This window comes from Aquimarina atlantica (assembly GCF_000626715.1).
GTDB lineage: Bacteria > Bacteroidota > Bacteroidia > Flavobacteriales > Flavobacteriaceae > Aquimarina > Aquimarina atlantica.
This window is the reverse complement of the sequence record NZ_AQRA01000012.1, coordinates 57,672-115,342: the sequence shown is the minus strand read 5'-3', so window position 1 is coordinate 115,342 and position 57,671 is coordinate 57,672. Positions and strand designations below refer to the sequence as shown.

General features: G+C 33.0%; 54 protein-coding genes (2 of these 54 cut by a window edge). 23 read left to right on the top strand and 31 right to left on the bottom strand.

Features of this window, described 5'->3' with window-relative positions:
- From secA to ATO12_RS26230, 5 genes are all read right to left on the bottom strand, one after another.
- Window positions 1-1,470, bottom strand: the 5' end (the start) of a protein-coding gene (secA, locus tag ATO12_RS22335) for a preprotein translocase subunit SecA (protein ID WP_034246882.1). It extends 1,887 nt beyond the left edge of the window; the window shows 1,470 of its 3,357 coding nt (coding positions 1-1,470); it begins with the start codon at window positions 1,468-1,470; its stop codon lies off the left edge, out of view.
- 229 nt (window positions 1,471-1,699) lie between these two features.
- Window positions 1,700-1,921: a DUF2795 domain-containing protein gene (locus ATO12_RS22330; RefSeq protein ID WP_008272287.1), complete on the bottom strand. Its 222-nt coding sequence runs from the start codon at window positions 1,919-1,921 to the stop codon at window positions 1,700-1,702.
- 139 nt (window positions 1,922-2,060) lie between these two features.
- Entirely contained in the window at window positions 2,061-2,636 is a 576-nt protein-coding gene (locus ATO12_RS22325) for a cob(I)yrinic acid a,c-diamide adenosyltransferase (RefSeq protein ID WP_025667502.1), read from the bottom strand.
- 31 nt (window positions 2,637-2,667) lie between these two features.
- On the bottom strand, window positions 2,668-3,102 hold the full coding sequence (locus ATO12_RS22320; RefSeq protein ID WP_051576029.1) for a GNAT family N-acetyltransferase: 435 nt from the start codon (window positions 3,100-3,102) through the stop codon (window positions 2,668-2,670).
- 15 nt (window positions 3,103-3,117) lie between these two features.
- The gene (locus ATO12_RS26230) at window positions 3,118-3,285 is read right to left on the bottom strand and encodes a hypothetical protein (protein ID WP_165583437.1); all 168 of its coding nucleotides are present in this window, start codon (window positions 3,283-3,285) and stop codon (window positions 3,118-3,120) included.
- A gap of 264 nt (window positions 3,286-3,549) precedes the next feature.
- Between ATO12_RS26230 and recR the strand changes: the two genes are divergently transcribed.
- From recR to ATO12_RS22305, 3 genes are all read left to right on the top strand, one after another.
- Window positions 3,550-4,170, top strand: a complete 621-nt coding sequence (gene recR / locus ATO12_RS22315) for a recombination mediator RecR (protein WP_034246880.1) — start codon at window positions 3,550-3,552, stop codon at window positions 4,168-4,170.
- A gap of 138 nt (window positions 4,171-4,308) precedes the next feature.
- Window positions 4,309-5,643, top strand: coding sequence for a dihydrolipoamide acetyltransferase family protein (locus tag ATO12_RS22310; protein WP_034246879.1), 1,335 nt, complete (start codon window positions 4,309-4,311; stop codon window positions 5,641-5,643).
- A 169-nt stretch (window positions 5,644-5,812) separates the two neighbouring features.
- On the top strand, window positions 5,813-6,469 hold the full coding sequence (locus ATO12_RS22305) for a porin family protein (RefSeq protein WP_034246877.1): 657 nt from the start codon (window positions 5,813-5,815) through the stop codon (window positions 6,467-6,469).
- A gap of 109 nt (window positions 6,470-6,578) precedes the next feature.
- Here ATO12_RS22305 and ATO12_RS22300 read toward each other — a convergent pair whose 3' ends face one another.
- From ATO12_RS22300 to ATO12_RS22265, 8 genes are all read right to left on the bottom strand, one after another.
- Window positions 6,579-7,856, bottom strand: a complete 1,278-nt coding sequence (locus ATO12_RS22300) for an MFS transporter (RefSeq protein ID WP_034246875.1) — start codon at window positions 7,854-7,856, stop codon at window positions 6,579-6,581.
- Window positions 7,857-8,065: 209 nt separating this feature from the next.
- Window positions 8,066-8,440, bottom strand: coding sequence for a hypothetical protein (locus tag ATO12_RS22295; protein ID WP_051576028.1), 375 nt, complete (start codon window positions 8,438-8,440; stop codon window positions 8,066-8,068).
- An 84-nt stretch (window positions 8,441-8,524) separates the two neighbouring features.
- Window positions 8,525-9,685 (bottom strand): metal ABC transporter permease, encoded by a 1,161-nt coding sequence (locus ATO12_RS22290; protein ID WP_034246874.1) that lies wholly within the window; start codon window positions 9,683-9,685, stop codon window positions 8,525-8,527.
- Window positions 9,678-10,808: a metal ABC transporter permease gene (locus ATO12_RS22285; RefSeq protein ID WP_034246872.1), complete on the bottom strand. Its 1,131-nt coding sequence runs from the start codon at window positions 10,806-10,808 to the stop codon at window positions 9,678-9,680. The genes ATO12_RS22290 and ATO12_RS22285 overlap by 8 nt, the downstream gene beginning before the upstream one ends.
- Before the next feature lie 5 nt (window positions 10,809-10,813).
- Entirely contained in the window at window positions 10,814-11,554 is a 741-nt protein-coding gene (locus ATO12_RS22280) for a metal ABC transporter ATP-binding protein (RefSeq protein ID WP_025667510.1), read from the bottom strand.
- 27 nt (window positions 11,555-11,581) lie between these two features.
- Window positions 11,582-12,499: a metal ABC transporter solute-binding protein, Zn/Mn family gene (locus tag ATO12_RS22275; RefSeq protein ID WP_051576027.1), complete on the bottom strand. Its 918-nt coding sequence runs from the start codon at window positions 12,497-12,499 to the stop codon at window positions 11,582-11,584.
- A complete protein-coding gene (locus ATO12_RS22270; protein WP_034246870.1) occupies window positions 12,489-12,968 on the bottom strand; it encodes a thioredoxin family protein in 480 nt (159 codons plus the stop codon). The genes ATO12_RS22275 and ATO12_RS22270 overlap by 11 nt, the downstream gene beginning before the upstream one ends.
- Before the next feature lie 12 nt (window positions 12,969-12,980).
- Window positions 12,981-15,164, bottom strand: coding sequence for a TonB-dependent receptor (locus ATO12_RS22265; protein ID WP_051576031.1), 2,184 nt, complete (start codon window positions 15,162-15,164; stop codon window positions 12,981-12,983).
- 93 nt (window positions 15,165-15,257) lie between these two features.
- On the opposite strand from ATO12_RS22265, the gene ATO12_RS22260 reads away from it, so the two are divergent.
- The 11 genes from ATO12_RS22260 to ATO12_RS22215 all read left to right on the top strand — a co-directional run bounded on the left by ATO12_RS22260 (window position 15,258) and on the right by ATO12_RS22215 (window position 23,841).
- A complete protein-coding gene (locus ATO12_RS22260) occupies window positions 15,258-15,944 on the top strand; it encodes a metal-dependent transcriptional regulator (protein WP_034246866.1) in 687 nt (228 codons plus the stop codon).
- 81 nt (window positions 15,945-16,025) lie between these two features.
- Window positions 16,026-16,805 (top strand): 3'-5' exonuclease, encoded by a 780-nt coding sequence (locus ATO12_RS22255; protein WP_034246864.1) that lies wholly within the window; start codon window positions 16,026-16,028, stop codon window positions 16,803-16,805.
- Between the two features lie 24 nt (window positions 16,806-16,829).
- Window positions 16,830-17,441, top strand: a complete 612-nt coding sequence (locus tag ATO12_RS22250; RefSeq protein WP_034246862.1) for a fumarylacetoacetate hydrolase family protein — start codon at window positions 16,830-16,832, stop codon at window positions 17,439-17,441.
- On the top strand, window positions 17,442-17,780 hold the full coding sequence (locus tag ATO12_RS22245) for an Hpt domain-containing protein (protein ID WP_025667517.1): 339 nt from the start codon (window positions 17,442-17,444) through the stop codon (window positions 17,778-17,780).
- 2 nt (window positions 17,781-17,782) lie between these two features.
- The gene (locus ATO12_RS22240) at window positions 17,783-19,024 is read left to right on the top strand and encodes a CinA family nicotinamide mononucleotide deamidase-related protein (protein ID WP_034246860.1); all 1,242 of its coding nucleotides are present in this window, start codon (window positions 17,783-17,785) and stop codon (window positions 19,022-19,024) included.
- A gap of 170 nt (window positions 19,025-19,194) precedes the next feature.
- Window positions 19,195-19,941: a dienelactone hydrolase family protein gene (locus tag ATO12_RS22235; RefSeq protein ID WP_034246858.1), complete on the top strand. Its 747-nt coding sequence runs from the start codon at window positions 19,195-19,197 to the stop codon at window positions 19,939-19,941.
- 353 nt (window positions 19,942-20,294) lie between these two features.
- Window positions 20,295-20,534, top strand: coding sequence for a 50S ribosomal protein L28 (rpmB, locus tag ATO12_RS22230; RefSeq protein WP_025667520.1), 240 nt, complete (start codon window positions 20,295-20,297; stop codon window positions 20,532-20,534).
- 26 nt (window positions 20,535-20,560) lie between these two features.
- Window positions 20,561-20,743 (top strand): 50S ribosomal protein L33, encoded by a 183-nt coding sequence (rpmG, locus tag ATO12_RS22225; RefSeq protein ID WP_024771295.1) that lies wholly within the window; start codon window positions 20,561-20,563, stop codon window positions 20,741-20,743.
- 6 nt (window positions 20,744-20,749) lie between these two features.
- Window positions 20,750-20,902: a DUF4295 domain-containing protein gene (locus ATO12_RS25590; protein ID WP_074408704.1), complete on the top strand. Its 153-nt coding sequence runs from the start codon at window positions 20,750-20,752 to the stop codon at window positions 20,900-20,902.
- A 121-nt stretch (window positions 20,903-21,023) separates the two neighbouring features.
- Window positions 21,024-21,977 carry a signal recognition particle-docking protein FtsY gene (gene ftsY, locus ATO12_RS22220; protein ID WP_034246856.1) on the top strand — a complete coding sequence of 318 codons (954 nt, stop codon included), beginning with the start codon at window positions 21,024-21,026 and terminating at the stop codon, window positions 21,975-21,977.
- Between the two features lie 190 nt (window positions 21,978-22,167).
- Window positions 22,168-23,841: an amidase family protein gene (locus ATO12_RS22215; RefSeq protein ID WP_034246854.1), complete on the top strand. Its 1,674-nt coding sequence runs from the start codon at window positions 22,168-22,170 to the stop codon at window positions 23,839-23,841.
- A 91-nt stretch (window positions 23,842-23,932) separates the two neighbouring features.
- Here ATO12_RS22215 and ATO12_RS22210 read toward each other — a convergent pair whose 3' ends face one another.
- Both ATO12_RS22210 and ATO12_RS22205 read right to left on the bottom strand, forming a co-directional pair.
- Entirely contained in the window at window positions 23,933-25,156 is a 1,224-nt protein-coding gene (locus ATO12_RS22210) for a hypothetical protein (protein ID WP_034246852.1), read from the bottom strand.
- Between the two features lie 163 nt (window positions 25,157-25,319).
- Window positions 25,320-26,423 (bottom strand): serine hydrolase domain-containing protein, encoded by a 1,104-nt coding sequence (locus ATO12_RS22205; protein ID WP_034246851.1) that lies wholly within the window; start codon window positions 26,421-26,423, stop codon window positions 25,320-25,322.
- A gap of 151 nt (window positions 26,424-26,574) precedes the next feature.
- Between ATO12_RS22205 and rimO the strand changes: the two genes are divergently transcribed.
- Entirely contained in the window at window positions 26,575-27,876 is a 1,302-nt protein-coding gene (gene rimO, locus ATO12_RS22200) for a 30S ribosomal protein S12 methylthiotransferase RimO (protein WP_034246900.1), read from the top strand.
- On the opposite strand, the gene ATO12_RS22195 is transcribed toward rimO, so the two are convergent.
- The 13 genes from ATO12_RS22195 to ATO12_RS22135 all read right to left on the bottom strand — a co-directional run bounded on the left by ATO12_RS22195 (window position 27,873) and on the right by ATO12_RS22135 (window position 45,149).
- Window positions 27,873-28,382: a hypothetical protein gene (locus tag ATO12_RS22195; protein ID WP_034246850.1), complete on the bottom strand. Its 510-nt coding sequence runs from the start codon at window positions 28,380-28,382 to the stop codon at window positions 27,873-27,875. The two genes, rimO and ATO12_RS22195, sit on opposite strands and share 4 nt — an antisense overlap.
- Before the next feature lie 611 nt (window positions 28,383-28,993).
- Window positions 28,994-29,707, bottom strand: coding sequence for a pirin family protein (locus ATO12_RS22190; RefSeq protein ID WP_034246848.1), 714 nt, complete (start codon window positions 29,705-29,707; stop codon window positions 28,994-28,996).
- An 18-nt stretch (window positions 29,708-29,725) separates the two neighbouring features.
- Window positions 29,726-30,505: a hypothetical protein gene (locus tag ATO12_RS22185; protein WP_034246846.1), complete on the bottom strand. Its 780-nt coding sequence runs from the start codon at window positions 30,503-30,505 to the stop codon at window positions 29,726-29,728.
- Between the two features lie 231 nt (window positions 30,506-30,736).
- Entirely contained in the window at window positions 30,737-32,395 is a 1,659-nt protein-coding gene (locus tag ATO12_RS22180; RefSeq protein WP_165583436.1) for a serine hydrolase domain-containing protein, read from the bottom strand.
- Window positions 32,396-32,523: 128 nt separating this feature from the next.
- Entirely contained in the window at window positions 32,524-33,330 is an 807-nt protein-coding gene (locus tag ATO12_RS22175) for an AraC family transcriptional regulator (protein ID WP_034246842.1), read from the bottom strand.
- A gap of 180 nt (window positions 33,331-33,510) precedes the next feature.
- The gene (locus ATO12_RS22170) at window positions 33,511-36,378 is read right to left on the bottom strand and encodes a M16 family metallopeptidase (RefSeq protein WP_034246840.1); all 2,868 of its coding nucleotides are present in this window, start codon (window positions 36,376-36,378) and stop codon (window positions 33,511-33,513) included.
- Between the two features lie 50 nt (window positions 36,379-36,428).
- On the bottom strand, window positions 36,429-37,163 hold the full coding sequence (locus ATO12_RS22165) for a hypothetical protein (protein WP_034246838.1): 735 nt from the start codon (window positions 37,161-37,163) through the stop codon (window positions 36,429-36,431).
- Window positions 37,164-37,169: 6 nt separating this feature from the next.
- Window positions 37,170-37,646 carry a hypothetical protein gene (locus ATO12_RS22160; RefSeq protein WP_034246836.1) on the bottom strand — a complete coding sequence of 159 codons (477 nt, stop codon included), beginning with the start codon at window positions 37,644-37,646 and terminating at the stop codon, window positions 37,170-37,172.
- A gap of 57 nt (window positions 37,647-37,703) precedes the next feature.
- Entirely contained in the window at window positions 37,704-38,411 is a 708-nt protein-coding gene (locus ATO12_RS22155) for a hypothetical protein (RefSeq protein WP_034246835.1), read from the bottom strand.
- 17 nt (window positions 38,412-38,428) lie between these two features.
- Window positions 38,429-39,496, bottom strand: a complete 1,068-nt coding sequence (gene rsgA, locus ATO12_RS22150) for a ribosome small subunit-dependent GTPase A (RefSeq protein ID WP_034246833.1) — start codon at window positions 39,494-39,496, stop codon at window positions 38,429-38,431.
- Window positions 39,497-39,512: 16 nt separating this feature from the next.
- On the bottom strand, window positions 39,513-40,235 hold the full coding sequence (locus tag ATO12_RS22145) for a hypothetical protein (RefSeq protein ID WP_034246831.1): 723 nt from the start codon (window positions 40,233-40,235) through the stop codon (window positions 39,513-39,515).
- 241 nt (window positions 40,236-40,476) lie between these two features.
- Entirely contained in the window at window positions 40,477-42,651 is a 2,175-nt protein-coding gene (locus ATO12_RS22140; protein WP_034246829.1) for a M3 family metallopeptidase, read from the bottom strand.
- 11 nt (window positions 42,652-42,662) lie between these two features.
- Window positions 42,663-45,149 carry a M14 family metallopeptidase gene (locus ATO12_RS22135; protein WP_034246826.1) on the bottom strand — a complete coding sequence of 829 codons (2,487 nt, stop codon included), beginning with the start codon at window positions 45,147-45,149 and terminating at the stop codon, window positions 42,663-42,665.
- 217 nt (window positions 45,150-45,366) lie between these two features.
- Here ATO12_RS22135 and bshC point away from each other — a divergent pair, with 217 nt between their 5' ends.
- The gene (bshC, locus tag ATO12_RS22130; RefSeq protein WP_034246824.1) at window positions 45,367-46,962 is read left to right on the top strand and encodes a bacillithiol biosynthesis cysteine-adding enzyme BshC; all 1,596 of its coding nucleotides are present in this window, start codon (window positions 45,367-45,369) and stop codon (window positions 46,960-46,962) included.
- A 57-nt stretch (window positions 46,963-47,019) separates the two neighbouring features.
- On the opposite strand, the gene ATO12_RS22125 is transcribed toward bshC, so the two are convergent.
- A complete protein-coding gene (locus ATO12_RS22125) occupies window positions 47,020-47,346 on the bottom strand; it encodes a hypothetical protein (RefSeq protein WP_034246822.1) in 327 nt (108 codons plus the stop codon).
- Window positions 47,347-47,583: 237 nt separating this feature from the next.
- On the opposite strand from ATO12_RS22125, the gene guaA reads away from it, so the two are divergent.
- From guaA to ATO12_RS22105, 4 genes are all read left to right on the top strand, one after another.
- A complete protein-coding gene (gene guaA, locus ATO12_RS22120) occupies window positions 47,584-49,113 on the top strand; it encodes a glutamine-hydrolyzing GMP synthase (protein WP_034246821.1) in 1,530 nt (509 codons plus the stop codon).
- Window positions 49,114-49,164: 51 nt separating this feature from the next.
- Window positions 49,165-51,330, top strand: a complete 2,166-nt coding sequence (locus ATO12_RS22115; protein ID WP_034246819.1) for a PBP1 and LysM peptidoglycan-binding domain-containing protein — start codon at window positions 49,165-49,167, stop codon at window positions 51,328-51,330.
- A 430-nt stretch (window positions 51,331-51,760) separates the two neighbouring features.
- Window positions 51,761-52,297 carry a DUF922 domain-containing protein gene (locus tag ATO12_RS22110; protein ID WP_034246817.1) on the top strand — a complete coding sequence of 179 codons (537 nt, stop codon included), beginning with the start codon at window positions 51,761-51,763 and terminating at the stop codon, window positions 52,295-52,297.
- Between the two features lie 20 nt (window positions 52,298-52,317).
- Window positions 52,318-52,542, top strand: a complete 225-nt coding sequence (locus ATO12_RS22105; RefSeq protein ID WP_034246815.1) for a DUF3820 family protein — start codon at window positions 52,318-52,320, stop codon at window positions 52,540-52,542.
- On the opposite strand, the gene ATO12_RS22100 is transcribed toward ATO12_RS22105, so the two are convergent.
- On the bottom strand, window positions 52,543-53,055 hold the full coding sequence (locus tag ATO12_RS22100) for an SRPBCC family protein (RefSeq protein ID WP_034246814.1): 513 nt from the start codon (window positions 53,053-53,055) through the stop codon (window positions 52,543-52,545).
- 241 nt (window positions 53,056-53,296) lie between these two features.
- On the opposite strand from ATO12_RS22100, the gene ATO12_RS22095 reads away from it, so the two are divergent.
- Complete coding sequence (locus tag ATO12_RS22095; protein ID WP_240486168.1) at window positions 53,297-54,820, top strand: amidohydrolase family protein; 1,524 nt, start codon at window positions 53,297-53,299, stop codon at window positions 54,818-54,820.
- Window positions 54,821-54,900: 80 nt separating this feature from the next.
- On the opposite strand, the gene lysA is transcribed toward ATO12_RS22095, so the two are convergent.
- On the bottom strand, window positions 54,901-56,130 hold the full coding sequence (gene lysA / locus ATO12_RS22090) for a diaminopimelate decarboxylase (protein ID WP_034246811.1): 1,230 nt from the start codon (window positions 56,128-56,130) through the stop codon (window positions 54,901-54,903).
- 153 nt (window positions 56,131-56,283) lie between these two features.
- Here lysA and ATO12_RS22085 point away from each other — a divergent pair, with 153 nt between their 5' ends.
- Both ATO12_RS22085 and sucC read left to right on the top strand, forming a co-directional pair.
- Window positions 56,284-56,919 (top strand): LON peptidase substrate-binding domain-containing protein, encoded by a 636-nt coding sequence (locus ATO12_RS22085; RefSeq protein WP_034246809.1) that lies wholly within the window; start codon window positions 56,284-56,286, stop codon window positions 56,917-56,919.
- Between the two features lie 152 nt (window positions 56,920-57,071).
- Window positions 57,072-57,671, top strand: partial view of an ADP-forming succinate--CoA ligase subunit beta gene (sucC, locus tag ATO12_RS22080; RefSeq protein ID WP_034246807.1) — the 5' portion only. Its footprint extends 594 nt past the window's final position; 600 of the gene's 1,194 nt are visible here — the first part of the coding sequence; the start codon lies at window positions 57,072-57,074; the stop codon falls past the right edge of the window.

Below are 57,671 nucleotides of genomic sequence, written 5' to 3'. Positions count from 1 at the left end.
TAGGGTATGGATACGCTCGCTTTTTACACTATAATCTCTAAAAAGATCTTCTTTCTTTTCTGCTTCTTCTTCTTTTGATAATCCAAGTCCTTCAATTTTAGCGATTTCCATACCAATTTGTGGAAGTACAAAGAAATCTGGATCATCTTTTCCCGAAAGATAATCTACACCTTTATCAGTAAGATCTATCTGATTATTTTTCTCTTCTATTACGTAATACAGATCGGCATCAATTTTATGCATTTCTCTGTTATTATCTTGCATATAGAAGTTTTCTGTCTTTTGAAGCAGCATTTTTACTCCTTCTTCACTTAAAAACTTAATTAAAGCTTTATTTTTTGGGATTCCTCGGTATACTTGTAGTAATTTAAATCCTCCTTCTTTGGCATCACCTTCTTTAATTAATTTTTTAGCTTCAGCTAAAACGGTAGTAAGATATTTTTGTTGTACCGAAACGATATCAGCAATTTTAGGCTTTAACTCATTAAATTCATGGATATCTCCTTTTGGGATAGGCCCAGAAATAATTAATGGTGTACGAGCATCATCGATTAATACAGAATCTACTTCATCTATAATTGCGTAATTATGAGGGCGTTGTACCAGATCTTCTGGAGCATGAGACATATTATCACGCAGATAATCAAATCCAAATTCATTATTGGTTCCGTATGTGATATCTGCATTATAGGCAGCTCTACGTTCTGCAGAGTTAGGTCTGTGATTATCAATGCAGTCTACAGTAAGTCCGTGAAACTGAAAAATCGGAGCCATCCACTCACTATCACGACGAGCAAGGTAATCATTTACGGTTACCAGATGAACACCATTACCAGATAATGCATTAAGATATACCGGGAGTGTTGCTACCAGGGTTTTACCTTCTCCTGTTTGCATTTCGGCTACTTTTCCTTCGTGTAGTGTAATACCTCCAACAAGTTGTACATCATAATGGATCATATCCCACTTTACTTCTTTACCAGCTGCATCCCAACTTGTTGCCCAAATGGCTTGATCGCCGTCAAGAGTAATATGATCTCTGGTGCCAGAGAGTTCTCGATCGTAAGCAGAAGCCGTAACTTTTATTGATTCATTGTTAGCAAAACGCTTTGCAGTTTCTTTTACTACGGCAAAAGCTTCAGGAAGAATATCGTTTAAAGCTTTTTCTGTAGCTTCATATGCTTCTTCTTTCAATTTGTCTATTTCGCCATAGATATCTTCTTTTCTATCAATATCTTCAGTGTTGTTGGCTTCTTCGGTAAGTGTTTCTATTTCTGCATTGATCTTTGTACGTGCTTCGTTTATTCTATTCTTAAAATCAACAGTTTTAGCACGTAATTCATCATGAGAAAGACCTTCAAGTGCCTTTTCTGCTTGTTTTATCAATTCGACCTTTGGTTGAATTTCTTTGATATCTTTTTTGGATTTATCTCCAACAAATACTTTTAATACAGAATCTAAAATTCCCATAATTTTATGGTTGTGTGTTTAATGAGATTTTAATTTCAAAACGAAATTAATTGGTTCCTTATATACTTAAGGTAACATTCAAAACTGACTTCAATACCCGAAGTCATCGCTATCTCATGACCTAAGTGGTCATATTATACAATTCTTTTAAGCTGTAAATAGCCATAAAGCGGCATAATTTACGCAAAAAAAAAGCCTCTTGCGAGACTTTTAATACTATTTCATTTATTTAATATTCATCCTCATTCCAAAGATAATCTTCATCTGTAGGATAATCAGGCCATATTTCTTCTATAGAGTCATACGAATCTCCTTCATCTTCAATTGCTTGTAGGTTTTCTACAACCTCCAGAGGTGCTCCAGTACGAATTGCATAATCTATTAACTCGTCTTTTGTAGCAGGCCAAGGTGCATCACTTAAATAAGATGCTAATTCTAAAGTCCAATACATATGTTTACTGGTTTAATTTTTTGCAAAAATAATTTTTTAGTTTAAAAAGTCAAGTAAAAAATTAATTATTTAAACAATAATTATAAGAACGTGATTTTTTAGGGAGTTTCCCTTACTAATTTTAACAGTTTTTAAAATTTTAAGAATTCTTTTTAGGAATCCACTCAATTTCTTCTGCTTTAAGATCGTGGGACAACTTTCGTGCCAGTACAAAAAGATAGTCAGATAGTCGGTTTAAGTAATGCAATGTTGTTTCTTCAAAAGGGTTTATTTCATAGAGTGCCGTTGCTAAACGCTCTGCTCTTCGGCATACACAACGAGCAATGTGACAGAATGACACAGTTTGATGCCCTCCTGGTAATACAAAATGTGTCATTGGCGGTAAGGATTCATTCATTCTGTCGATTTCTTTTTCTAATAACTCAATATCTTCTGTAGAAATTGTAGGTATATTTAGTCGTTTTTGCCCGCTTTTTAATATAGCTTTTTCAGGATCAGTCGCTAAAACTGCTCCAACGGTAAAAAGTTTATCCTGTATATTAATTAATATCTTCTTACTTAGTTCATCAATTTTTTGATCTCTGATAAGTCCAATATGAGAATTAAGCTCGTCAACAGTACCATAACTGTCGATACGAATATGATGCTTAGGTACCCTGGTTCCTCCAAAAAGAGCTGTGGTTCCTTTATCACCGGTTTTAGTATATATTTTCATCGAATTATATGTTTGTTTTAATAGATGATAGCTATTTAACTAATAAAAGTACATCCTTAGTATAGTTTTGATTACACCATTTATGTTTATCGTATATTTTATCCGGAATTTTATAATCGTGTGTTTTTTGATCTAAAAAACCAAACTTATTATAAAAATGCTGAAGATGTTCAAAAGGAAGACACCATATCTTTTTATATTGTTCATGATTTTGTAATAAATGCAGGATGATCTGCTCTGCAATTCCCATACCTCGAAATTGATCTAATACATACATTCCTCCTAATTCTAAGTTATTTTGATCAATATTTACAACTCTTCCCAATCCACATTTTACACCTTCAACTTCTGCTAAAGCAATATATTCGGTAGTATAATCTGATAGTACAAAATCGATATTTCGATAGGTAGTATTAACCCATTCTATATCTTCTAATGTTGCCTTTCTAACATATATTTTTTTCATTTTAGAGCGATAGCGTTATTTTCTCTTTTTCTTTTTTTGATAGTTCTGCCTAAAATTACGTTTATCTCGATCATACAGTTTATTTTTATTTCGTTTGGTGTTCCAGGATACCGCTACGAATAAGATAGCAATGACTATGATTGTTAAAATCAACTGTGTTTCTTCAGAAAGAGTATCTAACATTACTTTTACTTTTGGAGTAAAAGTAACAAAAAGGCCTTAATTGTATAGTTAAGATTATCATAGTTTATACCTCAAAATTATATTTATATCAAGTTTTCTTGCTCACTATAAACTTTCATTTTTCTCTCTGTTATTGTCTTTTATAATTAGCTGGTACGGTTATAGGGATAAAAAATGTCATTATGATATAAAAACATAATTTTTTATTTAAAGAGTGTAACTCTGGGCGGAGTTGATCATTAAAAATGCTAAATTTGTTGCGCTATGGAATTTTCTTCAAAATTATTAGAGAATGCAGTTTATGAAATGTCTCAATTACCAGGGATAGGAAAACGTACTGCACTTCGATTAGTATTACATTTACTTAGACAGCCAGAAACCCAGACTCAACAATTAACCAAAGCTTTGGGAGCATTGCGAGAAGATATCAAATTTTGCACTACATGTCATAGTATTAGTGATACCGATATTTGTGATATCTGTAGCAACCCGGGTAGAAATCGTGAAATTATTTGTGTAGTAGAAGATATACGGGATGTGATGGCTATAGAAAGTACGGGTCAATTTAGAGGATTGTATCACGTTTTAGGAGGTAAGATAAGTCCATTAGATGGTATTGGTCCGCAAGAATTAAATATTAGTTCTTTGATCGAGAAAGTTAAATCTGGAGAAGTACAAGAATTAATATTTGCATTAAGTGCAACTATGGAAGGAGATACTACTAATTTCTATATGTATAAACAATTAGAGGGAATAGATATAAAAACCTCTACGATTGCCAGGGGAATTGGTGTTAATGATGAATTAGAATATGCAGATGAGGTTACTTTGGGAAGAAGTATACTTAATCGAATTCCTTTTGAGAATGCATTAAAGAGCCCTTGATTTGCATATATTTAGAAGTATCTGTAAACTTGAAGGGATAAGTATTAAGTAAATTTTAATACGAAAAAAATAATTTTTAAGCCGAATTTTAATTAAATTCGCAAAAAATATAACTTATAAACACTTTTGATTAAGAATATGGCAAAATTTGAGCTGAAACTTCCAAAAATGGGTGAGAGTGTTGCAGAAGCAACAATAACAACTTGGTTAAAAGAGGTTGGGGATACTATTGAATTAGATGATGCAGTTGTTGAAATAGCAACAGATAAAGTAGATAGTGAAGTACCTAGTGAGGTAGAAGGTGTATTGGTAGAAAAACTTTTTGATGTTGATGATGTAGTACAGGTAGGCCAGGTTATAGCTGTAATAGAAACAGAAGGTGAAGGAGCTATAGAATCAACTCCGCAAGAAACTACTGCAAAAGTAGAGGAAACTCCAAAAGAAGCAGAAGTACTAGAAACACAAATTGCAGAAACAGTAGTAGCAGGAAATGCAACCGATTTTTCTGAAAGTAGTAAGTTTTATTCTCCGTTAGTAAAGAATATTGCTGCGACAGAAAATGTTTCATTAAATGAATTAGAAGCTATTTCGGGAACAGGTAAGGATGGTCGTGTTACCAAAAATGATATTTTGCAATTTGTAGATGATCGCAAAAACGGGAAAATAAAAACGCAGCCTGTAAAAGAAGAAATAAAAGCGAAACCAGAAACAACTCCTGTTAAAAAGCAAGAAGTTACTAAAGCAGCACCAGTAGTAGCATCAGGAGAAGATGAGATTATAGAAATGACCAGAATGGGTAAACTTATTGCGCATCACATGGTCGAGTCTGTACAGACTTCAGCTCATGTACAGTCATTTATAGAAGCCGATGTAACCAATATCTGGAACTGGAGAAAGAAGGTAAAAGGAGATTTCATGAAGAGAGAAGGAGAGAATCTTACATTTACTCCTATTTTTATGGAAGCAGTTGCTAAAGCACTAAAAGATTTCCCGATGATGAACATCTCTGTTTCTGGAGATACAATTATCAAAAAGAAAAATATAAACCTGGGTATGGCAGCAGCTTTACCAGACGGTAATTTAATTGTACCTGTGATTAAGAATGCAGATCAATTAAATTTGGTAGGGATGACCAAAGCGGTTAATGATCTTGCAAACAGAGCGCGTAATAATGCTTTAAAACCAGATGATATACAAGGTGGTACGTATACTGTAACCAATGTAGGCACGTTTGGAAGCATTATGGGTACACCAATTATCAATCAACCTCAGGTAGGTATTTTGGCTTTGGGAGCGATTAGAAAGGTGCCTGCTGTTATAGAAACACCAGAGGGAGATTTTATCGGTATTCGATATAAAATGTTCTTATCACATTCTTATGATCACAGAGTTGTTAACGGAGCGCTAGGAGGGCAATTTGTACAACGTGTAAAAGATTACCTGGAAGCCTGGGATGTGAATAGAGAGTTCTAAGAAATATTCTTCTAAAATTAATATAAACCACGACAACTATTGTCGTGGTTTTTTATTACCATACTACAATTATATACATTTGCACGCTATAAAATACCCTAATCGAGGTAACATTTTTATTACTTAAGATATATACTTATTAGATAAGATTAAAATAATAAAATAGAAAATGGGAAAAAGAAATTTATTACTAGGATTAGTGCTTGTATTATGTATAGTTTTTGTTAATGGGCAAGAAGTTAATTCAAAATTTGGATTGAAAGGAGGAGTAAATTATGCAAAATATACTCCCGATGTTGTTATTGCTGGAATAAATGTTGCTGAATATAGAAGGAAGTTTGGTTTTTATTTTGGAGGGTTTATAAACATGAATATTAGTAAAAAGATAAAAATACAGCCTGAGGTACTTTTTGCAATACAAGGATCTAAATTTGTGGCAGAAGGTTTTGAGATAAGAGGAGGAACTAATGAAATACCTGTAGCATCTGATTTTAAAGTTAATGTAAATGAATCTACACTCGTAATACCTATCATGGTACAATATTTATTTACAGATGATTTTTATATGGAATTAGGGCCTCAGTTTGGATATATAATTGACCGAAAACAAAAAATTAAAGAAGACCCTTTTGAACAACTTGGAGGTATTAATATTTTACCTTTTTCATCTGAATATGATAAATTTGATTTAGGTTTAACAGTAGGGACAGGTTATAAGTTATCTGATCATTTTGGAATTAATGGAAGGTTTTTCTTTGGCTTAATAGAAAGGGACAGTTCTATAAAATCATCAGTGTTTAACTTAGGGGTTGAGTATACACTATAAGTGTTTTTGAAACATATAATTATGATCGTAATTAATATGAGTTTTGTGATTAATAGATTGATTGTTGATTTGTGTGTTATGACCAAAGGGAAGAAATCGTAGTTGATTTTTATCCCTTCTTAAACTTGTTTTTTTGCGTGTTATATAGTTTATAATAATACCAGGCAGCGAGACCACCAATAAAAGAAAATAAAGCTAACATCCAAAATACATGTTGGTGTCCTTTTGGGCCAGGTGAATTTTCTAGGAGATATCCCATTGCAGGTCCTGCAAATATATCAGGAGTATAGCCAATAAGAGAAATAATCCCAACGGCAGTTCCTGTAAAAACCAATGGGATTTTTCCTTTTTGCATTACTGCAAAGTATAAAGAACGAGCTGCATATACTCCTGTAGCTACCACTAAAATTGATATAAAAAATAAAGCTGTTTCAGAATCAGAGATTATACCCAGGGCAAACAATAACGCACCGAAGAATGAAACTATAAAACTAATAAGTAACCAAAAAGTGGTTTGCGAACGGTCGGTTAATACTCCAATGAAAACGCCAATAATGGGTCGAATAAATAACAAAAAAGTACCTACTTGAGCCGATTGTACTTGATCATATAGCATGACATCTTGAGCATATAGTGAAAATACGTCGGTAATTTTGTAACCTACATAAGCGCATAAAATAATAATCATGAGTAACCAAACAGAAGGTAGACGCAATACTTCCAGTACTTGGGATATTGTAATTTTCTCTACTGTAATTTGTTTTTCTAATTCATGATCCATTTTCATAAATAACCAAACCAATACTCCTACAATACTAACAATGCCAGAGGATACTAAGATTACATATTTAAAAGCAGCTTTACTTTCAGTAGTCGTCGCCTCAGAGATTTCTGAAGTAATAAATAATGAAAAAATAAATACCCCCAAGACTCCGAATAAAGCACCAACTAATCCCCGACCACCGTCTAAAAAACCAAATGCTTTACCTTGAGAAGTGTTGCCGCCCCAAACACGAGTAGCTTTAATCATGGGAGCCCAGAATAAAAATATAGTGGTAAACCCCCAATAACCATACAGTACTTTTAATATTGTATAGTTAGGGAAACCGGAATAAATCAATCCTCCTAAAGCAGTCATCCATAGTGCTGTTGCTATTAATTTTCTTGGAGGAAACTTATCGGCTAATGCGCCGCCAAAAAGGTAGGATATTAGAGCTACAGTTCCATAAATAGAGAAACATATACCTAACTGAATATTATCTAAGTTAAATACCTCGAGTACCGTTGGTCTAAATACTCGCGAAAGAACAAATGGAAGTATAAAAACAGATTCTCCTGCTAAAATGACCAGCAAAAGAAAATACCATGGTGGTTTTGTTTGATTCATAAAGTATAGAAGTGGATTATATTTTTAAGTCTAAATATATAGATTTCTATGTGAAATACATTTTCAAAGTACATGACAAAAAATAATTGTTCCGATTCAAAATTATATTATCAGGCTACTATTAGACCTCACAGGTTTTAAAAACCTGTGAGGTCTGATACAGAAATCACTTCGGGATATAAAATCAAAACTTTTTATAAGGCTATGATTTAAATACTGTCCTTCTTTTTTAAACTTTTACTGTGTTTTACATCTATAGTTTCTAATTCTTCATTTACAACCAAATTATATGTATAATGGGATTCGACATCTGCTAACGGAATAAGGATCAACATTTGTATTTTACTTTTGGCAGGGATATTTTTAATAATAGGTCGTTGCGCACTTTTGCGATACCCAATAGGATTTATTTTTAAGAATACACTCTTATCGGTATTTGTGTCATTTTGAACATATAGAATTGTTCTTTTTTTCTGTTTTTCTTCTATCAAACGAACAGGTTTTTCCTGAGTATAAGAAGTATAACTTATTAAATAAAATAAAATAGAGAGTGGTATTAAAGTCTTTTGTGAAGATATAAGCATTTCTCTTTTTTCTTTTAAAGATACATTTTAAAATGAAAAATGTAAAAGTGATTACTCTTACCAGAGAAGTAGAATTTGTAAATTTTACCCTCTAAATAAGAAAAATCGATCCTTCATGTTTTCGATTTCAGAATTTTTATTAGTTACAATATAATCAATTGCTTCTGTTGTAAAGTTTTTTCCTTTTTTAGTTAAAGAAACAATATCATTATTAATTGTGATCATATTGTTTTTGAGTGCCAGATTTAAAACAGATTTTGATTGTACTTTTTGCCAGTTGATATGTTCATTTAAATGTTTTACATGCCGTTCTTCTTCTTCCTGATGGTTTCCTAAATGCAGAAGAAAGGTGAGTAAAGAAACCTCGATACGTTGTTGTTTTTGCCTGTATAACACAGAGAATAGCCCTTTGTTGGGAGCAAATAAGTATACGAATAAGAAAACTAATCCTAATACTGTAGTCATTGATCCAGAAATAGATGTATCTAACGCATGCGCTATCCAATAGCCTGTAATAGCGCTACTAACCCCAAAGATAACCGATAATACGAGCATTTTTTTTAGATCATTTGTTAGTAGGTAAGCGGTAGCTGCAGGTGTGATCATTAATGCAATAACCAAAATAGCCCCAACAGCATCAAAAGCGCCTACGGTAGTGATTGAAGAAACTGTCATTAATCCATAATGCATAACTACAGGGGATAACCCAAGAGCAGAAGCTAAACCTGCATCGAATGTGCTAACTTTTAATTCTTTAAAGAATGCAAATAATAGCCCTAATGTGATCAGTAGTATAATGCCTATGATCCATAAAGATTTAGGGCCTACATCTGTACCTCCTATAAGTAATCGGTCAAAAGGAGCAAAAGCAAGTTCTCCTAATAATACGGCATCAACATCTAGATGTACATCATTTGCATTTTGTGCAATAAGTATAATACCAATACTAAACAGGGCGGGAAAAACTAAACCTATGGCGGTATCTTCTTTTACTAGGCCTGTCTTTTGGATGAACTCTACCAATACTACAGTAAGGACACCGCTTGCAGCAGCAAGAATAATTAATAAAGGCGACGATAAGTCATGAGTAATAAAAAAACCGATCACAATACCAGGTAAGATAGAATGACTAATTGCATCAGTGATTAATGCCATTTTTCGCAATACTAAAAAAGTTCCCGGGATGGCACAAGCTATTGCTACCAGGCTAGCGATTAATTGTATTTCTATCTGTGCGCTACTCATTTTCTTCTTTTGTTAGTTGATTATATAAATTGGAAGCAGTTTTATACCCAGACTCGGTTAGAGACCACATGTTTCCTTCAATTTTCACATAATCTTTGTCTTCTAATTTTTGAAGTGATTTTCTGGTGAACCCCTGAAAGTTATTCAAAATTTTAATGGCATGTGGATGCGCAATATTTTCGTGTGTACTGGCAATATTATACATAAAAGATAATGTTTTATGTAATTGAAGATCGCTTCTGTTTTTTCTAAATCGAATTTCTCTAAACAATAGCCCTCTACCTGGAGAAAAAATAAAAGAAAATAGTACAAACACACCGGCAATTAATACAATTACAGGGCCTGTAGATAAGTTGTTATGACTGGCACTAATAGCGGTTCCGAAAACTCCGGAGAATGCTCCAAAAATTGCTGCCAAAATAACCATTACGGCTAAGTTATTTGTCCATTGTCTAGCTGCAGCAGCAGGAGCTAATAACATAGCACTCATTAATACTACGCCTACGGTTTGCAGCCCTAATACAATAGCAATTACAATAAACGTAGTGATAAGAATATCCAAGAATTTGGTATTAAATCCCAGTGTCTTAGTGTAATCGGGATCAAATAACAATAGTTTGAGTTCTTTCCAGAATAATAATAAAACTACTAAGCTGATTCCTGTAACAATAACCATAAGCCATACATCACTTTCTAAGAGTGTAGCCGCCTGTCCAAAAAGGTAACTTTCTAAACCAGCCTGATTAGCATTGGGCATTTTCTGGATATAAGTTAGTAATAACATTCCGAACCCAAAGAATAATGATAATATAAGACCTAAAGCTGTATCAGATTTCAGGTGTGTTTTACTAGTGATACCACGAATCCAAAACGTACCAATTAGACCGCTAATTAATGCTCCTAATAGAAATGCAGAACTGTTTTTTGTGCCAATAATTAGAAAAGCAATTGCTATACCAGGTAATGCAGCATGAGAAATAGCATCTCCTAATAAACTTTGTTTGCGTAATACAGCAAAACTACCCAGCATACCACAAATAGCACCAAGTACAGCTGTGCCCAGTGTTATTGTACGTAAAGTGTAATCTGTAAAGACAAGTTCTATGTATTCTTTTATATCCATAGTTCTTACTGTTGTATACTAACTTTGTAATTAATTCCGTAGGTTTTGGTTAAATTGTCATCATTAAAAATGTCTTTTACTGGTCCGGTAGCGATCTTTTTTACATTAAGAAAAGTAACCCAATCAAAATATTCTGGTACAGTTTGCAAATCATGATGTACTACAATTACTGTTTTGCCAGCTTTCCTAAGTTCTTTTAAGATATTAATAATTGCCTTTTCTGTAGTGGCATCGACTCCTTGAAAAGGTTCATCCATAAAATAGATAGATGCATTTTGAACTAAAGCCCTTGCCAAAAAAATACGTTGTTGTTGTCCTCCTGAAAGCTGACTTATTTGCCTGCTTTTAAAAGAAAGCATGCCTACTTTTTCTAATGCTTCAAGAGCTGCTTTTTTTTGTTTTTGCCCTGGTCTTTTGATCCACCCCAGGCTTCCATAAGTACCCATCATTACGACATCTAGTGCAGTAGTTGGGAAATCCCAGTCTACACTTCCTTTTTGAGGGACATAGGCTACCAGTGAGCGTTGTTTCTTGTATGGCTTCCCATAAATTTGAGTACTCCCTGCAATGGGTTTAATGATATCTAAAATCGATTTTATCAAAGTAGATTTTCCTGCTCCGTTAGGGCCAACAATTGCCATAAGTACACCTTCTGGTATGGCGAGGTCAATGTCCCATAGTACAGGTTTGTAATTGTAAGCAACAGTTAAATCATCTATTTGAACTGCGATTTTTTGTTCTTTCATATAAACAATTTTTATTCAATATAATCACTACTTGAGAGCATTAATAATAGTATTGACATTATATTCAAACATCCCAATATAAGTACCTTCTTTTGTTCCTGCATTACCTAATGCATCAGAGAACAATGTACCTCCTATGGTAACTTCATGATTTTTTGATTTTACTGCGGCTTGTAAAGCTTCGATAGTTCGTTTAGGAACAGAGCTTTCTACAAAAATAGCCTTTACTTTCTTCTCAATAATAAAGTTAGCTAATTTTTGAACATCCTGTACTCCAGCTTCTGTAGCAGTAGATAGTCCCTGTAGACCAACTACCTCAAAATCATATGCTTTCCCAAAATAACTAAAAGCATCGTGTGCTGTAACCAGAATTCGTTTTTCTTTTGGTAAAGAGGCAATAGTGTTTTTTAATTTGTTTTCTAATTCATCTAACTTAGCTAAGTATATTTTTCCATTGGTTTTAAAAGCTTCAGTATTTTTTGGATCTATCTCTGTAAGTTTATGGGTAACGAACGTCGTTATAATTTTCCAGTTTTCTACACTAAACCATATATGAGGATCGTAATTAGAAGCAAAATAATCAGAACCAATTAGCGTATTTTTATCTAAACTTTTTCCTATAGCTATGGTATTAATATCCTGATGTTTCATTTTTTCAAATACTTCTACCAGTTTTCCTTCCAAGTGTAAACCGTTATAAAAAATTACATCGGCATTCACCAATTTTGATACATCACCTTCGCTGGCTTTGTATAAGTGAGGATCGACACCACTTCCCATTAACCCCTCGACTTCAATTAGATCTCCACCAATGTTTTTAACCATATCGGTGATCATAGAGGTGGTGGTGACTACTTGTAGTTTTTGATTTTTGTCTTTTACTTCTTTTTTACAGGAGAAAAATGTGAAAATAAGAAGTAATAGCATTAATTTTTTATGAATCATTGTTAGAAAGTTTATTTAATATTTTGATAAGTTCTTTAGCGCTTAAAAAGGATTGCTGTTGAAATATGATTTCGTATTTGTGATTTAGGATTGCTAATGTTGGATAACCAATTTGGTTATTAACTGTGGCAAGTTCTCTAGCTAATTGATGCACTCCGGTTTTGTTTCCATTAGGTTGAAAACGAAAAGAATTGTTTAAGAAGTGTATGGTTTCACGACTTTCACCATTTAGTGAAGCGAAATAGAAATTTTCGTTTAGTTGTTGTATAACATCAGTATTCTTAAAAGTTGTATTTTCCATATTCTTGCAATACATGCACCAATCGGTATGAATAAATATAACCAAAGGTTTGGGAGTAATAGTCATTTTGTTTTCTATAGACTCAAAAGAATCAATTTGTAACTGTGCTGCTACGTTTTGATGTAGAAGGGATAATATGAAGAATGATATGATATAAAAAGCTTTCATTTTGTATTGAGTTTACAAGAAATAACGAACGCCTAAAAAACCTCGTATCCCTTGATTAGAAGCATATATGTATGTGGTATCAAAATCTGGTCCAAATGGGTCATCGGCTCCGGCTATTAAAAAAGGATTTCCTCGACTAGGTGTCCAGTCTAATAAATTTTTAATGCCTCCGTAAATTTCTATGTTGTTTTTGGTTTTATGCGAGAATTGTATGTTTTGAATACTCCACCACGGTGATTTGTCTTTTCTGGGATCATCTGGCCCCTGAGTGACTAATCGCATAGGGCCGTATACGTTTCCTGTATAATCTATTGTTAGGTTAAGGGATTGTATTTTATAAGTCACTCCCCAGGTTCCTGTGAAACTTTCTGTAAGTATCTGGCGTGTGGTTACTCCATTCTCTGTATTCGAAACATTAAGTCCACTCATTCCTATTGTAAATTTTAGTCCATTAGAAAAGTTGATATCGGTATTAAGGCTTACTCCTGTAGATACTGCATGACCATCTAAATTGCCATATCGTATTTCTTCAGCATTTGTTTCATAATCAGGAATTATAGCATTTGTGAAATAGGTATACCAGGCTGAAGCATCCAGCCCAATAAAGGTTCCGTTGTCAAAAAATATTTTTTTAATATAATTAAGGTTCACATTATAAGATTCTTCTGGATTGAGATCCTCTTCGATAATTACCTCGCGAGAACCTGTGAGAGCTGCATGATCTTCTGTAAAAAGATTAACGACTCTAAACCCTGTACCAGCATTGAATCTAAAAATATTTTTGTCATTAATACTCCATTTGTAAGCAAGTCTTGGGGTAAAAATGGTTCCGTGTCGGTTATGATAATCTAGTCTTGCTCCTAATAATAGTTTATGTTTAGGGGCCAGTGTGATTTCGTCTTGTAAAAATATACCGGGAGTATTTGTTTCTTCAGGATCGTTTTGACCATTCGAAGTTGTCGCTGGTGTGTTATCGTCATAATATTGATATCTGTAAGCAGCTCCAAATAGTAGATCGTGTGATTTTATTTTTTTATCCCAGGTTAACTGCGTAAAACCAATACGTTGTTTTGCCTGGTAGGATACAGTCCCATAATATGAATCCTGATCGTGATCTGTATAAGAAAAAGAGAGCGTTAAAGGTTCTTCTACCGGTAATTCGTAATTGCCCAGTATTTCATATCGTGCAGTATATATACTCTCTCCGTATATTTGATCACTTCCTCTAAAATCAGAATTCCATTCATTTTCTCCTCCCCATCTATCTTCATAATAAAACCTACCAGCAAGCGTAAAGTTTTTTCCGCTTTTACGATTAAAATTCCACTTATTAAATATAGATATACGATCCTGCAATGTAAGGTCTGTAAACCCATCATTGTTATTGTCTATAGCTTGATCATAATAAAAATAATTGGCACCAAATAGTGCAGTAGCATTACCTAATTTGGTTTTAAAACCAAAATCTATATTGGTTTCTCCCCAACTGGTAGCAAAAACATCTGTACTTACCTCGGGAGCATCATTAGGATTTTTTGTAATAACATTGATGAGACCTCCAACAGCTTCACTTCCGTATAAGGATGAAGCAGGGCCTTTTACCACTTCAATTCTATCAATTAATGAATTAGGTATTCCTGATAATCCGTAAACAGTAGATAATCCACTTACAATAGGCATTCCGTCTATCATCACAAGTGTATAAGGTCCTTCTAACCCATTAATGTGAATATCACCAGTGTTACAAATACTACAGTTAAGTTGTGGTCTTACACCATTTACATTTTGTAAGGATTCGAATAAATTTGGTGTTGGATTTTTTTTGAAAAATGTTGGAGAATAGATTTCTACGGGAACAGGGCTTTCTGATCGACTTACAGCTTTTAATGTTCCTGTGATCACTACTTCATCCAGAGATGATCCTTGTGACATAACAAGGTTTATTTTATTTTTTCCTGCTACTATAGATACCTTTTTCTTAATAGGTGTGTAACCTGTAAATGAAGCAACTACTTTATAATTTCCAACAGGTATGTTTTCAATACTAAATACACCATTTTCATCGCTAGAACTACCAAGAGATGTTCCTTCTATATATATGTTAGCAAAAGGAAGTATTCCGTTATCATCATATATCACACCTTTTAATGTATTGGTTTGATTGAGTTCTTGAGAATGTAACGGATTATAAATCATGTAGTTTACAAAAGCAAATAAGATTATTATACGTAATTGCATTAGGTTTAGTAATTTTGTTTTATTATTTCGACAAAACTAAAAAAGTTAGCTATGACTAACAAATTAAATTTGAATAATTTAACAAAAAGTGAAGAAGACTACTTAAAGGCTATATTTCAGTTACTTATAGAGGATGCTTCTGTAAAAGTGGGAAATAATCAATTGGCAGATTATCTTAAAGTTTCTCCAGCTTCTACAAACAACATGATTAAGAAGTTAAAAGCTAAAGGTTATGTAGTAAGCGAAAAGTATGGTAAATTAGATTTAACAGAAGGAGGTAAGTCGGTAGCAGTTCGATTGATTCGTAAACATAGATTATGGGAGACTTTTTTATGTAATTATCTAAACTTTACCTGGGATGAGGTTCATGATGTAGCAGAACAGTTAGAACATATTAAATCTCGTAAGTTGATTGATGAATTAGATCGGTTTATGGATTTTCCTAAAAAAGACCCTCATGGTGAAATGATTCCTAATGCTAATGGGGAGTATTCGATCGTACCTAAAATAACACTTTCTTCCTTATCAGAAGGAGATGTTTGCCAACTTGTTGCTGTAAATGATGGCTCTGTTCATTTTTTAAAATATGTATCAGAAATCGGATTGGCATTAAGTAGTGAAATAAAAATTCTCGAAGTTCGGGAGTTTGATAAATCAATTCGAATTAAATTTGATAATACAATAGAAACAGTTACAAGAAAATTTGCGGATAATGTATTCGTTAATAAGGTTGTATAGTTTTTGTAAATGTTAAAATAGAGCTAGTCTATAAGAATGTTAAAGAATAGCTGTTATCTTTGAGTATCACACAATCAATTTATGGAGCTTAATTTAAAAAGACCGATATGTTTTTTTGATCTAGAAACTACCGGTATAAATATTTCTAAAGATCGTATTGTAGAAATTTCTATTCTAAAAATATTTCCCAATGGCACCCAGGAAAGCAAAACCTGGTTGGTTAACCCCGAAATGCCAATACCCCCAGAAACTACAGCCGTACACGGTATCGATGATGCCAAGGTAGCTAATGAACCTGTTTTTAAGAAAATAGCAAGTAAAGTTAGTGAAATGATAAAAGGTTGCGATTTAGGAGGTTTTAATTCTAATCGGTTCGATATACCATTATTAGCAGAAGAATTGTTAAGAGCGGGACTGGACTTTGATATGAAAAATACCGTTGCAATTGATGTGCAAACTATTTATCATAAAATGGAAAAAAGAACACTATCTGCTGCGTATAAATTTTATTGTGATAAGGATTTAACAGATGCACATTCTGCAGAAGCCGATACACTTGCTACTTATGAAGTGTTAAAAGCACAATTAGATCGTTATCCAGAATTAGAAAACGACGCCAAGTTCTTGTCAGAATTTAGTTCAAGAAAACAGTTTGCAGATTTTGCTGGTTTTATAGCTTTTGACGATAATAAAAAAGAAATTTTTTCCTTTGGTAAACATAAAGGAAAATTGGTAGAACAGGTAATGGAAGAAGAACCTGGATATTTTGGCTGGATACAAAATGCAGATTTTCCTTTGTATACCAAAAAAGTACTTACGGCAGTTCGACTTCGTAAGTTAAATAATAGCCTAAATCTATAATCATTTCTTTTACCATTTTATATTATGAAACTTATTTGCATAGGTCGTAATTATACAGATCATATCGAGGAGCTAGAGAATGAAAGACCCGAAGATCCCGTAGTTTTTATAAAACCAGATACTTCTATTTTATTAAAAAAACAACCTTTTTTTATTCCAGATTTCTCAGATGATATTCATCATGAAGTCGAAGTATTGGTAAAAATAAATAAGGTAGGTAAGTACATTAATAAAAAATTTGCTCATAAGTATTATAATGAAGTAAGCCTTGGAATAGATTTCACGGCACGGGATTTGCAGGCTAAACTTAAAGCAAAAGGTCTTCCTTGGGAGAAAGCTAAAGCCTTTGATGGAGCAGCAGTAATAGGAAAGTGGGTGTCTAAAGAAGAATATGAAGATATCGATGCTATTGATTTTCGTTTAGAGAAAAATGGTGAAATTGCACAACAAGGTAATACAAGGCTTATGCTATGGAAGATCGATGAATTAATAGAATATGTGTCAAAATATTTTACTTTAAAGATAGGAGATATTATATTTACAGGTACGCCAGCTGGTGTTGGAGTCGTAAAACCAAATGATATTTTGACAGGATATATAAATAACCAACAATTTTTTTCAATAAAAGTAAAATAAATGAGCAAAGGATATAGTTTAAAAAATGTAAATGAATTATCAGGAGGAGATAACGAATTTATAGCTGTCCTGGTACAGACTTTTCTAGAAGAAATACCGCCTGATCTTGATAGTATGGTTCAGGCTGTAAATTCTGATAATCCACAGATGGCATATCAATATGCTCATAAGATGAAACCTAATCTTCAATTATTTGATATTGATCTTCTAGCACAAATAAAACAAATAGAAGCTTGGTCGAAAACGAAGAAAGAAAAAGAACAGATCATACCTATTCTGGATCATATTGTATCTACAGTTAATGGAGCTCTCGAAGACCTAAAAGCGGATTTTAGCTAAATATGCTTGCAGAAATTATTACTATAGGAGATGAAATTCTGATTGGACAAATCATTGATTCTAATTCTGCATTTATAGGTAAAGAGCTTAATAAAATAGGTATAGATGTACATCAGATCTCATCTGTAAAAGATGATAAGCAACATATCCTCGATGCAATAGAAGAAGCTAGTAATAGAGTAGATGTTGTATTAATAACAGGAGGTCTGGGGCCTACAAAAGACGATATTACAAAACATACCATTTGCGAATATTTTGAAGATACATTAGTAGAAAACAAAGATGTGCTTGAGCATGTCGAAAAGTTATTTGCTAAATACATCGCTACACCAATTTCTGATGTAAACAAGCAACAAGCCCTTGTGCCCAGTAAATCAACCGTCTTGATGAACCTTTATGGTACAGCTCCCGGGATGTGGCTGGAAAAAGAAAACACAGTTTTTATATCTATGCCCGGGGTACCTTACGAAATGAAAGGATTAATGAAAGATGAGGTACTACCCAGGTTACAAAAAAGATTTAACAGACCTTATATCATTCATAAAACGATACTTACTTATGGGATGGGCGAAAGTACAGTAGCAGAAAAAATTGAAGACTGGGAGAATGATCTACCCTCATATATTAAATTAGCATATTTGCCTAATTTAGGAAGAGTAAGACTTCGTCTTTCGGCAAGAGGAAATGATAAAAAGCTTCTAGAGGATACCATAGAAAAGAAGGTATCAGCCTTAAACCTAATAATAGGAGATATAATTGTTGGGTATGAAGAAGACGAAACTATAGAGATGAGAATTGGTCAATTATTGATTAAGCAAGGTAAAACACTCTCTGTAGCAGAAAGTTGTACCGGAGGCAAAATAGCACAATCGTTTACAGCCAATGCAGGCGCTTCTGCCTATTTTAATGGCGGAGCTGTTACCTATGCTACACAATCTAAAATAGATATATTGGGTATAGATCCCGAGATTATCAAAAAACATACTGTAACTAGCATCGAGGTCGCAGAAGCTATGGCTTTGGCAGTAAAAGAAAAGTTTAAATCAGATTATGCTATTGCTACTACAGGTAATGCCGGTCCAGAAAAAGGTGATGGAGATGTCGAAGTAGGAACAGTTTTTATTGCAATAGCCACCCCAAAAGGTGTTTTTTCAGAGCAATATGTCTTCAGTAATCTTAGAGAGCGAACCATTGGTAAAGCAGTAAATAAATCGTTCGAACTTTTGCTTAATACATTACTTTAGCATTATATACTACCTAATTTAAGTGTTCTTACGGTTAAACCGTATCATTAATATTGCTTATCTATATATTTTTGCAATTCATCGACAAAAAAGCGCGACTGAACGATAAAACATGTTTTAAAACGACAAACAGAAGTAGTTTTACAGTAATCAAAACAATATTGATAACTATGAAAACTTTAATTCCTTCTTCTAAAACGATATTTTCTTTATTAATAGGAATGTTTGTAACTGTAAGCGTAGCTGGAAAAGCACATAATAGGGTGTTTGGTTCAGAAATGGAAACTTTTAATGCAGTATACGAAGGAGAGTTTGATCTTATTCTGCCAGAGAATAATCAGAATGAAAAGTTACCTGTCTATATTGTACTTCCGGGAGGGGTAGGTGCAAAGAAATACCCAAATTTTAAAAAGGATTTTATTATTCCAGGAATCGAAAATGTACAAGGGATTGTTTTTAGCCCGAAAATTTCATGGAAAAGACCAGATGAAAAAGCTTTAGAGCATATTATTATTGATTTTATAAACGCTGCACGAAATAGCTATCCAATAGATGATAAAAAAATTATTCTAATAGGATATAGCAATGGGGCCTTGCAATCAATTAAACTCGTAAAAGATAATGATCATCTATTCTCTGCTCTCATTGTTGTAGCATCTAATTTTGAAGTTTCGGATAAAATAAATACTCCTATCTATGTTGTTCACGGAACAAAAGATCGATATTTTTCTATAAAGAAAGCCTATAAAAATGTTAATGCAGCAAAAGATTTGGGATGCGATATAACATTTGTAGTAGCCGAAGGTAAAAATGATTATGGTGCTGCACAATATGTAAGTGAATTAAATCATTCTATGGCGCAGATAGAAAATAATATATGGAGTCAAAGTGTTGAATATACAGATCAAAGTTTTTAAAAAATAAGTTTTGTTTAAATTAGGTTAGTTAGGTTTTATTGGTGTTTAGTGTGTGTTTATATTGTATGATATAAAGCACGACAAAAAAGCGGGTCATTTTTAAATGACCCGCTTCGTTTACTACTTAATTACCCCATATTAAGTAGTTAGTTACAATTGTAATACTAACTATTGTAAAGATAGATGTATTGTTATATTTTTGAAATACGTAAAAACACCTGTTTTTTCATTTTTCTAAAGCAGCAAGAAAAAACTAAAAAAAAGAAGAAAAATTACGAAACTATTATTGGTGGTTCGGTAAATAATTCGTTAATTTGCACCCTGTTTTGAAATAATACCAAAATTAAGAAGAGATGTCAAGAGTTTGCGAGCTTACAGGTAAAAAAGCAATGGTAGGAAACAATGTTTCCCACGCGATGAATAAAACGAAACGTAAATTCAATGCGAATTTAATTAAAAAGCGTTTTTATATTCCAGAAGAAGATCGCTGGATAACACTTAAAGTGTCAACCGCAGCATTAAAAAATATAAATAAGAACGGAATCTCTGCTGTTTTAAAAGAGGCAAGAGCAAAAGGTTTCTTAAATAAATAATCTCTTTATTTTAAAAGATACTTATAATGGCAAAGAAAGGTAATAGAGTACAGGTAATCTTAGAATGTACAGAGCATAAAGCTTCTGGTAAACCGGGTACATCAAGATATATTACAACTAAGAACAAAAAGAACACTCCTGATAGAATAGAATTGAAGAAATTTAACCCTATCTTGAAGAAAATGACGGTTCATAAAGAAATAAAATAATAAGAGATGGCAAAGAAATCAGTAGCATCATTACAGACAGGATCAAAGAGATTAACGAAAGCCATAAAAATGGTAAAATCTCCTAAAACAGGAGCCTATACTTTTGTAGAGTCAATTATGCCGCCAGAAGCGGTTAACGACTTTTTAAAGAAAAAGTAAATCTCTGTACACGATATTTTAAAAAGAAGCCGTTTCAATTGTATTGAAATGGCTCTTTCTTTTTATATTTAAGCAATCCAAAGGTTTTAGTTTTTAATTTCTAGCATATTGAATAGTACAAATGGGGCTTTTTAAAAAAATATTTTCTTCAGAAAAAAAAGAAACACTAGATAAAGGATTAGAGAAATCCAAAACCAACTTTTTCTCTAAATTAAGTAAGGCAGTAGCTGGTAAATCTAAAGTAGATGATGATGTTTTAGATGATCTGGAAGAAATATTGGTTACAAGTGATGTAGGAGTTAAAACTACCATTAAGATTATAGAACGTATAGAAAACCGGGTAGCACGGGATAAGTATCTTGGAACCGATGAGTTAAATCAAATCCTACGTGAAGAAATTGCTGGTTTACTTTCTGAAACTAATGTCGGAGAGGCTACAGACTTTGAAATTCCAAAAAATAAAAAACCTTATGTAATGATGGTGGTTGGAGTAAATGGAGTAGGAAAAACCACTACTATCGGAAAATTGGCCTATCAATTAAAGAAAAAAGGGCTAAAAGTGGTATTGGGTGCAGCAGATACATTTAGGGCAGCAGCAATCGATCAATTGCAAGTATGGGCAGATCGGGTAGATATTCCAATTATAAAACAAGATATGGGGAGTGATCCTGCTTCGGTGGCTTTTGATACTCTACAATCTGGAGTAAACCAAGATGCAGATGTTATCATTATAGATACAGCAGGTAGATTACATAATAAGGTTAATTTGATGAATGAGCTAACAAAAGTAAAGCGAGTGATGCAAAAAGTTATAGATGATGCTCCTCATGATGTATTACTGGTTTTAGATGGTTCTACAGGTCAAAACGCTTTTGAACAGGCAAAACAATTTACAGCAGCTACAGAAGTTACTTCGTTGGCTGTAACCAAACTCGATGGAACTGCAAAAGGCGGGGTTGTAATAGGAATAAGTGATCAATTCAAAATTCCGGTAAAATATATAGGAGTAGGAGAAGGAATAGAAGATCTTCAGATATTCAATAAATATGAATTTGTAGATTCTTTCTTCAAATAATATTTGTTACAAAATAGTTAAAAAAGGTTAAAAAAGGCGGCGAGAAGTATTCTCACCGCCTTTTTTTATATTTTAAAGAATTATAGTATCTAAATGAATATACTCACGTGTGTTATTTAAAATAATACCAGGTATGAATTGATAGGATCACATAGTCTCGAATAAAATAACCTTTACACAACGTATCACAATGAGAAAGATAGTATTTGTTTTAGTTTCGGTTTTTATGCTTATCTCTTGTAAGAAGCTAGAAAAAACAGAAACACAACAAGAAAAAGAACCTAGGGTAGTTTGGCAACCATATGATGAAGCTGCAGATTTGGCAGCTACAGAAATGTTAGAGCAAACAAGGATGCATTTAAAACTAATAAATTCTAAAGTACTAGATAAAAATGATATCTGGAAAACTTTAGAACCTGAGTTAGATTTCTTTTCTGAAGAAAAATATGATAGTTTAAAAAAGTATATTCTCGAAAAAGATATTCCTACCATTCAACAACAAATAAAAGATGGCAGACTTACCTATGAAGAGTTAACACTTTTCTATATCTATCGTATCAGAAAGTACGAAAGTGATAATGCTTTATCTTTAAATTCGGTGATCTCACTCAATCCAAAAGTAGTTGAACAAGCTAGGGATTTGGATAAAATTGATAAAAAAAATATTGATATCAATTCTGTTTTCGGAATGCCGATTTTGTTAAAAGATAATATCGGAACAAAAGATATGGCGACTACTGCAGGAGCCATAGCATTACAAAATAATAAGGGTAAAAGCGCATTTATTACAGAAAGATTGTTACATAAAAATGCATTAATTCTGGGTAAGGCTAATTTGAGTGAATGGGCATATTTTTTATGTTCGGGATGCCCCGTTGGATATAGTGCTATAGGAGGGCAAACACTTAATCCTTATGGAAGAATGGTCTTTGAAACTGGTGGTTCAAGTTCTGGCAGCGGAGTTGCTGTAGCAGCTAATTTTTGTGTTGCCGCGATAGGAACAGAAACCAGTGGATCTATTTTGTCACCATCTAGTCAAAATTCTATTGTAGGCTTAAAACCAACCATAGGAGTATTAAGCAGAACAGGAATAGTGCCGATTTCGAGTACATTAGATACTCCGGGACCTATGACTAAGAGCGTGATCGATAATGCTATTGTACTTAATGCTATAACCGGTAAAGATGACAATGATGTTGCCTCCAGAGCTGTTAATACAAATTTTGTAAACTCAATAAAAGAAAGTTCTCTAAAAGAAAAACGTTTTGGAGTAATTAAAGAATTTTTAGAAGATTCTATCTATAAAATAGCCATTGAAAAAATAAAAAAAGCCGGGGGAGAGATTATCGAAATTGAACCAAAACAAGTGCAATTGCCAGGTTTTTTAAGTATTTTAAATATAGATATGAAAAATGATCTTCCTGCATATATAAGTGCTCAGGCAGGAAGTGATGTTACTATCAAAAATATAAAAGATGCCATTGTATTTAATCAACAGGATTCAATAAAGAGAATTCCTTATGGGCAACAATTATTTGAAGGCATCCTCAACGATAGTACTACTATTGAAGAACTAAATAACATAAAAGAAAACCTAAAAACAATTGCACGTAATTATTTTGATGTTCATATCAATACCCATCAATTAGATGCAGTGCTATCTATAAATAATTATCATGCAGGTTATGCAGCTGTAGCCAAATATCCAGCTCTTACGGTTCCTATGGGATATACCAGCAAAGGAGAACCAAAAGGGCTTACATTTATTGCTAAACCTTTTTCTGAGGCTTCATTACTACAATTGGGCTGTGCTTATGAGCAAGCTACAAAAGAAAGAAAAGAACCTGCTAATTATGTCGATTGAATGATGTTAAATTGCTAAATAGAATTACCTGAAAAGTTGTTTTCTGTATCTACGGTATGAAGATTTGACAACTTTTCAGGTAATAAAGCTATTACTTATATCTTATTAACCAAGAAGTAGGAGAGGCAGAAATACGTTTCCAACCGGGAGGAATTACAGAGTTAGGCATAATAGTTAACAAATCTCCGGGTTTAGCCCCTTTTGCACATACAATATACCAGTTTAGCATAGGTGTACGACCAATAAATACCCAACCATAGGGTATTACCGAATTAGCAACAATTTCTACTTTTCCTCTAAAAGGAGCCTTGTTTATACATTTGATTATCCAGTATCCATGAATAACTTTGGATAAGACCCAACCTTTTGGGATGGTCGAGTTACGTACAACTTTTACTGAAGCGTTAAATGCTGCATTTGTTATACATGTAATTATCCAGCGACTATTATTAGCACTTGATAATACCCAGTCTTTAGGTATTGTAGAGTTAGGAATGATTTCTAATTCTTTACCAATAGTAGCCTTTTTTGTACATGCTATTAGCCATGTGCTGCCCACATTGCGTTTTAATACCCAACCTACTGGTATAACAGAATTAGGAATGATTCTAAGTTCATGTCCATATCTTGAATTCCCTCCGGCACACTTTATTTTCCAACTACTACCAGCCGTATTTGTTAATACCCAATCTTTAGGTATTGTAGAGTTTGGAATAATTTCTAATTTATCAGTATAAGATGCGCCACTTGTACAGGTAATTTTCCAAATACTACCCACTGTGCGTGTTAGTACCCAATCTTTAGGTATTGTAGAGTTAGGCATGATTTCTAATTGTGATTTGTATAATGCTTTATTTACACAAGTAATTTCCCATACATTAGAATGAGTTCCGGTTAACACCCAATCTGCAGGTATTACAGAATTAGGTACAATATTTAATTTTGTTTTATACCGACCTTTTATAACACATTTAATTTCCCAATATCTATCATTATCTGTAATTAATACCCATCCCGAAGGAATTACAGACTTGGGAACAATATCTATTTCTGCTCCGTAAGGAGCTCCTGTGGTGCATTTAATTTTCCAGGTACTACCCGTAGAGCTTATTAAAACCCAGCCTTTAGGAATGGTTTGATTATGATTAATATATCGTGTTTGACCATAACAATTAGGAGCTTTCTGATCGAATACATCTATTGGTTTTGTGTTTTCAATAGATTCAATGTTTTCATTTGTTTCTGGTTTTTCACAGCTACCCATAAAGGCGACTAGTAATACTACAGAAATTGTTTTAAGAATTGTTTTTTTCATGATTTGTTTTGTGAATTTAATATGCGGTTAATAATTAAAACCGAAAATTAAATCATGAGAATTGTATTACTACCCCCGTTTTCAGGGAAATAAAAATATGATTAAGATTATGGAAATATATAGTGTTTTGTATTGAATAGGATATAAGTTGTGTAAGGTTTTTTTAATTAATTAGCAGATTAATTTTTCCCCATAATTCATTATCAAATCCAGAAGGTCCTAATAATGAATCCCCCGTATCATCACCCATTCTTACAATAACCAGATTTTGACTAGGAACGATATATAGTTTCTGATCATTTTTACCCAGACCAGCTATAAGATCATCTGGAGCATTGGGGATTAATGACCCAATAAATTCATTTTCAAACCCAGGAATCCTATAGTTTGATTTTCCATTTAACCACCATAAATAACCATAGGATTGATTTAATGTCTGAGAAGTAGAGGTCATTTGCGTAAAGTAGTTTTGATCAGTAAGAATTTCTGTAGTATTCCAAGTTCCTTTATTTAGGTTTAACAAACCAAAACGAGACATACTTCTGGCTGTACTGTAATATATGTTTACATAACCAAGAGTAACCCATGTACCATTCATTCCTATTTTATTCTTGATTTTGGAATCAAAATATGCACTGTATTCCTGATGAGTAGCTCCCGAAATAATATCTTTTAGTATCGTATATGAAGCATTATGATAATACCAAAAATTACCAGGATCGTTAAGATAGGTAAAGCAGTCGGCATCTGTACAGTTTTGATTCAGAACATGATAATCTAAACCTGTTGTCATGGTTAAATGATTTCTAACCGTTATTGCATTTTCTTGTTCTGTAGTAATATTAGCCCACCCGGTTCCCAAATGTATTGCCGAAATGTCATTGATATTTAGTAAGTTCTCTTGTTGAGCTATTCCCACGGTAAATGCAGTTAAGGTTTTTCCTGCTGAGTACCAGGGATTATGATCAGAAACTGTCCCTCCATTAAAATATTTTTCAATAACAATTTTTCCATTTTTAAGAATGATAAACGCTTTCGTATTTTTTGCTTCAAGGAAATCATATAATGCCTGCTCATTATTGATATTCCACCCTAATTCTTGAGCAGATATCGTTTCCCAGGTGTCTGCATCTATAGGCGGAAAATATAGGGCGTTAGAATTGGTATTAATCGTTTCATTATCTATTGTTTCTATAGATTCATTATCAGAACAAGATAAAGTAAAGCACAATATCAAAACCAGAAATGGTATAGATTTCGTTCTCATAGGTTGGATTTTGTAGACTTAGACTCTACAATATACAAAAGGTTTAATAGATATTTTTAGAGATAATCTGGATCAGACTAATATAGTTATTGGATTTATGTCGTATACTTTGGTTAATCCTTGTATCTTTGCACACCTTTATCCGGAAGATATGAGAACAAAGACATTAAAGAAGAACAAAATCAATGTAGTTACACTAGGATGTAGTAAAAATGTATATGATAGTGAGGTGTTGATGGGGCAATTACGTGCTAATAATAAAGAAGTTGTTCATGAAGAGGAAGGAAATATTGTTGTCATTAATACGTGTGGTTTTATTGCTAATGCCAAAGAAGAATCTGTAAATACTATTTTAGAGTATGTACAGAAAAAAGAAGAAGGAGTAGTCGATAAAGTTTTTGTTACTGGTTGTTTATCAGAACGATATAAACCGGATTTGGAAGAAGAAATTCCTGACGTAGACCAATACTTTGGCACCACAGAACTTCCCGGCTTATTAAAAGCTCTGGGAGCAGATTATAAACACGAATTGATCGGAGAACGACTCACTACAACTCCAAAAAATTATGCATATCTTAAAATTGCAGAGGGGTGTGATCGCCCATGCTCTTTTTGTGCAATACCTTTAATGAGAGGTACTCATAAATCTACACCTATAGAAGAATTAGTAATAGAAGCAGAAAAATTAGCTGCAGATGGAGTAAAAGAATTAATTCTGATAGCGCAGGACTTAACCTATTATGGATTAGATCTTTATAAAGAAAGAAAATTGGCTGATTTACTAAGAGCATTAGTAAAGGTTAACGGAATAGAATGGATACGTTTGCATTATGCGTTTCCGTCTGGGTTTCCTATGGAAGTGCTTAACGTAATGAGAGAAGAACCAAAAGTGTGTAATTATATCGATATACCATTACAGCATATTTCTGACCCAATACTAAAATCGATGCGACGAGGAACTACCAAAGCAAAAACAACAAAACTTCTCGAAGAATTTAGAGAAGCTGTTCCCGAAATGGCCATTCGTACTACACTTATTGTTGGATATCCAGGAGAAACACAAGAAGACTTTGAAACCTTAAGAGATTGGGTAAAAGAAATGCGTTTTGAACGCCTGGGATGTTTCACATATTCTCATGAAGAAAATACACATGCTTTTAATCTAGAAGATGATGTTCCTGAAGAAGTAAAAATAGAAAGAGCTAATGAGATCATGGAGATCCAATCACAAATCTCATGGGAGCTAAATCAACAAAAAATAGGGCAAGAATTTAAAATAGTTGTAGATCGTAAAGAAGGAAATTATTTTGTGGGCCGTACCGAGTTTGACTCCCCAGATGTAGATAATGAAGTACTTATAGATGCCTCTAAATATTACCTAAAAACCGGTGATTTTGCAACAGTAAAAATAAATGAAGCAGAAGATTTTGATTTGTATGGAGAGGTGATTTAATTCTTTTTTACTGGTTTATAATCACCATCAAATACAATCACCCAATTTTTTCCTTTATCAGTGCTTTGATACCAGGTTTGTCGTACTGTATGATTACTGTTTTTTTGCCACTTAATCTTATTTAACAGAACCTCTTTTTTGGTGATCACTTCATTTTGTAATATCATTTCACCTTCTTCTAGATTGCCAGCAATGTGTAAGGTAAGACCACTATTATCTACCCAAAATTGTTCCCATTGATCAATTCTTGGATTATACTTATTTAGACTGGTGCCATGATATTTTGATGTTGTAGAATGATAGGTTTCTTTAATTACTTTATTGTCTATAATAGACTCTATCTTACTTCTTCCTACAATAGAATCTGTATTGTGTTTATATACATTCCATTCTCCAATCCAAAAATTAAATTCTTTGTATTTATGATCTATTGATTCTTGAGCAATAGTTTGTGAGCAGCCAAATCCCACAAAAATAAGAACAAGAACCGTATGTAGCGTTTTCATTTTTTCGGTATTATTTTTTTAAAGATACTGTTTTGATTTTTTGTATAAAAAAAAAGACCACCTTATAAGGGCAGTCTCTTTTTAAATAGATTCTTTTGTTTTTTGGCTAACTCTATAACTCGTATAAAGAGAAACTATTTTTTGATCATCGTTTTAAATTCTATTTTGGGTTAAATTTTATTCGTTTAAATCGGCGGCAAATGTATCTAAAAAAATGACAGAAAATATTAAAATTATGCTAACGAATTATTTGATAATCAGAAGTTTTTAAAAGAATAAATTATGAAGTTTTTAATAAGAGTCTAAAGAGAGTTATTAATTACTAATACCTTGTTAAAACAAGAGCCGTTTTATCAATTTTTAAACTATTTTATTGAAAATTTGCTAACATTGAAGTTGCTTTAATAAACTTGATAATTAACAATTTGATAACATTAGTCGAGCTTATAGAGGTATTTGTTATAGAATAATCATTAATAGTTGGTTTTTGTTGATTATTATGTATTTTTAAAAGAGAAGATATATACCCTTTTAAGCATTAGAATTACAAACTAACTTGATCATGTGTTTTTTACTTAAAAATGAAGTTTTTATAGATATTATGATCGAAACTAACTCGTCATTGGCACTTCCATCAGTAATATTTTTGAATCGGAATCAGCCTTAATTTTAATACGATCTGTTTCCCATAAACCAAATCCATCTCTTTTATGTAGGTCTTGATTTTCTATTGTTAGATCACCATCTAGTATAAATATGTAGACTCCGTTTTTAGGATCTTTTAGGGTATAATTCTGGATATTACCCATTTCTAATTCGCCTATATAAAACCAGGCATCCTGATGTATCCATACTCCCGAATCTTCTGTGTTGGGAGATAGAATTTGATATAATTGATTTTGTAGATTTTTAGAATTTAAAGTAATTTGATCATACCTGGGTTCGACATCTCTTTTATTAGGGACAATCCAAATCTGTAGAAATTTTACATCACGATCCCTATTTTTATTACGCTCGCTATGAAATATACCTGTACCAGCACTCATTACTTGTATGTCTCCTTGCTTTATAACCGTAGTATTTCCCATACTGTCTTTATGCTCCAGATCACCTTCTAAAGGAATAGATATAATCTCCATATTATCATGTGGATGTTTCTTAAAACCCATACCTGGTGCAACTATATCATCATTAAGCACACGCAGTGCCCCAAAATTCATTCTTTCTGGATCATAATAATTTGCGAAACTAAAAGAATGATTAGAATTTAACCACCCGTATTCTGCTTTTCCTCTGGTGTTTGATTTGTGAAGAACTGTTTTCATAGTGATTTATATAAATACTTAACTTTCTTTTGGTATACCTAATACGTATAGAATTTCACTTGGTTTTCCTTGTTTTGCTTCAATTTCCCAATCAAAACTATTGCTGTTATTCAATTCAGAGATCATTTGTTTCAACTCAGAAATCGTGTATGTTCTCAATACAGAGATTACTCCATCCCAAAGTATACATAGTGGTAATACCGGAATAAGGTAGGTAAATAATATTCTACCTGGCTTAAAAGGCCTAATAAAAGGAGTCATTAATATAACCGTAATAGGGGATAGGAGCATAGGAATCATGCTTTTGATATTTCTTTGTTGGGGTTCAAAAACTCCAATGGGTTGATTAGAATCTATAGCATTCTGAAAAATGGCTTTTGCATTTTCTGGTTTAAAATGGTGTAGCGATGTAAACTGCGTTCTAAATCCTTTTAATTCTGAAGAAACATGCATTGCATTTACAGGATAGTCAATAAAATCAAATACATCTGGCATTTTTGATTTTGTTCTCTTAAAAGCATGTAGATTAGGGTAATAGTCAGAAAGAGTAATTTTTAATGTTGGATTATTCTTTTTCAAGTGTTCGGCAAGTTTGATTAAGCCACCTCCGCCACCAGAAGCAATATCAATTATTTTGTTGTTTCCAGCACTTTTGATTCCTCTTTCAAGAACGGGGAAAACATTTTTATAGATATCGAATGTATTAGATCCAAATTGTAAAAAGTCGGTCATGTAGTTTCGTAAATTTTTAGGAAACCAATGTAAATCCTCGAATTCAAATGCATGTATCCGTTTCATTTCAGTATAAATTATAGAAATAATACTAGACTAATGTTCAGAAAAAAGTTCTTTTTAACCACTTCTATTTCTTAAATTTAAAAATACAAAATCGTTTAGTTAATTAGATATATTTATTTGATGGATATAGTGAAATTCGATTATTCGTTTTATAACTACTAGACGTATATCAGAAAGTTATTTTATAAATAAACTATGCCTTTTGATCTTAACTATTTTTGAGATATAGGCTTATGGATTGATTACAGCAGGTAAAATATAGTTTTCCATTATTTTTTCGGGTTGCCAATATCGTCCGTTTCTATAATTTCCAGAAGTGATTGCAGCTACAAGGTTTAATTCGGGAATTACAAAAATGTATTGCCCCCCAGCACCACGTGCTTCTATAGACTTTATCTTTTTACCTTTTACAGTATATGTTTTATGCCACCACAAGTACCCATATTCGTTTTTATCTTTTGTATTGGCGAGGATATGATGTTTTTTAAAAGATTCTTCTACCCATTTTTCTGAAATAATCCTATTGCCTTTCCAGACACCTTTATTGAGGTATAATTGACCGAATTTAAGCATATCTCTCGGTGTTAAATACATTCCGCCACCAAAGTAAGGAGTTCCCTTTTCATTATTTTGAATGATATAGTTTGAAATACCCAAAGGCTCGAATAATTTTTGATCCATAAATAATTCTAATGGTTCTGTAATAGTATTGCCTAATATAACCCCTAATAAGTAAGGGTTAGCAGAACCATAGTTAGAAACATCACCGGGTTGGTAAACCATGGGTGCTTCGAGAACTGTTTTTAACCAATCTTGCGTGGGTTGATAATTATTTTCTGAAGCTATTGATTTGCGATCTATTCCAAAATCGATAGCATCAATCCCAGAACTCATAGTCAGTAAATGAGCAATGGTAATCTTTGATTTGGTGCTGTCTTTTGTATATTGATATGGTTTGGGGATATAATTATATATACTCTGATTAACACCAGGAAGTATATTATGATCGATAGCAATGCCAATCATAGCCGAAGAAATACTTTTGGATGCCGATCGCTGATCATGAGAAATATCCTGATTATGTGAAGAAAAGTAGTTTTCATAAATTAACTTTTCTTCTTTAGCAATTAAAACACTATGAACATGAGTTAAAGATTGTTTTTGAATACTATCTTCCATGACACCTAGCATATCTTTATCGATATTGAAAGTGTTTAGATCTGATATTTTCCATCCGTCTTCAAGCAAATTAGGTTTTTTATAAGTAGCATTATAAATCAGATTTGTTGGCCTTAGTTGCCATTCGTCTTTTGATTTTCTGAAAGCAACCTTAGTAATGCTTTTTCCTGCAAGTAGAATGTCTATTTCTATAAGTTCTGATTTTAGTTTTCCTCTAAACTGAAGCCCGGTTTTAAAATCATAAAAATTGATGATATCGTCTTTTTTAGAGAAATTAGCACACCAGGTTCCTGTAAAACGTTGATCTTTAAAAAAAGGATAGGCTTCATAGTTTTCTTCGCTTGCATTTTCTATGCTTAGATACATAGATTGTGATAGAAGTTGGTCTACCATAAAAATATTCCATGTACCAGTATATTTATCGTTACCTGTTGTTTTTAGTAAAACATGGTATTGTAGTATGCCAGATGTAAAGAAACCACTAATACTGGTTTTATTAATATTCATAGCACCATTAAATCGAAGATTACCTGGTAAATCAAGCGTTATGTTTTTTGGGGATTTGGACGTTACAACTGTATCAACAACGAGATCTGTATTAGCAATGGTGAGATGATATTTGTGATTAGCTAAAGGCTGGATTTCTACCTTAAAATTAAAAGCATTTTTGTTATTGATTTGTCCTTCCCACTGTCCTTGGTATGTGTTCATGTTTACTTGGGAATGTACTATGTTGAAAACAAGTATTAGAATCCCAAAAAATAATTTATATGTATTGCTCATTGTTTTTTTTACAAATATTGAACCTTTCGTATTCGCAAAATTGTATAAAATTAACATTAGAGTATTTCTTTTCTAAATTTTGAAGGTGTTATGCCATAGACATTTTTGAAATTGTAAATAAAATGGCTTTGGTCATAAAACTCACACTCATAGCAAATATCGGTTAGAGATTTACTTTTGTCGGCTAGTAATGAAACAGCTTTATTTACCTTTTGTTTTCGAATGTACTGCCCTAAAGTGCTATCAAAATATTTAGGGAAATCTCTGGATAAATGAGAAGGGTGTATATTTAGGTGTTTTGCTAGTGCTGTTAAGGAGTTATATAGAAGTGGTTCTTCATGAATGATGTCTTTAAGTGTTCGAACCCAAGTAGGAATTTTATAAGTTTCATTCTTGTTTTTGTTATGTATTTTACCAAAAACATCTAATAATAATAACTCGATACTTAATTTACTTTGATCATCATTAACCTTTGTTTCCATGAAAATTTTGTTCATGGCTTCCTTGATCATAGGGTTTTGTAATTTGATACTTCCTTCAAAATCGAAAGAAGATAATTCGTATGTATTAAACCAATCTGCATTTAATTCTATATGAAACCCTCTTGTGTATACGGGAGGCTTTATGTTAAAATGTGCGTCTTGCCAGTTATGAAATAATAAACTTCCAGAAGTAAGATGGTACGATTCTTTTTTGTTAGATTCAAAAAGTTTCCCTTGAAGAAGATAAGTAAAATATGGATTTTCATGATAATGCCAATCCACTTTTTCATGGGTGTATTCGGTATCAGTTATAATTAGTTGATCATAGTTTACTTTTTGTTTATGACTACCAAAGAATTCTCCTTTATTTAACTTATTCATTTTTGATCCTTACTAATACTAATTATATGTAGCGTTATTGGTTATAAAGATAGAGAATTGATAATGGATTTTGCTATATCAATACAACGAATACTATACAGGCCTATTCTGAGCTTATTTCAGAATAGGCCTGTGTTTACTATTTTAAGATGTTTCTATAAAATAAATCAGAAACTTTAATTAATCCTTAACTGTGGTGTTTTCTTCGTTCAATAAAACAGGAGTTCCAAAACCTAACTGTTCTAGTTTTTTGAGCTGCGTTTTTGCATCACCTACCACAAGATAAATCATTTTATTAGGATCTAGATATGTACCTGTTAGTTTTTTAATCTCATCTACAGTCATATTATTTACAATTGTCTCTCTTTGCGTAACATAATCTTTTGGGTATTGAAATGTACTCATATTGGTTAGCATATTTAATTTAGAATTAAAGGTTTCAAAAGCTCTTGCATTACTTTTTATTAAAGAACTTTTGGTGATATCTAAATCCTCTTGAGTATAATTTTTTCCGTAGTTATTCAGGATTTCTTTGATCAAATCTGCAGATTCATAAGTAACATTAGATCGCACACCACTAGATATGGTAAACATTCCCGGGATAGTACTTCCCGAAAACCTAGAGCGTATTCCATAGGTATATCCTTTACCTTCTCGTAATTGTTGTGTGAGTTGTGATGCAAAACCACCACCACCCAGGCGATAATTCATGACCTGCACAGGGTAGTAATCTGGGTCTGTTGCTGCTAATGCGGGGTATCCAAATCGTAATTGAGATTGTTTAGCATCGGGTACATCATAAAAATATACTTTGGATTGCTGCGGGGCTTTAGGAGCGTCTAAAGCCGGAAATTTAACTTCTTTGCGTTGCCATTTGGTATTGAGGTTTGCCAGAGATGTTTTTGTCATAGCTTTTGTAATATCACCTACTACATGCATTTTGGTAACATTAGGAACTATATTAGCATTGTAATATTGTTTAAGATCTTCTATTGTAATAGCAGATATAGAGGTTTCTGTACCTAAATTATTATGCGAAAGAATATGATCTTTTCCATAGCTTAGTTTAGCATATTCATTACTGGCGATACTTATGGGACTTGCTTTTTCTTGTTGAATTTGGCTAATAACACTCTGTTTAATTAACTCAAATTCTTTAAGATCCCATCTTGGCTGAAGAATCATTTCTTCTACCAAAGCCATAATTTTATTATAGTTTCTCGATAAGGTACTTCCATTTATCACAATACTTTCATCTCTTGCAGATATATTAATAAATGCTCCCAGGCTTTCTATAGCATTTTCTAATTCTTCTGTAGTTTTGTTTTGAGTACCTTTAGTCATGAGCTGTGCTAATAAGTTTGATACGCCTACTTTATCTGGTTTTTCTAACAATAAACCTCCTCTTATGTTTATGCTAAATTGCACCAAAGGAACTTCATCATTTTGTATCCCGTATACTTCAATTCCTGATGAAAACTGATCTTGCCATACCTGCGGTACTGTTACTTCTGGAGTATCTCCATACGGTGGTTCTGTAGAGCGGTCAAAACTCGAAGGTGTTTTCTCATAATCTGCCGCTATACTGGCATCAAAATTTTCTTCTGCTCCTTCTACAATTTTTTCTTCGACTACTTCTGCAAGTTTAGAATCTTTTAAAGCCAAATTAGCTTGCCCAATAGGAACAAAGCTTGTTGCAACATAATGCTTGCCTTTGATATATTGATTATATACTCTATTCACATCATCAATGGTAACTGCAAGAATGTTTTTTACATCCTGATTGATAAAGCCGGGATCTCCCGCAAAAATTTCATATTGTGCTAGCTGAAATCCTTTACCTAGCACACTAGATAACCCATTATAAAATGCAGTTTCCTGACTGGCCTTAATACGATCAAGATCGTCTTGTGAGATGCCTTCGGTTTCAAATTTTACAAAAGCTTCAGAAATAGCACTGTCGATAGTGTTTAAATCTGTGTTTTCAAACCCACGAATAATCAAATGATATTGACCAGCTAATTCTGATCCAAAATTAAACATGGTTATTTCGGGAGTAAGTTGTTTATCTTCTACCAATACTTTATTGAAAGGAGCTTTTTTTCCTTCAGATAGATAGGTAGAAAGTACTTCTAAAGCATACGAATCGGGATGATATACAGGTACAGTTGGCCAGGTCATTGTTAATTGCGGAAGACGGGCAAAATTATCTTCGTACTGTAATTTTTTGGTTTCTGTTAAAACCACAGGGCGTTTTTCTAATGCAGGGATATCTTCTCCTCGTTTAATTTCATCAAAATATTTATGTACCCATGTTTTAGCTTGATCTGGATCAAAATCACCAGCTATGGTAAGGGTAACATTATTAGGAACATACCAATGATTGTAGAAATCTTTTACATCTTGTAGGGTAGCATTTTGTAAATCTTCTAATGAACCAATTACCTGCCAGCTATATGGATGATCTGCAGGATACATGTTTTTATCGATTACATAATTAACATGACCATAAGGGCGATTGTCTACACTTTGACGCTTTTCATTTTTAACCACCTGTTTTTCTTTGGCCAGAACGGGATCGGTAACCGTATTGATAAAAAAGCCTAGTTTATCGGCTTCTGCCCAAATCATTTTCTCAAGTGCATCTTTAGGCACAGTCTGGTAATAATTTGTACGATCCTGGCTTGTAGACCCATTTGCTCCAGATCCGCCAATGCGAGCACTCATTTTATCTAATCCACCTTTTCCTAAGTTTTCTGATTCTAGAAAAAGTAAATGTTCGAATAGATGAGCAAAACCGGTTCTTCCTTCTTTTTCACGAGCAGAACCCACGTGTGCAGTTAGAGCAACAGCAACAACAGGATCTGATCGATCGATATGAAATATCACCTGTAATCCATTATCGAGTGTAAATTTTTCGAAATCGACTTTAAACTCCTTATTCTCAACAATTTCTTGAGGTGATTCTTCTGCTGTTGTATTCTTTTTACAGGAAAACAAGGTTCCTGATATGACTAGAATGAATACTAAAAATTTAATTGTTTTCATGATTGATAAAGTATTGATGAGTATGAAACTTTTATATGTGGTATTAACTTTTATTCACTTCCTATAATTTTATATATGTTGAGGTCATTAATTTGAGTAATTGATATTAAGTCTTCTTCGATTTTTGTTATCACAGGTTTCAGGTCGTTTAATTTTTCTTTTTCATGATCATATGCGAATAGCTTCTTAATTTTTGTTTTGGTTAAAAAATTAATACTGGTGTTACCTGCTCCATCATGAGTAGCATTTCCATAGTTATTTAATTCTGAGCCAATAAGCATGTAGTTATTGTGTTTTTTTTCGAATCTAAATTTTACTTCATAATCGTGTCGCATAGATTGATGACTAACACTTAGGATTGGGGATGTTATTTTAAGTGTTGGGTTTTCATTATGAATAAATGCAGAAGTTAAGTTTCCGCTTAGGGCTTTTTGTATATATCTATCATTTTCTGATCCTTCATAGATAGCAATTCTAACCTCTTCGGAATCATTGTCCTCTATATTGAGATTCGAACTTACCAGTACAGCCACAAAATCCTCGAAACCATCCTGATTTAAATCACCAAATACTATCTTTTTCTTATTTTGAACTACAGCAATTTCAAAACCTTCAGCAATAAAATTAGTAAAGTCTTTTGTACTTTTCTCTTTATTTATACCAAGAGATGATTTGTTTTTTGTAAAATTCTCTTCTTTAGTATCGTTTTTTTCAAGAATCTGCTTCTTTTCGCTATTACAAGAAAAGAGTATAATCATTATGATTAGAAATTTGATTTTTTCCATTTTATACTATTCTTTTTTTGGCGGTAATTCAACCTTTCCATCAGGATGAATTCTACATAATACTTTATTAAACTGATCTATCAGGTTTAGCACAAATACTACAGGGCCTTCTTTAGGTATTTTTTGAAATTCGTCACTTTTGGCAATAGCAGTAAGTGCCTGTAAAACTGCCTGGCAAGCATTATGAAAACATTTTTCTTTATACTCGTCATCATCTTCACGGTAATAATCACCTTCTTCATTTAGTGGGAAAAAAAACTCAAGATCTAATACCCCACAATCACTAAAGGCTTCTCCTTCTGATCCACCTCCATATCCCATAAAACCTAAATCCGGAGGTGTAGTAATCTCTCCCTGTGCGGCATATACAATCTTAGAAACCGGATGTAAAGGATCATATCCTGTATAATTAGAATCTGCAAAGAAGGTGAAGCTTTCTAGAAGATCTGATGTTATCTGTTTGATTATAGTATCTTGATTCATGTTTTTATTTTTATTACTTGACAAGATTTTAGAGTGTTTTTTCGTGTCAGCCAATTATTATTTATTGGTTTTTAGTTCGTTTAATATGATTAGTTTTTGCCATATTTTTGTACTTAATCCTGTAGTTAATATTTCGATTTCATTTACTGCTCTTACCACTTTTTCGTCGGGTAAGCTTTGAGAATATAGTGCCGCCACTTTACCAATTAGTGCTGTGGCTTCAGAACAATAATCAAGATATCGTTGAAGCTGAAAATTAGTAAAGGTTCGTTTAGGGGAGTTTTCTGTAGCACATTCTGATGCATTAGTGATATTAGGGTCTTTTGTTAATTGATGCATATCAATAACATGAGCAATTACTCTGAGTTCGTTAAGAGATTTTAATGCTCGTTTCATTTTTAGTCTGGATTCTAGTGAAACAAGAAAAAAAATGGCAGCACCTAATAGTATAATATCATTAAAAATAGCTTCAGAGATCGTAACGACATTAGCAAGGGTAGTATTTTCAATTTGTAAATCAATGTAAGTGATACTATAGATCAACCCTCCTAAACCAATTAGTATGATCATATAAGAAAATACACGGAGTAAAATATTTGGAGAAGAGATCCAATCGATATTTTGTTTGCTTTTTTGAGCAGTATGTAAGAATTGAAAGCAAACTTTTCTAAGTCCCGAATCAGGAAATCGATCCGAAACTCGTTTTTCGAGCAGGTCGATGGTTTTAATGATTTTTTCTGGTTCCAGGTTTATACTGTCATTCATATATTGATTACATTTTATTAGTATTTATTATTTCTTCTTTGCTTTTGAACATTTCTAATCATTTTTCCTAAGTCTTTATCTTTCTTTTTTCTTTCTTTGGCATCTGACTCAAAATGTATTTTTTCTTTTTCCATTTTTCGAAAATTAGAATAGGAATCTTTATCAATCTCCCCGTTTTCAACAGCTTCTAATATAGCACAACCTTGTTCATGTATATGTGTGCAATCTTTAAATCTACAATTGTCGGCATATTCGATAATAGTTTCGAATGTAGTTTCTAACCCACTTGATGTATCAGCAATTCCAACTTCTCGCATTCCGGGGTTATCAATCAAAATCCCTCCATTATCCAATACAATTAGCTCACGGTGACTTGTAATATGCTTTCCTTTGTTTACACTCGCACTTATTTCTCCTGTTTTCATTTGTTGTTTACCTGCAAGGTTATTAAGAAGAGTAGATTTTCCTACTCCAGAGGACCCGAGTAAACAGTATGTTTTTCCTTTTTGGATAATTTGATTTAGAGTATCATATCCTTTGGCTATTTGGTTGCTAACTGTAAGTATTGTAATGTCTTTGATTCGTTGTTTTATTTGGTTTATGATATTCTGTAAACCGGCCTCGTCTAGTAAATCAATCTTGCTTAAAATAATAATTGGTTCGACTTTTGAAGCATTACAGATCGTTAGATATCTTTCTAATCTATTGATATTAAAATCTCTGTTAACAGCCTGAACAATGAGACCATAATCAATATTTGTTGCAATTATTTGCACTTTTCCTGATACTCCAACGGCTCGTCTTTCTATGATAGAGTTTCGAGGATAAATGGCGTGAATTAGAGCTTTACCTTCGTCATATTCAGAAAAGGCAACCCAGTCTCCAACAGCAGGGAAATCATATCTACTTTCTGCTGTATATCTTAAATTACCAATGAGTTCGGCATCATATTCTTGTGTAGGAGTCTTAATAACATACCTTTCTTTATGCTCAGATAGTATTCTGCCCACCTCAAAAGAATCCAAATTTTGTTCGGTTCTAAATTCCTCTAGAGCATTGGTGTATCCTAAATCCTGAATTGTCATGCTGTGTTTTTGTTTTTTAAAATTTCTTTTTAGTTGGAGGCATCGGATCAGAGGCAGGAGTAGGAAAGAGAGTAGGGTCAAAACTATCTAACACTTCTATTTTCGATGTATTTGTATCTATTTTTAAACGATACTGCTCAAAGAGTTTATTAAAATGTTTCGAATCAATAAGGGTATGATCGACCCTTCTTATTGCCATTTCATACAAACTTTTGTTTTCATTATGCGCCGTTATTACAATTAGGTAATTTCTTAGTAATCCTACTATCCCCTGAAAAGTGAAATGCTTAATTTCTTCTAAATTATTGGCCAATAAGGCATTATTTATTTCTTTAATAATACTATTGTGATCTTTTAAAAGTGAATGGTATGAATAGGAATCGTTCACCCCATAAAGATTCATCACAAGATCTTCGGGCTTTATCTTATTACCCACTATAAACTCAATACCTCCGTCTGGAGTCCTTATGACAGAAGGGTCTTCCCAGCCTATAGTAATTGTCTCTATTCCCCAATTAAACTCATCTTCTTTATAAACTCCTGGATTTATAAAAAATGTAATTTCATTTTCAGTATAATACTCGGTATCATTAAGAATTCTTTTTTTGAGATGAATTCTTGTTACATCATTAACCGGAAACCCATTGTTTTTTAGTTTTTTAGCAACTTTTATAACGAGTTTTTGCTCTAAATCGGTAAATTCGGCAATGGCGGGTTTAAGTCCTCTAACGATATCCATAGATGATTTTTTTTGATATTTTTTTCCATTAAAAAAAAGAACAAGAACGCAAAGTACGATTACTGATCTATACGTGTATTTCATAAAAATGTCTTATTTGTTCTCTTATCTTATATTACATCTATTCTAAACTTAGGGTGGTTTAGTTTTTATAATGATCAAGTACAACTCCTATATAAAAATACACATATACCTTCTGTTATAATGGCATATGTGTATTTTAATTACATATTATTTTTGGTTACGATTTAGGAACCGGGAACCCTCTATCTTTCATTAGGGCTTCGATCTTAGCATCACGTCCTCTAAATTTACGATATGCTTCTGCTGGATCTATAGCATTACGTGGTGCAAAAAGGTACTTTACCAATTTAGCTGCAACTTCTTTATCATAAAATCCTCCAGGAGCTTCGGCAAAAGCTTCTGCTGCATCAGAGGTAAGTACATCTGCCCACATATACCCATAATAAGCGGTAGCATATCCTTCTCCAGAAAATACGTGCCCAAAATGCGGTGTGCGGTGACGCATTACTAATTCTTTTGGCATATTTAATTCTGTAAGAGTTTCCTTTTCAAATTTATCTACATCAATATTAGTTGGGTCTGCCAGGTGAAATTTCATGTCCATTAGGGCAGAAGCCAGGTATTCTGTTGTAGCAAATCCTTGATTAAAAGTAGCTGCTTTTTTAATCTTATCAACCAGTGTTTTTGGGATTGCTTCTCCGGTTTTGTAATGTACCAGATAGTTATCAATGACTTTATCGGTAGATAACCAACGCTCTAACAATTGAGATTGAAACTCTGTATAATCGCGTACACCACCATTAAGAGTTGGGTATCGTACTTCTGAAGCAAAGAAGTGTAAAGCATGACCAAATTCATGGAAAAAAGTCGTAGCATCATCCCAGGAAACTAAAACTGCTTCTCCTGGAGCTGGTTTAACAAAATTAGAGTTGTTAGAAGCGAGTACATTCTTTTTGCCATCAAAAGTAGTATGACTTCTATATGTGGTAGCCCACGCTCCAGATCGTTTACCAGGTCTGGCAAATGGATCGAGATACCATAGGCCGATATGTTCTCCAGAGGTTTTGTCATTTACTTCCCATACTTTTACATCTTCATGAAAAACAGGAATTTTACCTTCTTCAATCGGAGTGAATTTGTAATTAAATAATTCGCCAGCTACAAAGAACATAGCTTCTCTCAATTTATCTAATTGTAAATATTGTTTTACTTCATCAGAATCCAGATCGTATTTCTTTTTTCTTACTTTTTCTGCATAGTAACGATAGTCCCATGGTTCGATTGTTATCTTATCTCCATTTGCATCTGCCACCGCCTGCATATCGGTTACTTCTTCTTTTACTCTGGCTATAGCAGCTGGCCAAACAGCATTCATAAGCTTCATTGCATTGTCAGGATTCTTAGCCATACGATTTTGTAGCCTCCAGTCTGCATAGTTATCATGTCCTAATAATCCAACACGTTCTTTTCTTAGTTTCAGGATTTTAGCGATATTTTCGTTATTATCCTTGTCATCGCCATTATCTCCTCGAGAATAATAATTCTTCCATACTTTTTCACGTATAGCACGTTCATCAGAATACGTAAGGAAAGGGTCCATAGAAGATCTTGTATTCGTTACTGCATATTTACCTTCTTGGCCTCTATCTGTAGCTGCTTTTGCATATGCTTTGATCAGAGGATCTGATAAACCACTTAATTGATCTTTGGTTAGATAGGTTACATATCCTTCTTCATCTTCTAACACATTATTCGAAAAATTGGTATACAGTTCTGATAATTCTTTGTTAATCGCTGCATAGCGTTTCTTCTTTTCTTCGTCTAATTCTGCTCCATTCATGGCAAAAGACTTGTAAGTAAGTTCTACTACACGTTGTTGATCTGCCTCTAATGGTGTTTTTTGAGCATTGTCATAAACGGTTTTAATGCGCTTAAACAATTTTTCGTTTTGCGATATTTTAGAACTAAACTCTGATAGTTTAGGAGCCATTTCTTTTTGAACATCTCTAAATTCTGGCGAAGACATATTACTACTTAGAATACCATAGTATGTAAAAATTCTATCGAGTTCTGCTCCGGCTCTCTCCATAGCAACAATGGTATTTTCAAAAGTAGGAGCCTCAGAGTTATTTGCAATCTCATCGATTTCTTTAAGATTAAGTTCCATTCCTTTTTCAAGAGCTGGTTTTATATCGGAGACATTCATTTTATCGAATGCCGGAGTACCGCCGTATGGTCCGGTCCATTCTTCTAATAAGACATTTGCTGTCTCTTTAGGTTCTGATTCTGTTGTTGTGTTCACAGTTTCTTTCTTTTGATTACAACTGGCTAAAAGTACAATAGCCGATAAGGCTACGGTCTTAATGGTTGTAGAGAGGTGTGAGTTAATCATGATTATTTAATTTAAATTCTAAATTTATTATTGTTAGTAAAGAAGATAGCATTAACAAAGAAAAGCTTTCCATTTTCCCAGAAGGACCTGAACAATGGATTATCTACCATATAGATAATGCTTCCGCTACCGACTCTTGATTCACCAAAAACCAAAGAATTGTTTAGATTTTTAAGGGCATCTGCACCTGCAAATCCAGAAACACTTTGTGGTTTTTCTATATAAGCGATATTATATCCGTTCTGAAGAAATTTATAAGAACTACTTCCTAATTTCAGACTAAAATAAGTGTCATCATATCCAAAAGCCATTGGGTGCGAATGATCTACTTTGGTCTTAAAAATACTTCCTGTAATAAAATCCTTTACGCTTTTTCGTTCACGTTGATCATAAGGAGTAAGATTGCCGATAGAGTCTTTTTCCTTTTTATCAGCCTTATTTTTCTTAAGATCAAACCCTTTTTTATCTGCAAAAGCACTAACAGCATTACCTATTGCAATTACTTTACCTCCTCTACGTACCCATCCTTTTAATTTATCCAAAGCTCCTTTGTCGAGATACCCGTTGTAATATCCGTTTGGCATAATTAAGACATCATACTTGGTAAGATCAATATTCTTAAAATAATCTGTATCAATTGAGGTTATAGGAAATTTAAGCTGTTGCTCAAAGAAATACCAGATTTCTCCGTAGCTTAATGAAGAGGTATATCTACCTTTTAATACTGCTATACGTTGGTTATTGATGAGTTTTACATCTGGAGAACCAAAATCTACTCCTTTACTAGAAAAACTGGTAGGAGCTGTATATAATTTTCTTTGATGAGCATTGGCGATATCGATAACCGTTTTATCATAGTTTTTAGTTTTTCGATTGTCACTTTTAGTGATGATAAGGCTTCCTTTTTTAAAGTTCTCTGCACCATTACTAAAATCTTTTTCACTAAAACGTACTCTAATATTATGTCGAAGTAAATCAGCCATAAAAGCAGCATCATCGATACTGTTCCATTTAGTGATATAACCTGCGCCAGATGTATTAGCTGTATTGTTTATGGTATTAGCTTTTTTGCTTCCATTGGCAGGTATTAGCGAAGTCGAAGCTATAGCGTCTAACCCATATGCATGGGGTACACTCCAGGCAGTAATATCATAAGTAAGTGGATCACTAAGTTTGGCATTGGGTTCAAAAAGTACTTTTACCATTTTACCTTTTGGTTGATTTGTACTTACTACCAATGCACCGTTTGCGTTAATACTTCCTTGTTTATTTTCTTTAAAATTAAATCCAGAAATTTTTGCAGTATTTGTATATCCATATTTGATATCATGGGTTTCGAGTAATTTTACCAATGCATTTATCTTATCTGCCTCTCCATTTAACACATAACTTTTATATTTCAGACCAGAGGTATTAAAAAACTTTTTAAACTCGGTGTTTAATTTTGTAGCTTGTTTAGAAGAAATCTCTACTGTTGATAATCCTGTTGTAGTGTGATGTAATGCACGATCCTTTAAAGTTAATACATAGCCTTCGTCGGTTTGAATACCTAAACCGGCACGCCCATGTCCTGCTTGCTCATAGGTCATTCCTATGGCTCCCATAAATGTAGGATAGGTATCTCCGTAACTAGGATATAATAGGTCAAAGCGTTCTCTGGTAAAGAATAACCATCCTTCTGCATCAAAATATCGAGCATGGTTTTTACCAATTTGAGTTTGGAAATCTCTTTGCCACGGAGTTATGATCTCATGAAAAGGCTCTGCTGCCGGAGCAAAATAATAAGGTTCGTTGATACCTTGCTCATGAAAATCTACATGAATATGTGGCATCCATGTATTGTATGCTTTGATACGTTGTCTTGATTCTACCTGGGTTGCCCATGCCCAATCACGGTTAAGATCAAATAAGTAGTGGTTTGGTCTTCCGCCTGGCCAGGGTTCATTATGTTCTGTTGCTATTTGATCTGTATTATAAGGTGTAGCTTTTGTTTGGTTATACCAATTTACATATCGATCACGACCATCTGGATTTATACAAGGATCTATGATAACTACAGTATTTTGTAACCATGCAGTTTTCTTAGTGATTAGTTCATAAATGGTTTGCATAGCAGCTTCTGTGCTAGAGGCTTCATTACCATGTACATTATAACTTAGCCAAACAATTGCAATTTCTGGATTAGCTGTACCTTCTGCAATACCAATATTTTTTAGATTGTTTACTCTTATACTTTCTATGTTATTTAGATTTTCTTCAGAAGAAACAATAGCATAAGTTAACGGTCTGCGCTCATTTGTTTTTCCATAAGTATGATAGCTTACCATATTGGAATGACTAGCAACATGATTAAAATAATTTACAACATCTGCATGACGTGTAAATTGTTCGCCTATTTCATAGCCCAAAAATTCGGCAGGAGATTGTAATTTGTTTTGAGAATAGGTTAAGCAAGTCGTTATAGTTACGACAAAGAGTGTGATGATTAGTTTTTTCATTGATCGGTGAATTCTTTTTAGGAGGGGTAAAATACCGAGTTAAATTTAGGATTTGATCTGTATTAACTAAAATTTAGGATTTGAAATAGAGAATATTGATAAATTTTAGTATTTAGATGAAGATTTATAGATGAATTCTTTCAAACTATTAAAAAAAATATAAAAAAGCAGATGAGATTACAATCTGCCGTATATTTATCGACCAAAAATTTTGCTTATGCCTAGTGACTGTATTCCGTTTAGCGATACGAATTACTTTTCTTCTCTTATTTGTGACTATTTAGATCAAAAATCTGAATTACAACCTTTTTATAATCGTTTTCCAGAATTAGAAAACTTCAAAGATCAAATTAAAGAAAAACAACATTCTTTTTCTAATGAGCATAGAAAAGTATTGGTACAAGCTTTACGCAAACAATATAAAGGTGTCGACCCTTCTGATCTTACCAGCCAAAATATAGAATCATTAGATAAGCCTACTACATTTACTATCGTTACCGGCCATCAACTTAATCTTTTTACCGGACCATTATATTTTTTATATAAAATTATTTCTACGATCAATCTTACTAAAGATTTAAAAGAGAAATACCCCGAATATGATTTTGTGCCTATATATTGGATGGCAACAGAAGATCATGATTTTGAAGAGATTAATTATTTTAATCTTTTTGGAAAGAAGATACAATGGAATCGTAATGATGGAGGAGCAGTAGGGGTTTTTGATACCGAAGGATTAGATAAAGTTTTTGAAATTTTTTCTTTGGAAATTGGAGCAGGAAGAAATGCAGAATACCTTAAGTCCTTATTTAAGGAAGCTTACCTGCAACATAATCATCTTGCCGAAGCCACACGATATCTGGCTAATGAATTATTTGGAGAGTATGGTTTGGTGATTGTAGATGGAGATGATCGTAAATTAAAAAAGCTTTTTACGCCATTTGTCGAAAGAGAATTAACTAATCAAGTCGCGTATACTAAAGTAATACCAAAAGCAGAAAAACTAGAAGCGCAAGGGTATAAAGTACAGGTGAATCCCAGAGAAATTAATTTATTTTATTTGGCAGACGGATTACGAGAACGAATTATTGAAAAAGAAGAAAAATATTTTGTAAACGAAACCGATATCTCTTGGAGTAAAAGTGAGATATTAAAAGAACTCTCTGAGCACCCAGAGAGGTTTAGCCCTAATGTAATGATGCGACCTTTGTATCAGGAAGTGATTTTACCCAACCTTTGTTATATCGGTGGTGGTGGAGAATTAGCATATTGGTTAGAATTAAAGGATTATTTTGAAACTGTAGATGTACCTTTTCCTATGTTGTTACTTCGTAATTCGGTACTGATTCAAACCAAAAAACAAGCTGAGAAAATAGAAAAATTAAATGTTTCTGATACCGAATTATTTCTAAAACAACATGAATTAATTAACCGTAAGGTACGTCGTATCTCTAATATAAATATTGATTTTGATCCGCAACGTAAGCATTTAAAAGAGCAGTTTAAAGCCATGTACGTACTCGCAGAGCAAACAGATGTAACTTTTAATAATGCGGTAAAAGCACAAGAAATAAAACAACTTAAAGGATTAGATGTTTTAGAAAAACGATTGCTAAAAGCACAAAGACGTAAATTAAGTGATCACGTAAAACGTTTAACGACACTTCAAAATGAGCTTTTTCCCAATCAAAGTTTGCAAGAACGTAATACTAACTTTGCAGAATTCTACCTGGAGTATGGCGATGATTTGATTCCAACATTAATGAAACATCTTGACCCTTTAAAAGGAGAGTTTTTGATCTTAAAATATTAAAAAGTGGAGTCAAGTTTTTTTAGTAAATAAGATATTTTATAAGATAATCACTTGGTGTTACACAAGTTCTTTTTTTATCCAATTAGGATCTTTAATCCACTTGGTGCTTTTAATCCAACTACCTTGAGCTTCATTTTTCTTTTTATATGGGTCAGTATGTTCTTTAATAAATTCTAAAATAGACATAGTAAGAGCCCTATTTTTTTTACTTATTGAAGTATTAGATGAGATCTTTTGATTTATCGAAGTGTTAGGGATTTTCATCATGAGATTTGATATCTGTTGATCAGAAATTCTTATGCTATGTTCGGTGTCGCTGGCAAAACACCTTGTATTAGAAAAAAGAATAATAATTATGACAAGTTTTAAAGTAAAGTTATTCATGGTATTGGGGATTAGAAGGTTTCTGATGTAAATTTAAAATGATTGTGTCGTTTATAATGATTACAATCGATGAAATACAATTAAATATCGACGAACGGTTAAATGGTTTAGGCAGAAGGTTTTTGATAATTGCTTGTTTTATAAGAATAATGTTACCTAAAAACTTAGATAGTAAATAATATTAAAAATTATTCCTTTTAGGATTTCGAGGGTTGTAATTTAATTTTATTTTTGCCTATGCAAAACAACGTACTTATTTTAGATTTCGGATCGCAATATACTCAGTTAATTGCACGAAGAGTTAGAGAGTTAAATATATATTGTGAGATACACCCTTATAATAATTTACCCGAGAATGTATCAGACTTTAAGGCAGTAATCCTTTCTGGTTCTCCTTTTTCTGTTAGAGGAGAAGATGCTCCTCATCCTGATTTATCTGCAATTCGAGGTAGCAAACCACTTTTGGCTGTTTGTTATGGCGCTCAATATCTGGCTCATTTTAGCGGAGGAGAAGTAGCTCCGTCAAATACACGAGAGTATGGTAGGGCGAACTTGTCATTTGTACAAGAAGGAGAACAGTTTTTTGAAAATATTACTAAAGGTTCCCAGGTATGGATGAGTCATAGTGATACTATAAAGAAACTTCCTACTGGAGCTGTTAGATTAGCAAGTACAGAAGATGTAGAAAATGCAGCATATAGGATAGAAAACGAGCAAACTTATGCTATTCAATTTCATCCAGAAGTATATCACTCTACCGATGGAAAACAATTATTAGAGAATTTTCTAATCAAAATAGCAGATATTCAACCTGATTGGACACCAAATTCTTTTGTAGATGCCACAGTAGCAGAGCTTAAAGAAAAAATAGGTAATGATAAAGTAGTTTTAGGTCTAAGTGGAGGTGTAGATTCTACAGTAGCAGCAGTACTGTTGCATAAGGCTATTGGTGAGAACCTGCACTGTATTTTTGTGAATAACGGATTGTTACGTAAAAATGAATTCTCTGCAGTATTAGAACAGTATGAGGGAATGGGGCTTAATGTTAAAGGCGTTGATGCTTCGGCACGTTTTTTGGATGCATTGGCTGGAGAAAGTGATCCTGAAGGAAAACGAAAAATTATAGGAAAGATTTTTATAGAAGTATTTGATGATGAAGCGCATAAAATAGAAGATGCAAAATGGTTAGGGCAAGGAACAATTTATCCAGATGTAATAGAATCTATATCTGTTAATGGCCCCTCTGTTACGATCAAATCTCACCATAATGTTGGTGGATTACCAGATTTTATGAAATTAAAAGTCGTAGAGCCACTACGTATGTTATTTAAAGATGAGGTACGTAGAGTAGGAGCCTCGATGGAACTCGATCCAGAATTGTTAGGAAGACATCCCTTTCCTGGTCCCGGATTAGCAATTCGAATATTGGGAGATATTACACCAGAGAAAGTCACTATCTTGCAAGAAGTAGATGCTATCTTTATTAATGGATTAAAAGAAAATGGACTTTATAATAAAGTTTGGCAGGCAGGAGCTATTTTGCTACCAGTACAAAGTGTGGGAGTAATGGGAGATGAACGCACTTATGAAAATTGTGTCGCTTTAAGAGCCGTAGAAAGTACCGATGGGATGACGGCAGATTGGGTAAATCTACCTTATGAGTTTTTACAAAAAACTTCGAATGCAATAATAAACAGGGTAAAAGGCGTTAATAGAGTAGTATATGATATTAGTTCTAAGCCTCCGGCAACAATAGAATGGGAATAACAATATACAGATTAAACAGTTAGGGAATTAAAAAACAAATCGGATAAATACATGAAAAAGTTCTTATTGATATTTCTGTTGTTGATAGTATCAGGTTCAACTTTTGCACAGCAATATAAAAGTCATACTGTTGCGAAAGGAGAGAATGTGTATAGGATAGCTAAGCGTTATAATACAACTCCAGAAGCTATATATAGAATAAATCCAACAGCAAAAGAAGGAATTAATGAAGGAGAAATTTTAGCTATTCCAATTACAGATGATCAGGAATATAACACTCATGTTGTAGAAAAAGATGATACTGTATACAGTTTGTCTAAAAAATACAATATCAGTATAGAAACTATTTATTTGCTTAATCCAGAAGCCGATAAAGGAATTAATATAGGACAAATATTAAATGTGGGTAAAATTGTAAAAAAAGACCCTACAGCTATTGATGCGATTTCGGAAAAAGGAAAAGAATCTGTGCTTGATAGTTTAAAAATTATTCCTAAAGAGCGAAAAATTATTCGGTATATTACTCATAAAGTTAAAAGAAAAGAAACGTTATATGGTATAGCGAAGAAATATAAAGTTACAGTCGAGGATATCAAAAAGAATAATAAACGATTGTATGCAGAGCAGATAAAGAAGAAAGATAAAATAAGAATACCGGTATACGAAGATAAACCTTCGCCAGGTGAAACCATTAAGAATCCGACCGATTCTAGAGTGTCTGCTACAACCAGATATACAATAAAACCAAAAGATACCAAGTATAATATTGCTAGAAGACACGGGATCACTATAGCAGAGTTAGAAAAACTCAATCCTAATATGAATCCTAGTTTCCCTATCGGAATGCAAATTACAGTACCTACAACTATATTTGTCTCTCTAAAAGATTCAATTCAACCTGGATTTGAGTTATATGAAGTAAAACCAAAAGAGACTATTTTTAGAATTTTACAACGTACAGGTATTTCTGCCGATTCTTTGTTTAAAATGAACCCATATTTAAGAGATGGACTTAAGGCAGGTATGGTTATTACAATTCCTAAAGACACATTAACTGCAAGTACTAATTTTGATGTGACTAAAGAGAAATATATAGATTTAAGTAAAAACCTTTATAATTTCTCTCCTAAAAAAGTAGCTGTGATGTTACCTTTTGGTTTAGATACTTTAAACTTTGAAGCTAGAAAGGATACCGAAGAATTTCTTAAAAGTAAACAAAGTCTTAGAATAGCATTAGATCTTTATAGTGGAGTATTGATCGCGGTAGATTCTGCTAAGACAAGAGGAATTACAACAGAGCTTAATGTTTTTGATACTCAAAAAAGTAACAATGAAGAGTATATTAAAAAAATGATGGCAGAAAATGATTTTAACGAAACAAATGTAGTGATTGGGCCATTGTATCAAACAAATTTAGAGATTGTAGCTTCAGAACTCAAAAAATATAATACACCTGTTTTTTCACCTGCATCAAGAAAGGAATCTAGCTTATACGATAATTTTTTTCAAACTCGTCCTACGAATGTAATACTTCAGGATAAAATAATTTCGTTTGTAGAAAAAGATTCTATCGATAAAAATATTGTGCTTATAGTGCAGCAAGGAGAAAAACATAAACCAATTAAAGAGAAACTAATTGCTAAATTCCCTAATGCCAAAATAGCTAAAATCGAAGAAGGTAATTATCTTTATGAAGTTAGACTAAACAAGGTTTTAGATAAGAATAAACCTAATTGGGTATTTCTGGAATCAAATGATGTAGCGATGATAAGTAATGTTATTCCTTTACTTAATGCCAAAGCAGAAAGTCATAAAATAACATTGTTTACTACAGATAAAAATAATGCATTTAACAATGATAATATTAAAAATGAACATTTATCAAAATTGCATATGCATTACCCATCTGTAGATAAAGAATTTGATAACAAAGAAGTTGAAGAAGGCGAAGAAGTATCTCCATTTGTTAAAAGATATCAAAAAGAATACGGTGTCGATCCTAATAATTGGGCTATTCGAGGCTTTGATATAACATATGATATTTTAATGCGATTAGGAACCGCAGATGATCTATATCACTCTGCTTCTTATGAAGGGACAACAGAATATGTCGAGAATAAATTTAACTATTCTAAGAAACTATTAGGAGGGTACCATAATAGCGCTGCATATTTGATTAAGTTTGATGATGAGTTAAAATTAACTCTGGTTGAATAATTTTTGTTAGTTTTGAAACCTTAAGAATTGACCTGGAAAATCAATTTTTAAAGAAAAATAAAGTATACTAGTATTATTTAGGAAATATTTTTAATACTAGATTAAAAATACATTTTTGATATGTAAAAAAAAGATTTTTTATATATATTTGATAATGTATTGGTTATCTTTTTTATTATTATTGTTTTATGAAATAAAGATTTCTTGGCATTATAATTGATTAGATTGGAATATAAAGGAAAACAAAGGAAAAATAAATCAAAATTAGATTCTAGAAATTATGTATTTTTTAAAAATACGTGTATATTTAGAACTAAAAAATAATGCTATTTTGCAGAGAGCAAACAATATTTGCCCCATATTGTATTCCCCCAGCGTCTCTGAAATAGATAAAAATATGACTTTTATTTGGGCATAATTGTTTGCAATTATGAGTAAGTGCTTTACTATTATTTTAATTTTATTTTTTGCCAGTAATAATGGTTATGTAGGGAAATTCTCGTACGCGGAAAGAAGCGAGTTAGATTGGTCAGATTTTAGAGGGAAACCAAATTTGAATAGTCATTATGATGCTAGCGTGAATACAGGAATAACCTATCAATGGTCTTATGGGAAAGATAAAGGAGAAATTGAATTAAATTATCAGGTAGATAGCTATTGCTATCCATCTCTATCATGGGTTAAGAGAGGACAGATGTCCGAAGATCTTCTTGCACATGAACAACTACATTTTGATATTTCGGAATTACATGCTCGAATAATGAGAAAAAGATTAAAAGAATATAGTGCCGGGAAAAATATAAGAAGAGATCTTAATAAAATGTATAAGTTGGTAGAGAGAATGAGAATCAATATGCAAGACAGATATGATGAAGAAACGGAGCATTCAAGAAATAAAGAAGCCCAAAAAAAATGGAACAAGAAGGTTGAAACACTAATGTGGTATTACCGAGATTTTACTAAATAATTGTTGTTATAACCAACCTCATGGAAATCCAACTTCAAAAGGATTTTTTAATCAAATTAGCCCATGCCAAAATGCCATTTGGTAAGTATAAAGATAGATATCTGATCGATCTTCCAGAGTATTATATTGTATGGTATCACAACAAAGGTTTTCCCAAAGGATTACTGGGGCAACAAATGCAAACGGTATATGAATTAAAACTGAACGGATTAGAGTATTTAGTTCGAAATATTAAAAATTTATAATCACATATTTACAAATTCATATCCCGAAAGTTCATTCTCCTGTAAATTTATTTCAGTTTCATTTAGCAAAATACCGTGTTCTACAAAAGCTTTTAGATTGGCGAGCCAAAACGTCCAACCATTACTACATCCATAATGTATTTGTAACTTACTTTTATCATCTACAGGGATATCAAATTGAGATAAAATAACCATAGTTGTATTGTTTTTCTTTTCGAGTTTTACCGAAACTTTTGAACTACTAAAGCTAATTTCAATATAGTTATTTCCGTTAGCTTCTAGTACTTCTCCCTTTTCTTTTTCATCCCAATTATGCCATTGCCAGGTATATGTATCGCCTTTTTGTATACGCTCTGATGGTTTTCTGATTTGTCCATCAATAGTGCTGTATTCGGCATGTTTTAAAAACCAGGAAGTAATCCCTTTGGGAGTTGCCCATAAATCATATAGTTCTTCAATAGACTTATGGATGTGAATTTTTTTGGTAAACGAATTCCATTGTAACTTTTCCATGATTAAAATGATTTTGATGCTGTATTAAAGATAGTGAATATTAAATTTATTACTAAGAACGTATTGGTGTTAAATTCTTCATAGAGATCATTTAATTTTATTTTGAATTGAGTAAGTTTAATCACAATTATAAAGATAGAGTGTTTTTAAAGCGTAAAGAAATACACTCATCTTTCTTATTTCATGCAAATCTTTTAAAATGAAAATCACAAAACATGTACTTTGTCTTCTTGTTGTATTTATGGTGTTGCAAACCAATGCGCAAGAGTTTAAAGAAGGACCTTTTTCTCAATTAATCATCAGAGGTATAACACTAATTAATGGTAATGGGGCACCCCCAAGAGGGCCAGTTGATATTGTTATAGAAAATAATATAATTAAAAATATTGTTGTTGTTGGATATCCAGGTATGCCAATCAATGCAGCTAAACGTCCTGTATTAAAACCCGGAGGTAAGGAGCTTAATGCAGAAGGAATGTATGTGTTGCCGGGTTTTGTAGATATGCATGGGCATATTGGCGGAGTGGCGCAAGGCGCAGATGCTGATTATGTTTTTAAATTATGGATGGCACATGGTATAACAACCGTTAGAGAGCCTAGCGGAAGAGGTGTAGACTGGACAATGAAGTTAAAAAGAGCAAGTGAAAAAAATGAAATTATAGCTCCTCGTATTTTTGCATATACGGGATTTGGACAGGGTAGTGCTTCGCCAATAAGTACTCCTGAGATGGCAAGAAAATGGGTTCAGGAAAATGCAAAGAAAGGAGCAGATGGGATAAAATTCTTTGGAGCAGCTCCAGAAATTATGACAGCTGCACTAGATGAAAACAAAAAACTAGGACTGCGTTCTGCCTGTCATCATTCGCAAACCGATGTGGCTCGATGGAATGTCTTACATTCTGCAAAAGCGGGACTTACCTCTATGGAACACTGGTATGGATTACCAGAAGCGTTATTCGAGGATAAAACCATTCAGCATTACCCTTTGGATTATAATTATCAAAATGAACAACATCGATTTGAAGAAGCAGGTAAGCTATGGAAACAAGCAGCGAAACCTTATTCTGATCATTGGAATAAAGTAATGAACGAGTTAATAGCACTTGATTTTACACTCGATCCAACCTTTAATATTTACGAAGCGAGTAGAGATTTACAAAGAGCCCGTAGGGCAGAATGGCATGAAACTTATACATTGCCTTCGTTATGGAAGTTTTATCAACCTAGTAAAATCTCACATGGCTCGTATTGGCATGACTGGGGAACAGAACAAGAAGTGGTATGGAGAGAAAATTATCGATTATGGATGGCTTTTATTAATGAATATAAAAATAGAGGAGGACGTGTTACTGTGGGATCAGATTCTGGATTTATTTTTCAATTATATGGGTTTGCATATATCCGAGAATTAGAATTATTTAGAGAAGCTGGTTTTCATCCTCTCGAAATAATTAGAGCGGCCACATTAAGTGGAGCAGAAGCTTTAGGAGTGTCAGATAAAATTGGTTCTGTCGAAGTAGGTAAGCTAGCAGATTTTGTAGTAGTAGAAGAAAACCCACTTCAGAATTTAAAAGTACTTTACGGAACAGGAGCTATTCGATTAACAGATGATAATAAGGTTATTCGGGCAGGAGGGGTTAAATATACCATTAAAGATGGAATAATTTATGATGCTAAAGCGCTTCTTGCAGATGTAAAAAGAATGGTAGATGAGGCAAAAGAAAAAGAGAAGTTTACTATTTTACAACCCGGGATAAAGGAGTAAACCTGTTTAATCAAAAGTTATAAAATTAAAAAGCGTCAGATTTTTATCTGACGCTTTTGTATATCTGTTTAAGTGTTATATTATGTTGTTTCTGCAACTTTAGAAAAGACATCAATATCTACTTGATTTCTGGTAAGGTCTTCAAATGTTTCACGTTTACGAATCAAATGTGCTTTTCCTTCATGCCATAATACTTCTGCCGGGCGATAACGAGAATTGTAATTACTAGACATAGAAAAACAGTAAGCACCTGCATTTTTAAAAGCAATTGTATCACCTTCATTAATTTCAGAAACTCTTCTGTTTGTAGCAAAAGTATCTGTTTCACAAATATATCCAACTACCGAATAAAATCGTTCTCTTCCGTTTGGATTAGAAATATTAATAATCTCATGATGAGAATTATAGAACATTGGTCGAATAAAGTGGTTAAAACCACTATCGATTCCTGCAAAAACAGTAGATGTAGTTTGTTTGATTACATTTACTTGAGCCAAAAAGTATCCCGCTTCACTCACCAGGAATTTACCGGGTTCAAAACCTAGTGTTAATTCTTTACCATATTCTTTACAAAAAGTATTAAAACGTTTAGTCATTTTACTACCAAACTCCTCAATATTAGTTTCAATATCACCTAATTTATAAGGTACTTTAAATCCACTTCCAAAATCGATAAAATCAAGATTTTTGAAATTCATGGCAGTTTCAAAAAGTATTTCACAAGCACGCAAAAATACTTCGATATCCAGAATATCACTACCGGTATGCATATGTATTCCATTAATACGCATTCCTGTATTTTCTACAATCCTAAGGATATGTGGAATTTGATGAATTGATATCCCAAATTTACTATCTATATGTCCTACAGATATTTTACTGTTTCCTCCTGCCATGACATGTGGATTCATACGAATGCATACCGGAACATTAGGATGTTTTGTGCCAAATTGCTCCAGGATAGAAAGGTTATCAATATTTATTTGTACGCCCAAAGCAGAAACCTCTTCTATTTCTTCAAGAGAAACCCCGTTTGGAGTAAAAACAATATTACTTGGTTTGACACCAGCCTTTAACCCTAGTTCTACTTCTTGAACAGAAACAGTATCTAGCCCGGCTCCTAATGAATTCATCAATTTTAAAATAGCAATATTAGACAGTGCCTTGACTGCATAATTAAGTTTTAACCGTTTAACTTTCTTAAAAGCATCAGAAAGACGATCATACTGTGAGATAATTTTTGAAGAGTCGTATACATAAACTGGACTCCCAAACTCATTTGCAATTGCTAATAAATTTTCATTTTCCATTGTGTCACAAATTTAAGCCTACGAAATTATCAATAAAATTAGAGATATCTGCGTCTTGAAAAGAAAAAATATAAAGCATAGGAAAAATTAAGATTTTTAACTTGTGTTTAAGGAATATAAACAGTCTTAATTAGTACATTTAATAAAAAAAATATGTTACCTCTTTTTCCATTACAAACCGTTGTTTATCCCAAGGAGCGATTGTCTTTACATATTTTTGAAAAAAGGTATCAGCAATTAATTAATGATTGTGCAGAAGAAGGGGTTTTATTTGGTATACCTACATATATTGATGAAAAATTAGAGTATGGTACCGAGGTAAAACTTCAAAAAATAGCTCAGAAATATCCGGGAGGAGAGAGTGATGTGATATGCGAGGGTACAAGAATTTTTAGAATCACAAACTTTTATCAGCAATTTCCTGGTAAACTATATGCAGGAGGAGAGGTAGAATTTCTTACCGATAATGATAGTAGTGAAGAAGAGTTGCAGGAAGAATTGCTTAAAAATATTGCTATTCTGTATGTAGAATTAACGATAGATAACCCTCCTGTATTTGATATTCCCTTTATAAGTTATCAGGTTGCACATAAAATAGGATTGTCTTTACATCAGGAATATCATTTGTTGAAACTTCGTAATGAAGTAGAAAGACTAAAATATTTGATTAGTCATCTTAAAAAAACAATTCCTGTGGTGAGAGAAATGAATAACGCTAAAAAAGCGATCAAAATGAATGGGCATTTTAAAAATTTCGACCCTTTGGACTTTGAAGATTTTAAACTGTAACGAATAGCAAGTCATCTTTACCTGTGTTTACACAATTTTTTGATGGATTAAGGCATAAAAAAAGGTTGGTTTTTTTTACTATAAAAAGATTGGCACAATAACTTCACTTTTCCTATTTTTGGAACTCCTAAAAAAGGCAAAAAAATAATAGTATGAACTTACACGAGTATCAGGGTAAAGAGATATTAAATAGCTTTGGCGTGCGTATACAGCGCGGTATTGTAGCACAAAATGCAAACGAGGCTGTAGCTGCGGCAAAACAACTTACTGCAGAAACCGGAACAGAATGGCATGTAATTAAAGCGCAAGTTCACGCTGGTGGACGAGGAAAAGGTGGTGGAGTAAAACTAGCTAAAAACCTTAAGGAAGTAGAAGAGGTAGCAGAACAAATCATAGGAATGAATTTGATTACTCCTCAAACTTCGGCAGAAGGTAAGAAAGTTCACCAGGTATTAGTTGCAGAAGATGTATATTATCCTGGGGATAGCGAGCCGAATGAATTTTATATGTCGGTATTGCTAAACCGTACTTCTGGACGTAATATGATTATGTATTCTACAGAAGGTGGTATGGATATCGAAACTGTAGCAGAAGAAACTCCTCATCTAATTTTCACAGAAGAAGTTGATCCAGCTGTTGGATTGCTTCCTTTTCAAGCAAGACGTGTTGCTTTCAATTTGGGATTAAGCGGAGCCGCTTTTAAAGAAATGACCAAATTTGTAATGTCATTATATACAGCTTATGTTAAATCA

Excerpts from the sequence above, each read along its gene's own strand:
- ATO12_RS22330 (WP_008272287.1), bottom strand. The coding sequence starts at position 1,921 with ATGTATTGGACTTTAGAATTAGCATCTTATTTAAGTGATGCACCTTGG.
- ATO12_RS22325 (WP_025667502.1), bottom strand. The coding sequence starts at position 2,636 with ATGAAAATATATACTAAAACCGGTGATAAAGGAACCACAGCTCTTTTT.
- ATO12_RS22320 (WP_051576029.1), bottom strand. The coding sequence starts at position 3,102 with ATGAAAAAAATATATGTTAGAAAGGCAACATTAGAAGATATAGAATGG.
- ATO12_RS26230 (WP_165583437.1), bottom strand. The coding sequence starts at position 3,285 with ATGTTAGATACTCTTTCTGAAGAAACACAGTTGATTTTAACAATCATA.
- recR (WP_034246880.1), top strand. The coding sequence starts at position 3,550 with ATGGAATTTTCTTCAAAATTATTAGAGAATGCAGTTTATGAAATGTCT.
- ATO12_RS22310 (WP_034246879.1), top strand. The coding sequence starts at position 4,309 with ATGGCAAAATTTGAGCTGAAACTTCCAAAAATGGGTGAGAGTGTTGCA.
- ATO12_RS22305 (WP_034246877.1), top strand. The coding sequence starts at position 5,813 with ATGGGAAAAAGAAATTTATTACTAGGATTAGTGCTTGTATTATGTATA.
- ATO12_RS22300 (WP_034246875.1), bottom strand. The coding sequence starts at position 7,856 with ATGAATCAAACAAAACCACCATGGTATTTTCTTTTGCTGGTCATTTTA.
- ATO12_RS22295 (WP_051576028.1), bottom strand. The coding sequence starts at position 8,440 with ATGCTTATATCTTCACAAAAGACTTTAATACCACTCTCTATTTTATTT.
- ATO12_RS22290 (WP_034246874.1), bottom strand. The coding sequence starts at position 9,685 with ATGAGTAGCGCACAGATAGAAATACAATTAATCGCTAGCCTGGTAGCA.
- ATO12_RS22285 (WP_034246872.1), bottom strand. The coding sequence starts at position 10,808 with ATGGATATAAAAGAATACATAGAACTTGTCTTTACAGATTACACTTTA.
- ATO12_RS22280 (WP_025667510.1), bottom strand. The coding sequence starts at position 11,554 with ATGAAAGAACAAAAAATCGCAGTTCAAATAGATGATTTAACTGTTGCT.
- ATO12_RS22275 (WP_051576027.1), bottom strand. The coding sequence starts at position 12,499 with ATGATTCATAAAAAATTAATGCTATTACTTCTTATTTTCACATTTTTC.
- ATO12_RS22270 (WP_034246870.1), bottom strand. The coding sequence starts at position 12,968 with ATGAAAGCTTTTTATATCATATCATTCTTCATATTATCCCTTCTACAT.
- ATO12_RS22265 (WP_051576031.1), bottom strand. The coding sequence starts at position 15,164 with ATGATTTATAATCCGTTACATTCTCAAGAACTCAATCAAACCAATACA.
- ATO12_RS22260 (WP_034246866.1), top strand. The coding sequence starts at position 15,258 with ATGACTAACAAATTAAATTTGAATAATTTAACAAAAAGTGAAGAAGAC.
- ATO12_RS22255 (WP_034246864.1), top strand. The coding sequence starts at position 16,026 with ATGGAGCTTAATTTAAAAAGACCGATATGTTTTTTTGATCTAGAAACT.
- ATO12_RS22250 (WP_034246862.1), top strand. The coding sequence starts at position 16,830 with ATGAAACTTATTTGCATAGGTCGTAATTATACAGATCATATCGAGGAG.
- ATO12_RS22245 (WP_025667517.1), top strand. The coding sequence starts at position 17,442 with ATGAGCAAAGGATATAGTTTAAAAAATGTAAATGAATTATCAGGAGGA.
- ATO12_RS22240 (WP_034246860.1), top strand. The coding sequence starts at position 17,783 with ATGCTTGCAGAAATTATTACTATAGGAGATGAAATTCTGATTGGACAA.
- ATO12_RS22235 (WP_034246858.1), top strand. The coding sequence starts at position 19,195 with ATGAAAACTTTAATTCCTTCTTCTAAAACGATATTTTCTTTATTAATA.
- rpmB (WP_025667520.1), top strand. The coding sequence starts at position 20,295 with ATGTCAAGAGTTTGCGAGCTTACAGGTAAAAAAGCAATGGTAGGAAAC.
- rpmG (WP_024771295.1), top strand. The coding sequence starts at position 20,561 with ATGGCAAAGAAAGGTAATAGAGTACAGGTAATCTTAGAATGTACAGAG.
- ATO12_RS25590 (WP_074408704.1), top strand. The coding sequence starts at position 20,750 with ATGGCAAAGAAATCAGTAGCATCATTACAGACAGGATCAAAGAGATTA.
- ftsY (WP_034246856.1), top strand. The coding sequence starts at position 21,024 with ATGGGGCTTTTTAAAAAAATATTTTCTTCAGAAAAAAAAGAAACACTA.
- ATO12_RS22215 (WP_034246854.1), top strand. The coding sequence starts at position 22,168 with ATGAGAAAGATAGTATTTGTTTTAGTTTCGGTTTTTATGCTTATCTCT.
- ATO12_RS22210 (WP_034246852.1), bottom strand. The coding sequence starts at position 25,156 with ATGAAAAAAACAATTCTTAAAACAATTTCTGTAGTATTACTAGTCGCC.
- ATO12_RS22205 (WP_034246851.1), bottom strand. The coding sequence starts at position 26,423 with ATGAGAACGAAATCTATACCATTTCTGGTTTTGATATTGTGCTTTACT.
- rimO (WP_034246900.1), top strand. The coding sequence starts at position 26,575 with ATGAGAACAAAGACATTAAAGAAGAACAAAATCAATGTAGTTACACTA.
- ATO12_RS22195 (WP_034246850.1), bottom strand. The coding sequence starts at position 28,382 with ATGAAAACGCTACATACGGTTCTTGTTCTTATTTTTGTGGGATTTGGC.
- ATO12_RS22190 (WP_034246848.1), bottom strand. The coding sequence starts at position 29,707 with ATGAAAACAGTTCTTCACAAATCAAACACCAGAGGAAAAGCAGAATAC.
- ATO12_RS22185 (WP_034246846.1), bottom strand. The coding sequence starts at position 30,505 with ATGAAACGGATACATGCATTTGAATTCGAGGATTTACATTGGTTTCCT.
- ATO12_RS22180 (WP_165583436.1), bottom strand. The coding sequence starts at position 32,395 with ATGAACACATACCAAGGACAGTGGGAAGGACAAATCAATAACAAAAAT.
- ATO12_RS22175 (WP_034246842.1), bottom strand. The coding sequence starts at position 33,330 with ATGAATAAGTTAAATAAAGGAGAATTCTTTGGTAGTCATAAACAAAAA.
- ATO12_RS22170 (WP_034246840.1), bottom strand. The coding sequence starts at position 36,378 with ATGAAAACAATTAAATTTTTAGTATTCATTCTAGTCATATCAGGAACC.
- ATO12_RS22165 (WP_034246838.1), bottom strand. The coding sequence starts at position 37,163 with ATGGAAAAAATCAAATTTCTAATCATAATGATTATACTCTTTTCTTGT.
- ATO12_RS22160 (WP_034246836.1), bottom strand. The coding sequence starts at position 37,646 with ATGAATCAAGATACTATAATCAAACAGATAACATCAGATCTTCTAGAA.
- ATO12_RS22155 (WP_034246835.1), bottom strand. The coding sequence starts at position 38,411 with ATGAATGACAGTATAAACCTGGAACCAGAAAAAATCATTAAAACCATC.
- rsgA (WP_034246833.1), bottom strand. The coding sequence starts at position 39,496 with ATGACAATTCAGGATTTAGGATACACCAATGCTCTAGAGGAATTTAGA.
- ATO12_RS22145 (WP_034246831.1), bottom strand. The coding sequence starts at position 40,235 with ATGGATATCGTTAGAGGACTTAAACCCGCCATTGCCGAATTTACCGAT.
- ATO12_RS22140 (WP_034246829.1), bottom strand. The coding sequence starts at position 42,651 with ATGATTAACTCACACCTCTCTACAACCATTAAGACCGTAGCCTTATCG.
- ATO12_RS22135 (WP_034246826.1), bottom strand. The coding sequence starts at position 45,149 with ATGAAAAAACTAATCATCACACTCTTTGTCGTAACTATAACGACTTGC.
- bshC (WP_034246824.1), top strand. The coding sequence starts at position 45,367 with ATGCCTAGTGACTGTATTCCGTTTAGCGATACGAATTACTTTTCTTCT.
- ATO12_RS22125 (WP_034246822.1), bottom strand. The coding sequence starts at position 47,346 with ATGAATAACTTTACTTTAAAACTTGTCATAATTATTATTCTTTTTTCT.
- guaA (WP_034246821.1), top strand. The coding sequence starts at position 47,584 with ATGCAAAACAACGTACTTATTTTAGATTTCGGATCGCAATATACTCAG.
- ATO12_RS22115 (WP_034246819.1), top strand. The coding sequence starts at position 49,165 with ATGAAAAAGTTCTTATTGATATTTCTGTTGTTGATAGTATCAGGTTCA.
- ATO12_RS22110 (WP_034246817.1), top strand. The coding sequence starts at position 51,761 with ATGAGTAAGTGCTTTACTATTATTTTAATTTTATTTTTTGCCAGTAAT.
- ATO12_RS22105 (WP_034246815.1), top strand. The coding sequence starts at position 52,318 with ATGGAAATCCAACTTCAAAAGGATTTTTTAATCAAATTAGCCCATGCC.
- ATO12_RS22100 (WP_034246814.1), bottom strand. The coding sequence starts at position 53,055 with ATGGAAAAGTTACAATGGAATTCGTTTACCAAAAAAATTCACATCCAT.
- ATO12_RS22095 (WP_240486168.1), top strand. The coding sequence starts at position 53,297 with ATGGTGTTGCAAACCAATGCGCAAGAGTTTAAAGAAGGACCTTTTTCT.
- lysA (WP_034246811.1), bottom strand. The coding sequence starts at position 56,130 with ATGGAAAATGAAAATTTATTAGCAATTGCAAATGAGTTTGGGAGTCCA.
- ATO12_RS22085 (WP_034246809.1), top strand. The coding sequence starts at position 56,284 with ATGTTACCTCTTTTTCCATTACAAACCGTTGTTTATCCCAAGGAGCGA.